Annotated in this window: 50 protein-coding genes; 29 read left to right on the top strand and 21 right to left on the bottom strand. The window is 37.1% G+C overall.

The features are described from left to right. Nucleotides 1-63 precede the first annotated feature (63 nt). Nucleotides 64-225, bottom strand: coding sequence for a preprotein translocase subunit Sec61beta (locus METBO_RS12545; RefSeq protein ID WP_013646097.1), 162 nt, complete (start codon nucleotides 223-225; stop codon nucleotides 64-66). A 600-nt stretch (nucleotides 226-825) separates the two neighbouring features. Here METBO_RS12545 and polC point away from each other — a divergent pair. The 4 genes from polC to METBO_RS12525 all read left to right on the top strand — a co-directional run bounded on the left by polC (nucleotide 826) and on the right by METBO_RS12525 (nucleotide 8,370). Beyond that, nucleotides 826-4,152 carry a DNA polymerase II large subunit gene (polC, locus tag METBO_RS12540; RefSeq protein ID WP_013646096.1) on the top strand — a complete coding sequence of 1,109 codons (3,327 nt, stop codon included), beginning with the start codon at nucleotides 826-828 and terminating at the stop codon, nucleotides 4,150-4,152. A gap of 195 nt (nucleotides 4,153-4,347) precedes the next feature. Beyond that, the gene (nrdD, locus tag METBO_RS12535; protein WP_013646095.1) at nucleotides 4,348-6,669 is read left to right on the top strand and encodes an anaerobic ribonucleoside-triphosphate reductase; all 2,322 of its coding nucleotides are present in this window, start codon (nucleotides 4,348-4,350) and stop codon (nucleotides 6,667-6,669) included. Between the two features lie 61 nt (nucleotides 6,670-6,730). After that, entirely contained in the window at nucleotides 6,731-7,078 is a 348-nt protein-coding gene (locus METBO_RS12530) for a hypothetical protein (RefSeq protein ID WP_013646094.1), read from the top strand. A gap of 38 nt (nucleotides 7,079-7,116) precedes the next feature. Then, on the top strand, nucleotides 7,117-8,370 hold the full coding sequence (locus METBO_RS12525; protein WP_013646093.1) for a M20 metallopeptidase family protein: 1,254 nt from the start codon (nucleotides 7,117-7,119) through the stop codon (nucleotides 8,368-8,370). Nucleotides 8,371-8,437: 67 nt separating this feature from the next. Here the strand turns inward: METBO_RS12525 and METBO_RS12520 are convergent, their stop codons facing one another. The 6 genes from METBO_RS12520 to METBO_RS12495 all read right to left on the bottom strand — a co-directional run bounded on the left by METBO_RS12520 (nucleotide 8,438) and on the right by METBO_RS12495 (nucleotide 15,577). Beyond that, nucleotides 8,438-9,604, bottom strand: a complete 1,167-nt coding sequence (locus METBO_RS12520) for a hypothetical protein (protein ID WP_013646092.1) — start codon at nucleotides 9,602-9,604, stop codon at nucleotides 8,438-8,440. A 12-nt stretch (nucleotides 9,605-9,616) separates the two neighbouring features. Continuing rightward, nucleotides 9,617-10,135 (bottom strand): UGSC family (seleno)protein, encoded by a 519-nt coding sequence (locus METBO_RS12515; protein ID WP_013646091.1) that lies wholly within the window; start codon nucleotides 10,133-10,135, stop codon nucleotides 9,617-9,619. Between the two features lie 51 nt (nucleotides 10,136-10,186). Then, on the bottom strand, nucleotides 10,187-11,764 hold the full coding sequence (gene lysS, locus METBO_RS12510; protein WP_013646090.1) for a lysine--tRNA ligase: 1,578 nt from the start codon (nucleotides 11,762-11,764) through the stop codon (nucleotides 10,187-10,189). A gap of 224 nt (nucleotides 11,765-11,988) precedes the next feature. Next, on the bottom strand, nucleotides 11,989-13,287 hold the full coding sequence (thiC, locus tag METBO_RS12505; protein ID WP_048186480.1) for a phosphomethylpyrimidine synthase: 1,299 nt from the start codon (nucleotides 13,285-13,287) through the stop codon (nucleotides 11,989-11,991). Nucleotides 13,288-13,679: 392 nt separating this feature from the next. Continuing rightward, a complete protein-coding gene (locus tag METBO_RS12500; protein ID WP_048186479.1) occupies nucleotides 13,680-14,606 on the bottom strand; it encodes a carbohydrate kinase family protein in 927 nt (308 codons plus the stop codon). 113 nt (nucleotides 14,607-14,719) lie between these two features. Then, entirely contained in the window at nucleotides 14,720-15,577 is an 858-nt protein-coding gene (locus METBO_RS12495) for a LysR family transcriptional regulator (RefSeq protein WP_048186478.1), read from the bottom strand. Nucleotides 15,578-16,345: 768 nt separating this feature from the next. On the opposite strand from METBO_RS12495, the gene hxlB reads away from it, so the two are divergent. Then, on the top strand, nucleotides 16,346-16,930 hold the full coding sequence (gene hxlB / locus METBO_RS12490; protein WP_048186477.1) for a 6-phospho-3-hexuloisomerase: 585 nt from the start codon (nucleotides 16,346-16,348) through the stop codon (nucleotides 16,928-16,930). Between the two features lie 21 nt (nucleotides 16,931-16,951). Here the strand turns inward: hxlB and fdhD are convergent, their stop codons facing one another. Together fdhD and METBO_RS12480 are read right to left on the bottom strand one after the other, a co-directional pair. Next, the gene (gene fdhD / locus METBO_RS12485; protein WP_048186813.1) at nucleotides 16,952-17,701 is read right to left on the bottom strand and encodes a formate dehydrogenase accessory sulfurtransferase FdhD; all 750 of its coding nucleotides are present in this window, start codon (nucleotides 17,699-17,701) and stop codon (nucleotides 16,952-16,954) included. 114 nt (nucleotides 17,702-17,815) lie between these two features. Beyond that, nucleotides 17,816-18,142 (bottom strand): carboxymuconolactone decarboxylase family protein, encoded by a 327-nt coding sequence (locus tag METBO_RS12480; protein WP_013646084.1) that lies wholly within the window; start codon nucleotides 18,140-18,142, stop codon nucleotides 17,816-17,818. 175 nt (nucleotides 18,143-18,317) lie between these two features. On the opposite strand from METBO_RS12480, the gene nuoE reads away from it, so the two are divergent. Both nuoE and nuoF read left to right on the top strand, forming a co-directional pair. Continuing rightward, a complete protein-coding gene (gene nuoE / locus METBO_RS12475; protein WP_013646083.1) occupies nucleotides 18,318-18,794 on the top strand; it encodes an NADH-quinone oxidoreductase subunit NuoE in 477 nt (158 codons plus the stop codon). Between the two features lie 16 nt (nucleotides 18,795-18,810). Further along, nucleotides 18,811-20,670: an NADH-quinone oxidoreductase subunit NuoF gene (nuoF, locus tag METBO_RS12470; protein WP_013646082.1), complete on the top strand. Its 1,860-nt coding sequence runs from the start codon at nucleotides 18,811-18,813 to the stop codon at nucleotides 20,668-20,670. Nucleotides 20,671-20,745: 75 nt separating this feature from the next. Here nuoF and moaA read toward each other — a convergent pair whose 3' ends face one another. Together moaA and mobB are read right to left on the bottom strand one after the other, a co-directional pair. Further along, nucleotides 20,746-21,708, bottom strand: coding sequence for a GTP 3',8-cyclase MoaA (gene moaA / locus METBO_RS12465; RefSeq protein WP_013646081.1), 963 nt, complete (start codon nucleotides 21,706-21,708; stop codon nucleotides 20,746-20,748). Beyond that, entirely contained in the window at nucleotides 21,695-22,405 is a 711-nt protein-coding gene (mobB, locus tag METBO_RS12460; protein WP_013646080.1) for a molybdopterin-guanine dinucleotide biosynthesis protein B, read from the bottom strand. Before mobB ends, moaA begins: the two co-directional genes overlap by 14 nt. Nucleotides 22,406-22,584: 179 nt before the next feature. Between mobB and fdhF the strand changes: the two genes are divergently transcribed. The 10 genes from fdhF to METBO_RS12410 all read left to right on the top strand — a co-directional run bounded on the left by fdhF (nucleotide 22,585) and on the right by METBO_RS12410 (nucleotide 32,410). Beyond that, nucleotides 22,585-25,269, top strand: coding sequence for a formate dehydrogenase subunit alpha (fdhF, locus tag METBO_RS12455; protein WP_048186476.1), 2,685 nt, complete (start codon nucleotides 22,585-22,587; stop codon nucleotides 25,267-25,269). Nucleotides 25,270-25,471: 202 nt separating this feature from the next. After that, nucleotides 25,472-25,921: a 4Fe-4S binding protein gene (locus METBO_RS12450; RefSeq protein ID WP_013646078.1), complete on the top strand. Its 450-nt coding sequence runs from the start codon at nucleotides 25,472-25,474 to the stop codon at nucleotides 25,919-25,921. A 2-nt stretch (nucleotides 25,922-25,923) separates the two neighbouring features. Further along, nucleotides 25,924-26,967, top strand: coding sequence for a tungsten-dependent formylmethanofuran dehydrogenase subunit FwdF (gene fwdF, locus METBO_RS12445; RefSeq protein ID WP_013646077.1), 1,044 nt, complete (start codon nucleotides 25,924-25,926; stop codon nucleotides 26,965-26,967). A 9-nt stretch (nucleotides 26,968-26,976) separates the two neighbouring features. Beyond that, nucleotides 26,977-27,207, top strand: coding sequence for a 4Fe-4S binding protein (locus METBO_RS12440; protein ID WP_013646076.1), 231 nt, complete (start codon nucleotides 26,977-26,979; stop codon nucleotides 27,205-27,207). Between the two features lie 10 nt (nucleotides 27,208-27,217). Then, nucleotides 27,218-27,754 (top strand): molybdopterin dinucleotide binding domain-containing protein, encoded by a 537-nt coding sequence (locus tag METBO_RS12435; RefSeq protein WP_013646075.1) that lies wholly within the window; start codon nucleotides 27,218-27,220, stop codon nucleotides 27,752-27,754. Between the two features lie 13 nt (nucleotides 27,755-27,767). Continuing rightward, nucleotides 27,768-29,126 (top strand): formylmethanofuran dehydrogenase subunit B, encoded by a 1,359-nt coding sequence (locus METBO_RS12430; protein ID WP_013646074.1) that lies wholly within the window; start codon nucleotides 27,768-27,770, stop codon nucleotides 29,124-29,126. 10 nt (nucleotides 29,127-29,136) lie between these two features. Next, nucleotides 29,137-30,846: a formylmethanofuran dehydrogenase subunit A gene (locus METBO_RS12425; protein ID WP_013646073.1), complete on the top strand. Its 1,710-nt coding sequence runs from the start codon at nucleotides 29,137-29,139 to the stop codon at nucleotides 30,844-30,846. Nucleotides 30,847-30,856: 10 nt separating this feature from the next. After that, nucleotides 30,857-31,669, top strand: a complete 813-nt coding sequence (locus tag METBO_RS12420; RefSeq protein WP_013646072.1) for a formylmethanofuran dehydrogenase subunit C — start codon at nucleotides 30,857-30,859, stop codon at nucleotides 31,667-31,669. An 81-nt stretch (nucleotides 31,670-31,750) separates the two neighbouring features. After that, nucleotides 31,751-32,053 carry a DUF2097 family protein gene (locus METBO_RS12415; RefSeq protein WP_013646071.1) on the top strand — a complete coding sequence of 101 codons (303 nt, stop codon included), beginning with the start codon at nucleotides 31,751-31,753 and terminating at the stop codon, nucleotides 32,051-32,053. A gap of 48 nt (nucleotides 32,054-32,101) precedes the next feature. Continuing rightward, complete coding sequence (locus METBO_RS12410; protein WP_013646070.1) at nucleotides 32,102-32,410, top strand: DUF2097 domain-containing protein; 309 nt, start codon at nucleotides 32,102-32,104, stop codon at nucleotides 32,408-32,410. 129 nt (nucleotides 32,411-32,539) lie between these two features. Here METBO_RS12410 and METBO_RS12405 read toward each other — a convergent pair whose 3' ends face one another. From METBO_RS12405 to METBO_RS12375, 8 genes are all read right to left on the bottom strand, one after another. Further along, on the bottom strand, nucleotides 32,540-33,136 hold the full coding sequence (locus METBO_RS12405) for an FmdE family protein (RefSeq protein ID WP_013646069.1): 597 nt from the start codon (nucleotides 33,134-33,136) through the stop codon (nucleotides 32,540-32,542). 566 nt (nucleotides 33,137-33,702) lie between these two features. Further along, nucleotides 33,703-34,755: a tungstate ABC transporter substrate-binding protein WtpA gene (gene wtpA / locus METBO_RS12400; RefSeq protein WP_013646068.1), complete on the bottom strand. Its 1,053-nt coding sequence runs from the start codon at nucleotides 34,753-34,755 to the stop codon at nucleotides 33,703-33,705. Nucleotides 34,756-35,004: 249 nt separating this feature from the next. Continuing rightward, nucleotides 35,005-35,697, bottom strand: coding sequence for a TOBE domain-containing protein (locus tag METBO_RS12395; protein WP_013646067.1), 693 nt, complete (start codon nucleotides 35,695-35,697; stop codon nucleotides 35,005-35,007). Nucleotides 35,698-35,901: 204 nt separating this feature from the next. Further along, nucleotides 35,902-36,906: a tungsten-dependent formylmethanofuran dehydrogenase subunit FwdF gene (gene fwdF / locus METBO_RS12390; RefSeq protein WP_013646066.1), complete on the bottom strand. Its 1,005-nt coding sequence runs from the start codon at nucleotides 36,904-36,906 to the stop codon at nucleotides 35,902-35,904. A 17-nt stretch (nucleotides 36,907-36,923) separates the two neighbouring features. Beyond that, nucleotides 36,924-37,115 (bottom strand): 4Fe-4S binding protein, encoded by a 192-nt coding sequence (locus METBO_RS12385; protein WP_013646065.1) that lies wholly within the window; start codon nucleotides 37,113-37,115, stop codon nucleotides 36,924-36,926. 380 nt (nucleotides 37,116-37,495) lie between these two features. Beyond that, complete coding sequence (locus METBO_RS12380; protein WP_013646064.1) at nucleotides 37,496-37,705, bottom strand: TOBE domain-containing protein; 210 nt, start codon at nucleotides 37,703-37,705, stop codon at nucleotides 37,496-37,498. 336 nt (nucleotides 37,706-38,041) lie between these two features. Then, nucleotides 38,042-38,194: a ribbon-helix-helix domain-containing protein gene (locus METBO_RS13350; RefSeq protein ID WP_013646063.1), complete on the bottom strand. Its 153-nt coding sequence runs from the start codon at nucleotides 38,192-38,194 to the stop codon at nucleotides 38,042-38,044. A gap of 39 nt (nucleotides 38,195-38,233) precedes the next feature. Further along, complete coding sequence (locus tag METBO_RS12375) at nucleotides 38,234-38,848, bottom strand: class I SAM-dependent methyltransferase (RefSeq protein ID WP_013646062.1); 615 nt, start codon at nucleotides 38,846-38,848, stop codon at nucleotides 38,234-38,236. 580 nt (nucleotides 38,849-39,428) lie between these two features. Here METBO_RS12375 and METBO_RS12370 point away from each other — a divergent pair. The 12 genes from METBO_RS12370 (at nucleotide 39,429) to tsaA (ending at nucleotide 52,410) form a co-directional block, all read left to right on the top strand. Next, nucleotides 39,429-41,219 (top strand): right-handed parallel beta-helix repeat-containing protein, encoded by a 1,791-nt coding sequence (locus METBO_RS12370; RefSeq protein ID WP_013646061.1) that lies wholly within the window; start codon nucleotides 39,429-39,431, stop codon nucleotides 41,217-41,219. Between the two features lie 68 nt (nucleotides 41,220-41,287). After that, on the top strand, nucleotides 41,288-43,309 hold the full coding sequence (locus METBO_RS12365) for a right-handed parallel beta-helix repeat-containing protein (protein WP_013646060.1): 2,022 nt from the start codon (nucleotides 41,288-41,290) through the stop codon (nucleotides 43,307-43,309). Nucleotides 43,310-43,460: 151 nt separating this feature from the next. Next, complete coding sequence (locus METBO_RS12360) at nucleotides 43,461-45,455, top strand: right-handed parallel beta-helix repeat-containing protein (protein ID WP_013646059.1); 1,995 nt, start codon at nucleotides 43,461-43,463, stop codon at nucleotides 45,453-45,455. A gap of 187 nt (nucleotides 45,456-45,642) precedes the next feature. Continuing rightward, nucleotides 45,643-46,353, top strand: coding sequence for a DUF2162 domain-containing protein (locus tag METBO_RS12355; protein WP_083804501.1), 711 nt, complete (start codon nucleotides 45,643-45,645; stop codon nucleotides 46,351-46,353). A 73-nt stretch (nucleotides 46,354-46,426) separates the two neighbouring features. Then, entirely contained in the window at nucleotides 46,427-47,086 is a 660-nt protein-coding gene (locus METBO_RS12350) for a MotA/TolQ/ExbB proton channel family protein (RefSeq protein WP_013646057.1), read from the top strand. Beyond that, a complete protein-coding gene (locus METBO_RS12345) occupies nucleotides 47,062-47,370 on the top strand; it encodes a DUF2149 domain-containing protein (RefSeq protein WP_013646056.1) in 309 nt (102 codons plus the stop codon). Before METBO_RS12350 ends, METBO_RS12345 begins: the two co-directional genes overlap by 25 nt. Before the next feature lie 21 nt (nucleotides 47,371-47,391). After that, the gene (locus METBO_RS12340; RefSeq protein ID WP_013646055.1) at nucleotides 47,392-48,219 is read left to right on the top strand and encodes a class I SAM-dependent methyltransferase; all 828 of its coding nucleotides are present in this window, start codon (nucleotides 47,392-47,394) and stop codon (nucleotides 48,217-48,219) included. Nucleotides 48,220-48,238: 19 nt separating this feature from the next. Beyond that, a complete protein-coding gene (locus tag METBO_RS12335) occupies nucleotides 48,239-49,345 on the top strand; it encodes an ABC transporter substrate-binding protein (protein ID WP_013646054.1) in 1,107 nt (368 codons plus the stop codon). Between the two features lie 45 nt (nucleotides 49,346-49,390). Next, on the top strand, nucleotides 49,391-50,440 hold the full coding sequence (locus METBO_RS12330) for a FecCD family ABC transporter permease (RefSeq protein WP_013646053.1): 1,050 nt from the start codon (nucleotides 49,391-49,393) through the stop codon (nucleotides 50,438-50,440). Nucleotides 50,441-50,464: 24 nt separating this feature from the next. Beyond that, entirely contained in the window at nucleotides 50,465-51,259 is a 795-nt protein-coding gene (locus tag METBO_RS12325; protein WP_013646052.1) for an ABC transporter ATP-binding protein, read from the top strand. A 39-nt stretch (nucleotides 51,260-51,298) separates the two neighbouring features. Then, nucleotides 51,299-51,862 carry an FmdE family protein gene (locus METBO_RS12320; RefSeq protein ID WP_013646051.1) on the top strand — a complete coding sequence of 188 codons (564 nt, stop codon included), beginning with the start codon at nucleotides 51,299-51,301 and terminating at the stop codon, nucleotides 51,860-51,862. Between the two features lie 53 nt (nucleotides 51,863-51,915). Continuing rightward, nucleotides 51,916-52,410 (top strand): tRNA (N6-threonylcarbamoyladenosine(37)-N6)-methyltransferase TrmO, encoded by a 495-nt coding sequence (tsaA, locus tag METBO_RS12315; RefSeq protein WP_013646050.1) that lies wholly within the window; start codon nucleotides 51,916-51,918, stop codon nucleotides 52,408-52,410. A gap of 117 nt (nucleotides 52,411-52,527) precedes the next feature. Here tsaA and METBO_RS12310 read toward each other — a convergent pair whose 3' ends face one another. Then, nucleotides 52,528-54,222, bottom strand: coding sequence for a DUF128 domain-containing protein (locus METBO_RS12310; protein WP_013646049.1), 1,695 nt, complete (start codon nucleotides 54,220-54,222; stop codon nucleotides 52,528-52,530). A gap of 170 nt (nucleotides 54,223-54,392) precedes the next feature. Then, on the bottom strand, nucleotides 54,393-55,721 hold the full coding sequence (glnA, locus tag METBO_RS12305; RefSeq protein WP_013646048.1) for a type I glutamate--ammonia ligase: 1,329 nt from the start codon (nucleotides 55,719-55,721) through the stop codon (nucleotides 54,393-54,395). Nucleotides 55,722-55,836: the final 115 nt, after the last annotated feature.

The raw sequence follows: 55,836 nt of genomic DNA, 5'->3' as shown, positions 1-55,836 counted from the left end.
TATGTGAAAAAGTGCTCGTGTGCACACGATAAAATATAGATTTTAATAAAAAAATTTTTTTAATTAAGAGTAAGTAAACCTCAATGCAATACAGAATACTGCTAGAACAACTGTCATAATGACGACTTGTTCAGGAGAAAGTTTAGGCCCCTTAGTTTCGTCTTCAAAGTACCTCACAAGTCCGGCACCGCTTGGAGGAAGTACTTGTTTATCTTTTTTTGCCATTTATAATCACCACTTAAATTATCAATACAATAAAAATATCATATTATACAACTGATTTGATCCTTTATATCTTAATCCTTATATCTGTATGGTTTTATTTATATGGATTTTTGGTTTATTAAATTAATCCCCTAAAAAAAATGGTAGGTACGTGACTAAAACATCTCACCAATTCAGGGTTTAAAATCTTTAGAATGGTTTAATAATTAACAGGGAATGTATTTGTTATTTTATCTTTGAATAATTAGGCAACAAGACTATTTTTTGTAATTTTGTTTGCACTGAAGCGGAACATGTGCAGAATGGGATTTTGTGTCTATTTTAGATAACATGGGGATAGAAATAGCAACCATATGGATCACAAATCACCGTGAAGAATAGGGATATAAATTACCAGTTTGGATAATTAATAGTTATACGATATTTATTTGTTAATTAAGATTGTTTTAGATGTTTTTTCACTGTTTGGTTGATTTCCCAAACTTTAAATGTTGGATTATACATAAAAATAATAGGATTACAAAGTCACTAAAGAAATTTATGGAGTTATTTTAACATTTAAACTAAAAATTTGCATACATCAAAGGAAAAGGGAGCAACATGGGATATTTTGAGGTTTTAGAGAAAGAAACACTGAAATTATATGAAATAGCTAAAAGTGCCAGGTCTAAGGGGCATGATATTGAACTTGAACCTGAAATTCCATTAGCAAAGGACCTTGCCGAGCGTGTTGAGGGATTGGTTGGGCCTAAAGGTGTTGCTGCCAGAATAAAGGAACTGGAAACGGACATTTCCCGTGAAGAAGTAGCCTTCCAAATTGCCCGAGAAATCGTAACAGATACTGATGTTGAGGGAAGGGATGATACCCTCGAAGTCAGGGAACAAAAATCTGATCAGGCCATAAGAACAGCTTTGGCCATCCTAACTGAAGGAGTGGTAGCGGCTCCGCTGGAGGGAATAGCCAAACTCAAGATCAAGAGAAATTTTGACAGCGGATATTACCTTGCTGTTTATTTTGCAGGACCGATTAGGAGTGCTGGAGGTACAGCAGCAGCACTTGCAGTTTTAATAGGAGATTACATTAGAATTTCACTTGAGTTGGATACTTACAAACCTGTAGATACTGAGATCGAAAGATACGTGGAAGAGGTTGAGCTTTACGAATCTGAAGTCACAAACCTCCAGTACTCTCCAAAACCAGAAGAAGTCAGGAAAGCAGTTAAAAACATACCTGTAGAAGTTACGGGGGAGCCAACAGACAAGATAGAAGTGTCTCACAGGGATCTGGAACGTGTTGAAACCAACAACATTAGGGGAGGTGCTCTACTTGCAATTGCAGAGGGAGTTATACAGAAGGCCCCCAAGGTCATGAAATATGCTAAGAAACTAAAGATAGATGGATGGGATTGGTTGGGTGAGTTTTCAAAGGCCCCAGATCCTAATGCTGATGATTCTGATGCTGCTCCTAAAGTAGATGATAAGTACATGCGTGATATCATAGGTGGAAGACCTGTGATGGCATATCCTCAGGCTAAGGGCGGTTTCAGATTAAGGTATGGCAGATCCAGAAATGCTGGCCTTGCAGCCATGGGCGTACACCCCTCAACAATGGAAATTGTTGAGTTCTTGGCAGTTGGAACCCAGATGAAAATTGAAAGACCTGGTAAAGGAAACTGTGTAGTTCCATGTGACAGTATCGAAGGACCCATAGTTAAATTAAAGGACGGTAGTGTTGTTAAAGTAGAATCTGAACAACAGGCAAAGAAAATAAAATATCAAGTCGAAGAAATAGTATTTTTAGGCGACATGCTTGTACCGTTCGGTGAATTTTTGAGAAACAACCATATAATGCTTCCTGCAGGATGGTGCAGTGAATGGTGGGTTCAAACCATTCAAAAATCTGAGAGTTACCAAGAATCTGATTTAGATATAAAGTCTCTTGAAACCGAAAAAATTGATGCTAAAACTGCATTTGAAATTTCAGAGAAATATGATGTTCCACTACATCCAGATTACACCTACTGCTATCATGATGTAACAACGCAGGACATCAACGAACTGATCCAGTTCATAAACAGGGAACTGAAAACCAGTGACGACCCTGATTTAAAGGCAGTTTCAGAAAGGATCTATGATGAAGGTTCTGGTGGATTAAAACTTCCTATCTCTCCAGAAAAAAGGATTTTAGAAGTTCTGGGAATTCCCCACGAGATTGATGGAGATGAACTGATTATCTCTAGGGAAGATGCTTACGTGCTTTTAAATACCTTGAACCGGCCAGTGGAAACTGAAGGTTCAAACACATTGGAAGCTGTGAACTCAATTGCTCCAGTTCAAATTATGGCCAAGGCACCAACTTATCTTGGAGCCAGGGTGGGTAGGCCTGAAAAATCCAAGGAAAGGAAAATGAAACCAGCACCTCACGCTCTTTTCCCAATTGGAACAAATGGAGGAAACAGGCGTAACATAATTGATGCAGCTAAGAAGGGCACAATTAACGTAGACATAGCAAGATGTAAATGCACTGAATGTGGTGTTGGATCGATGCAGGCTTTGTGTCCAGTATGTGGTGCTAGAACTGAACCTACTAGCTCGGGAAAGAAAAGAATCAACCTTGCAAACCTCCTTAAAAAGGCATACGAAAATGTGGGTGTCAGGAAAATTGATGAAATAAAGGGCGTGGTTGGGATGATATCAGAAGACAAATTCCCAGAACCCCTGGAAAAAGGAATATTAAGGGCTAAAAATGATGTTTTTACCTTTAAAGATGCTACAATTAGGCATGATTCAACCAACCTTCCACTCACCCACTTCATACCCAGTGAAATTGGTGTGACTCCTCAGAAACTACTGGAACTTGGATACACAAATGATATTCATGGTGACAAGATTGAAGATCCTGACCAGATAGTTGAGATCAAAATTCAAGATGTGGTTGTCTCTGAGAACTGCGGCGACTACTTGATCAGGGTATCCCATTTTGTGGATGATCTTCTTGAGCAGCTATACGGACTTGAGAGGTTCTACAACGTACAAACAAGGGAAGATCTTGTGGGACAACTGGTTGTTGGCCTTGCACCCCATACCTCGGCAGGGGTTCTTGGTAGAATTGTGGGTTTCACAAAGGCAGCATGTTGTTATGCCCATCCATACTTTCACTCAGCTAAGAGGAGAAATTGCGACAGTGACGAAGATTCCATTATGTTGCTTTTGGATGCTTTGCTGAACTTTTCCAAGGTTTATCTTCCAAGTACAAGGGGTGGTAAGATGGATGCGCCACTGGTTTTGTCTTCACGTATTGATCCTGAAGAAATTGATGATGAATCACACAACATAGATGCCATGCCTTATATTCCACTAGAACTCTACGAAAAGACCTTAGATTTTGAAAAACCATCTGATGTACTTGACTTGGTTGACAATGTTAAAAGAAGGCTGGGAACCGAGGATCAGTATCAAGGTTTGATCTACTCACACACCACTTCAAGCATCCACAGCGGCCCAAAGGTATGCCTCTACAAAACACTTCCAACCATGAAGGAAAAGGTTGATGGTCAGATTAAACTTGCAGAGCGAATACGGGCAGTAGATCAGAAGGGTGTTGTTGAAGGAGTTTTAACTTCGCATTTCCTACCGGATATGGCAGGAAACAGCAGAGCATTTTCTAGGCAGAAGGTTAGATGTACAAAATGTGGAAGGAAATATCGTAGGATTCCATTATCTGGAAACTGTTCATGTGGCAGTAATCTTATACTAAGCATATCAAAGGGATCCGTAGTCAAATACCTTGAAATATCAAAAAATCTTTCCCAAAGGTATCCTATAGATGAATACCTTGTGCAAAGGATAGAACTAATTGAAACAAGCATAAACTCACTATTTGAGAGTGATAAGTCTAAACAAAGTTCTTTGGATGTTTTCTTATGAACCGGACAGATTATTCGTATATTACCAAACATTTTAATATGTGTGGATACAAACAGTTTAACCAGAAAAACTTGTTTTTGAATCTACAAACAATTTTTAACTAGTAGATTTGAAACAGGTCACATCCTATAGGTTCGTCGAAAATAAGAATAAAAATTAATAGTCATGAAATAAATATAAAATACAGGTGTTGTCATGAGGGAAGATATAGAAAGGAACGAACGGATCATAGCCGCTCTTCCAACAAGGGCACAAACGTGTGTCATAAAGAATAATGGGATCTTTGAAAGATTTACCCATGAAAAAATCGTGAAATCATGCTTAATGGTGGGAGCCCCACTATGGGCAGCTGAAAAAATATCATCTTACGTTGCTAAGGCAGCATATGATGGAATATCAACAGCTGAGATAAAAATGTTAGTTTACGACTGCCTCAAGAAGGTAGATTTAAAAACAGCTGACAAATATCTGGCATCAACCGCCCTGAAGGTGCGTACCACAAGGGACACGATAGAACCGTTCGATCAGAGAAAAATAGAAAAAACTCTAATCGTCGAAACAGAAGCATCTGGTGAATTAGCCAGAAAAATAGCGACACAAACATGGAAAGAACTTAAAAAATTGGATGTGGACTACTTAACGGCTCCAATGATAAGAGAAATTGTAAACACTAAACTGGTTGAAAACGGACTAGAAACTCTCCGTAAGAAATATACAAGACTGGGTATTCCTGTTTACAACATCACTAACCTGATAAAAAATGGGTCACGTGATAATGCCAACATGATCCACAACCCTGAAACAGTTCACAAATATGTTGCAGATGAAGCTTTGAAACAGTATGCTCTTTTGAGAATTTTACCAAACGAGCTTGCCGACGCCCATATGAGTGGGGATATTCATATTCATGACTTAGAATTTTTTGCAGGCAGACCTTTAAACTGTTTGCAGCATGATCTTCGTTTTTTCATTAAACATGGACTTAAAGTTGATGGGACCGGCGATCACACATCAGTAGCAGGACCTCCAAACCATATAGAAACTTTAATGAACCATTCCGGGGAAATAATGTTGGCTGCACAGCAAAACATGAGCGGTGGACAGTCAATGAGTCTATGGAATGTATTTGTTGCACCATTTGCTGCTGGATTGCCTTATGGAAAGGTTAAACAGGCAGTTGAAATGCTCATATACAATTTGAACATGGCATACGCTGCAAGGGGTTCACAAGTTCCTTTCACATCCATGAACCTAGAATTTACAGTGCCTAAGTTCCTTGAAGACGAACCTGCATACGGTCCCAAGGGAAAACAGGTAGGAGTTTATGGGGACTATGAAGAAGAAACCCGTCTTTTACAGAGGGCTTTCACTGAAACACTTCTGGCAGGGGATTCTGACGGAAAACCACACCTTTTCCCAAATACCATCTACAATCTAAGGGCCAATATGATGAATGACGAGTTTTATGATGATTTAAAACTTGTTCACGAACTTTCAGCCAAGTATGGTTCATCCTACTTTGTTAACAACCTTCCAGATTACAGGGGAGACATGGCCAACTACATGGGATGCAGAACATCTCTAGGAGATAACTGGACAGGAGACTGGGAACAGGATTGTTTCAGAACTGGAAACCTTGCCTACGTAACTCTCAACCTTCCAAGAATTGCTTACAATTCAAGGGATGATACAGATGTGTTTGAGTACTTGGACTCCTACATGAAACTTGGAGAAGAAGTGCTCATGCTTAGAAGAGAGCAGGCCATGAATTGTCTTGATAATTACAACCTTTTACCATTCCTGACACAGGAAGCAGAAGGAGATCGATACTACCATATCGACAATGCAACTTTATCCTTTGGATTTGTTGGATTGAATGAGATGCTCATGTCCCACTGTGGAAATGGTATCGATGATGACGATGCAAGGAAGTTTGGTTTAGATGTTCTCAAGCACATAAACAAGAGGGCAGATGAACTCAAGGATAAAACTGGACTGAGGTGGAGTGTACTTCAAACTCCAGCTGAATCAACTGCTTACAGGTTTGCAACATTGGATAAAGAAAAATATGGGGACAAAGCAATATTACAGGGAGATGCTGAGGCTTCTTACTACACCAACTCTTCACACGTGCCTGTAAACTCCGATGTGCTGTTACCTGAAAAGATAAAGATCGAAGAAAAATTCCACCCATTGACACTTGGAGGACACATATTCCATGCATTCATGGGAGAATCATACTCCAATCCAGATTCACTAATGAGCCTCACAGAAAAAATAGCTAAAAATTCAGATATAGGCTTTTGGGCATACAGTTCAGCACTGAGCTTCTGCATTAAATGTAAAACTCTGATGAAAGGTCTTCAAACACAGTGTGGTAACTGTGGTGAAACAACAGAAGTTGAATGGTACGATCGTATAACTGGCTATGTTCAGCAAGTGGGAAGATCTAGATCAGCATCTGGTGGTTGGAATCCTGGAAAAATGAAGGAACTAATGGACAGAAAAAGATTTTAAAATGTCCTGATATCCTTTTTTTTTAAACATCTTTTTTTTAACACCCTTGGAGTGGGACGAAATGAAACCTGAAAATGAAGACTTTAACCTAAAAAAGAGGTTGGAAAATATCCACAAGGATATTGATCCAATGAAGACTGAAAAATTCAGGTTGTCAGAGATCAATTATGATTATGTTCAAAATGAATTGCTGACACCAAATTTCATGGAAAAACACACTGAATTCAAAAATTTCTCTGAAATGGTAAGATCCAGTGATTTCAAAATTGAAAATGAGATCGAATTTAGGGATGCGATCGAAACTGAAAAATGGAATCTTCTGGTTAAAGAAAACTCAGATTTCCATGATTGGAATGAGATGTTAAGGGTCGCTGTCATTGATAGGGCCACTCGAAAGTTAACAATATAAATTTTTTTACAGTTCAATAAGCATATGGAGTGAACTTCATGGGCAAAGAATCTTTTCAAGACCTTGTAAATCAACTCACCATTGAGCATGCTCCTGAACAAATTAAACAGTTCCAATGGCTTCACCAACACCCGGAACTGGCTTATCAAGAATTTGAATCAGGAAGGTACATTGCAAGCTATCTCGAAACCTTGGATGGATTGGAAGTTATTTATCCATTCGCGAAAACAGGGATCAAAGCTGTTTTAAAGGGAGAAAACTCTAAAAATGCAGTTGCTATTAGGGCAGATTTCGATGCTCTTCCAGTTAAGGAAGACACTGGGTTGAGCTATGCCTCAAGATCTAAAGGCACTTACAATGGGCAGGAAACTTATGTATCTCATGTATGTGGACATGATGCCAGTGCAGCGACAGCTATGGGAACCGCAACAGTTTTAAATCAACTTAAAGATGATTTAAATGGAGATGTTGTATTTTTATTTCAACCCGCTGAAGAAGGTGTTCCAGATGGAATGAAGGCAGGAGCAGATCTCATGGTTAGTGAGGGTGCCTTGAAAAATCCTGATGTTTCTGCAATCTTTGCTCTACATCCATACAGCAAAGCATATCCTGGCACAGTACTACTTAGCAAAAACACCACTCATGCAGGGTTAAATGATCTTGTAATTAAAATTAAGGGTGTTCAGGCCCATGGTTCAATGCCATGGGTGGGAAGGGATCCCATAGTTGCAGGAGCTGCCATCATAAACTCCCTCCAGACTATTGTGAGTAGGGAAGCGGATCTTATGAGGGGAGCCGCTGTTGTTACAGTGGGCTACTTTCATGGAGGTATTAAGGTTAACATAATTCCTGATCATGCTGAAATGGGATTAACAATCCGTGCACTAGATGAAAACAACCTTAAACTACTTGTTAAACGAGTCACTGAAATCACCAAACTCGTGTCAAAGGCCCATGGATGTGAAGCTGAGATAATCATGGGACAACACGATCCAATGAACAAAAATGACCCTGATCTCTGCAAAAATATGCTAAAAACCATCAGACAAGTAGCAGGAGATGGTAATATGATACTTAAACCGGCCACAACAGGATCTGAAGATTTCTCTTACTTCTCAAATAAGGTGCCTGGGCTTTACCTACACTTTGGAACAGCACCTCAAAACAAACCACTCTCTGAATCAAGACCAAACCATCATCCCGGATTTATGGTTGATGATGATGCATTGAAATTTGCAACAAAACTTGAATGCTGCTTGCTTCACAACTATTTAAAACAACGGTCGATCTAATGGTTTAGATCCATACTACATTTATTTTCAAGAATTATTATAAAAAAAAATAGTGGTTGGGGATCCTTTACTTTTTGAAGTCTTCAACAGATTTTGGGATAATTCCCTTTTTAAGCATGATTGGAAGGGTAACAGATTCTGAGGAAGTCCCAAAACCATGACATAGCATGCTGTGTCTGCCCACACCCCCGGCAACAACCAGAACAATGTCTTCAGGTGAACGGGTTAGGTGCACATGGTCTCCTTCGATCCATTCAGGTTCGATCTTTCTACCTCCCCTGTCAGCAAGCTCAACATCAACGATGCAGTGTTCATGAAGATACTCCTTCACATCCTGTTTGGAAAAACCATGCTTGTAAACTGTTTTAGCATGTTCTGGACTCATTATCAAGAGAAATTCACCGGGAACATGGCTGTTGTTACTGCCAGGTGTTGATGCTGTTTTTGCAATGGTATCAAGCAAATCTTCAGCAGTTTGGCTCCTGTGATCATTCACGTTTTGAGGAGCTTCCACAGCCATCGTAGTTGTGGTACTGACACTGGGATCGTGACCCCTTTCAACACTCAATGAGTCCCAGGGATTCTCAGTTTCATTCTCTCCAAAGGCGTAACTGTACTTGGCAGGTGAACCCATGGTTGCATGGTCACCAACACCAGGAACAGCTCCTGCAATATTTATCATACATAAACGCAGTGCCCTACCAATGGTGGCATTTGCAAGATTTCCCGGACCAAGACAACCTGCACCACTACCTGCACCTATTTCCTTGGATAATGGTCCGTTCATTATGGTGCATATGGCCACAGGATGGGTTGTGGCATTTATCCCAGCAGTATTAAATTTTTCACAGGAAAGGGACTTAACACAGTTCAATACAACCGGCATGAACTGAGGTAAACAACCAGCCATAACAGAATTTATTGCTATCTTCTCGGGAGTTGCAATCCCCATTCTTGGCGGTAAAACAGTCACTGTTTCATTTGGATCTAAATCAGTATATTTAAGAAGTTTTAAAACCCTTTCCTTTGTGGGAGGTATGATTGGGAGTCCGTCTGTCATTCGTTTTAGATAAAATTTTTGACTAATTTTTTCAGGATCAGGGTCAACGAAGACTTCAACATCATTTGGATTTGAAGAGCAAAGCCTATTTTCATCTTTTTTCTCCTCAAGCAAACCCTCAATTGAGCAGGCACACATATCATCAGATTGAACAATTTTGTTATTTTGAACCATTTTCTTTAAACCTCAAAAGTTACCCAGCAGTTCTTTAATTAAAGGCATCATTTTCCTGGTTTTATCGTGAATTTCCGATGTTTTGGTTCCTGCTATGGGATGTTGAACTGTGACTATGTTCAAGTCTTCTGCTCCATGGGCCTTGGCAAGTTCGTGGGAAAACTCTGAAAAACTTGTGGAACATATTGAAATTGTTGGAACACCAATCTTTTCAAGCCGGATTGCATCTAAAATAACCCAGCTGGAGCATGAACCACAATCTCCCAGTCCTAAAATTACAACTTCGCCAAGGGCTGCCTTTTCAAGCTGATTTTGTGTTGCAGGAGCACCTGCAGGTTTTTTAACCCTTATAACTTCGGATTTTCCCAGATTTTCACCTAGGTAGTCTAAAATCACATCAGCTCCGGGTTTTGTATTGTTGAAGAGTGTTAACTTCTTGAAATCCGGATCCACTTTATTTAATTCGATCTTATGATCTCCTGTTTCTGCAACAGGATCCATAACATCCTTCTCTACAACTTTAACTATCATATGTTTTGGTTTTTAGATAAAACCTTAAAAAAATAGGGGAATTTATAAAATTCAGTCTTTCATCCTGAATCTTCTTATTACAAGATCTTTATCGAGGGAAAGAACAAATGAAGCTGCTCTAGGGCCCTGTTTTTTACCTGTAATAACCTTGTAAATTGCCTGAAATGCCTTTTGAGGTTTCATATCCAGATCATGTATCACCAGATACATTTCATCGTAAAATTCCTCGGTATCATAATCCTTCTTCTCAAGGAGGTCTGCAACTTTCAACAAAAATTCCTTCTGTTGGTCGTTAATTTCAACCCTTGGAAGTTTCTTTTGAACCTGGAACTTCACAAATTCTGGGGCGTAGATTTCAAGCCAATTTTTCACGTGTTCAATTCTTCTGGTAAATCTTTCGAGATCCTTGGTTTCCATCTCTTTGAAATCTTTGTCTTCCATTTCCTTTGGAAGTTGAGAATTCTTCTTAAGAATTTCATATATCTTGGATGGATCGTTTCCAGCAATTTGGTAGGCAACTGTTAAAAATCTGTAAGAAGGTTGGAATGGCATAGATTCTTCGAGATTGATTTGGGATGCTTCGTAGATCTTTTTTAACTTTTCTCCCTCTTTTTCAGACGTTGGTTCCTCAGCTGAATAGTAGATACGTTCTACTCTGTCGTACTGTTCAATGAAATCCAAAAATGGCATGGTTGGATCGAAGTCCTTGTGTTTCAATGGTTTGTTTCTGAATATGAAATAATTCAAAGTTTCTGGTTCTGCTATTTCTAGCCACTGTCCTGGAGTAAAAAAGACTCCATGTGATTTTGACATGGCTTCTCCCTTGAGAGTTATCCATTCGTATGGAACTGGGTAGGGTGCATCGTAACCATATATTTCCCTTGAAATAATTTTACTCACGTCGTAGGATCCTCCACTAGCTGCGTGGTCCTTTCCAAATGGTTCGCATGTAATATTGAATATTTTCCATCTTGCTGCCCATTCAACTCTCCATGTGAGTTTTCCTTCACCTGATTTTATGTCCATTTCACCTTTATGGCCACATTTACAGCTGTAATATACTGTGTCTCCTTCGAAGCTGTGGGCGTAGGTGGTGTTAACCCTTCCACATTCACTGCAGATTGGGTTGTAAGGTAACCAGTTATCTTTAAGTGGATGTTCACGAAACTTGTTGAATATTTCCCTGATTTTAGGAGCATTTTCCAGAGCAGTTCTTATGTAATCATCGTAAACCCCGTCTTTGTACATTTCCGCTCCAGAATATACTTCAAGTTCTATTCCAAAGTTTTCAAGAAGGCTTAATAATGGTTTTTCAAAATGTTCAACGAAGTTGGAACAACATCCCTCTGGACATGGAATCTGTGAGTAGGGTATGCCCAGATATTTTTCATAGGATTCTGGGAGTGGGTATGGAACCTTTCTGAGTGGGTCGTGGTCATCTGCAATCCAGATGGTTTTAGACTCATCGTTAAGCTTTTGAAGAGCTTTTGTGACTGCGTTGGCGATAAATATATCGCAAGAATTTCCAATATGTATTGATCCTGATATGGATGTCCCGCTTGCAATTATATGTTCCGGAACATCTTTTTCATTCAAATCGTCTGCGATCCTTTCGATCCAGTGTTTCAATAAAATCACCTTTACTTTAAACTATTCCTTATAAAAATTTAATATGAGAACTTGGTTCAATTTTTAGTGTTTAACTAATTTATAGTCTGAGATTGTGTTTTCACAAAATCAACAAATTTAGTCAATGGCTAACAACTGAGTTCAAAAACAAAAAAATTTAAGTCCCTGGATATGTTGTCCAGGAATCTTGTGAAATTCGAATGACCCAAAAAAAATCTTAGGGTTTAATCAAATACATCTTTACTGGCATCATCTAACCATTCATTGACCAGTTTTACTGCGCAGTAACTACCGCACATGGTACATGTATCTGGGTCTTCTGGTGGTTTAGCGTCCCTGATAGCCCTGGCATCTGCAGGACAAATTGATGCAGAATACTGTCCTTCCCAGTCCAGTTTTTTCCTGGCATTTGCCATAACAAGGTCTAATTCGCCGTTGTGGATGCCTTTGGACATATCTCCTACATAAGCTCCTATTCTACTGGCAATTAAACCTGTTTTAACATCTTCAGGTCCTGGTAGTGCTAAGTGTTCTGCAGGTGTAACATAACATATGAAATCTGCTCCTGCGGATGCTGATTGAGCTGCTCCTATGGAGGATACTATGTGGTCGTAGGCTGGGGCTATGTCAGTAACTATAGGTCCTAACATGTAAAATGGTGCGTTCTTGCACAGTTTTTTCTGTACCATGACGTTGGTGGATATTTCTTTGAGTGGAATGTGACCTGGACCTTCTACTATGGTCTGAACTCCTCTTTCCCTTGCTCTGTCAACCAGTTCACCAAGAACTATTAACTCCTGAACTTGCGCTCTGTCTGTGGAATCTGCTATTGCACCTGCTCTCATACCGTTAGCAAGACTTATGACAAAATCGTATTCTTTAGCGATGTCCAGTACATATTCGTAGTCTTTGTAAAGAGGGTTTTCTGTTTCGTTGTGAACCATCCATGCTGACATGAATGCTCCTCCACGACTCACAAGACCTCCTTCACGACCCTGTCTTTTGAGCCTTTTAAGGGTTTCTTTGTTGACTGAACAGTGTATAGCCATGAAATCTATGCCGTCTTTGGCCTGTGTTTCAATTGCTTTAAATACTGCATCTTCTTCCATGTAGATAGCAGCACCGTGTTCCCTTATACATTCGATGGAAGCCTGGTACAACGGTACACTTCCAACTGGAAGGTCTGTTATGCTTAGGATCTTTCTCCTTATACCGTCAAGATCTCCACCCACACTCAGTTCCATGAGTGTGTCTGCGCCATTTTCCATTGCAATGTTTGCCTTCTCAACTTCCATGTCAATATCATTTATATCTGTTGAAGTACCGATTGTTGCGTTAACTTTGGTTCTGAGGCCTGCTCCAATACCAACAGGTTTTACATCACGTCCAACATTGTTTGGAATAGCAATGGTTCCGTTTGCAACTGATTTGCGTATAAATTCTTCATCAACGTTTTCAATTTTAGCAACTGCTTTCATTTGCTCTGTTATTATGCCCTTTTTTGCATCATCCATTTGTGTCATAGAATCACCATGTTATTTTTTTAATTTAACACTGTTCAGAAATAGGTTCCGTTCAGTTTTTGAGTATTAAAATCATTCCAACGACCAAGAAGTTTGGCTTCATCATCAAAATCTATGATTGTACATTATGCCCCAACATAAAAATAGGTGTTGTTAAAATAATACATGAAACAAAACCGAGGATCATTATGTAGAATGATACTATTAAGTTACTCTTTTTATATTTTAACCTTTTTATCTAGAACTGAAGAATACTATGACTTTGATAAATTCCTTAATCAATTTCAGAAAGTCCAGTATTAATATTATTCAAATAGTTAATATTTATTTTAACACAATCAAGGAACTATAAAATTAAAAAAAAGTATGATGATGTTTAAGTTTAACAAGTACTAGGGCCACATATCATTCATTCTTGTTTTTACCATATTTTCATCAGGTACATTTGTTTGACAGCCCTCAGCTTCAACAATGAACGATGATACCGACGATGCAAATTTACCACAGTACTCAAGATCTTCACCACGGAGATAAGCATTTAAAAATCCGGCCCTGTAGGAATCTCCTGCTCCTGTTGGATCCACAGTTTCCTTCAGTACTGCATCAATTCTGATTTCATTCCCAGAATTTATCCGACTTCCATCCTTTCCATAGGTTGTAACCACTATTTCGGGTCCGAAGTTTCTTAAATCATCAATGTTCATGTTTAAAATTTCCTGGATCCTCTTTATTTCATGATGATTTCCGAAGAGTATGTCTGTTATCTTCAAAACATCTTTGAGTTCAGCTTCAGAGTACATGTGCAGATCCTGTCCAGGGTCGAAGGAGATGAGTTTTCCTGAGTCATGGGCTGCTTCTCCAGATCTGCTGTTGAAACCAGGGTCTCCTGTGGCTAAATGAACGGCTTCAACCTTTTCAATTGCGTTGTATGGTACTTCGGAATTTTTAAATTCTGAAGCAGCACCCCAGTAGAAGTAACTGATCTGATCTTTCTCGTTATCAGTCAAAACGAATGCTGTTGGAGTATTTTCGTCTTCTATAACTATCATTGATTGGGTGTCTATTCTAAGATCCTTCAACTTGTTATGGTAATCTGAATCAATAAAACCACTACCCACAGCAGATACAAGTGATACTTTAAGTCCTAATGTGGATGCTACAACAGCAACGTTTGCTGCAGCTCCTCCAAAAAGTGTTTTCATCTTGTTAATCGATGTTGAAGAGTTGGCTTCAGGAAATTCCTTAACTTGTATGATGTAATCCAATGCTGTGTGTCCAATTGCTAGTAGATCAGTTTTGTTCAATAAATCACCCGCCATATTTTTATTTTTGAAATATTTAAAATTAACTTAAACAGTCAGAAAGTACCCAAAATCAGTGAAATTTTATTTAAAGCAAAAATTTTAGGAATTAATGATAATTTAACTTGAGTTTATATTCTTGAAAAACCATTGTTCTCAATAGTTTGATGAGCTTCTCCAACAACAAATTTTACGAAATTTTTTAGGGAGCTGTTTGTTTTGTTGAGTAGAACAACACCTACGATGTGTTTAGTTTCATTTTTTATCACGTCAGAACCTTCGGTGAAGCTGTTGTTTAAGAAAGTAAACAGTTCGCTATTGTTTTTAACAGCGTTCAATGCTGTTTGTGGCGATCTTGCAGTTTGGACAATGTTGTAATCAATACCCATGTTGTCCATTGTGTTCCATGCGAGTCTCTGTGAAGAGTTGGGAATCTCAACGAAATCCTTACCATTTAAATCAGAAATATCATTGACTGCAGAATCACCCACCAGAACTAGATGATCGTAGGCTACTGGAATGATGTCTAGATCATAGATAAATGCAGTTACAGGATCATCCAGTGCTAAAATGTCCACCATGTCTTTATCTGAAAGTTCGAGGGCGCTCATATCATTGGTACGTAGCACAGTAGCATTCAGATCGTATTCTTCTATCAATGCTTCCATCAATCCTGTTGAAACAAATCCTCCGCATATTACTGGTTTCTTTCTTTCTTCTAGACGTTTCATCAGACTTTTATACTTGTTCAACAGATCATGACCATTTTCTGTTAAACCAGAACCTGCTCCTGTGGTTTCAACCAACTTGGAATTAATTTTTTCTTCAGATTCCTTTATTCTTCGGTTTAATACAGAATGTGAAATTCCCAGTTTTTTAGCAGCTTCCCTCTGGGAATAGGTTTTTGCGATACATTCAAGGGTTTCAAAAATTTTGTAACTAAATTCCTGCCCGTTTATAACCATTCCAAGTTTGGGATCGTAATTCATGATGATCACATAAAGTTTCAAACAAATTAAAAGCTCATATAACTCCTATATATTGAAAAATCCAGTTTAAGAAGATTTTTAAGTAATTCTTGTATAATGCCATTAATTATATGTTAACACTTTGAATATTTCAAGGTTACCAAGTATTTACATATTGTATTTGCCAGTATATTTTAGTTTTGACCAATGGGAAACCATTTTTAAATAATTATCTATCTCTAGTTTAACATTTTAGGAGATATCAGCTTGATTTTCAGGATTTTAAATAATTTTACTGGTCAGTTTAAATTATAATGATTAATTATTATGAAAATCCTTTTTATACGAAATTCAATAACTAACAATTTGAGGATGCTTCTTACCATTAATGATTTATAAGAAACAGAAATCGGCAAATTTCTTCTTAAGGGCATCCTCACCCACCAGTAATGGTAGGTAAAAATTGAGGATGTTCCCATCGGACTCTTGTTAACCAATCAAATGATCACCAAAAAAATGGGAACATCCTCAAACCTCAAAAATACAGATCACACTCTCATACTTTCAAATGAATTTAAACTTGTTTTAAAACCAATAATCAGCATTTGATTATTAAGGGCCATCAATTGGTAAAAGATAATGACAATTTGTTAGTTAAAAAAATTGGATGCATGGGAAGATCATATAATTAATAAATTTATATAGTTACTAAGTAAGATGTTCAACTATCATAAGCTCATCAATCTGTTTTGATGATGTATGAATATAAATAAATTATTCGGTGAAGAAATGATTATTAACGATGCAATTGAAGAAATAATAGAAAATGTAATGGCTGTGTCGGCTGAAACAGACGAAGAGCATGTAAATGATATGATGGATATTTTGACATCCTCTAAGAATGTTTTCCTCCTTGGACAGGGCAGGTCGGGTCTCGTTGCCAGGGCTTTTGCCATGCGTTTAATGCACCTTGGAATAAGTGTTTATGTGGTTGGAGAAACAATAACTCCCGCAATAGGCGAAGAAGATTGTCTCTTAGCAATTTCAGGTTCTGGAGAAACCAGCTACATAATAAGCACAGCGATGATCGCTAAAAAGAGAGGTGCAAAAATAGTTGCAGTAACATCATATGAAAAATCCACTCTTGGAACAATATCAGACCTTATAATGCACATAAAGGGACGTACAAAAGTAGATTCCGAAAAAAATTATATAAAAAGGCAAATGAATGGTAAACACTTATCATTATCCCCTCTGGGAACTTTGTTTGAAGTGTCCACCCTAATATTCTTAGATGCCCTAATTGCTCAACTCATGGATAAAATGGGTAAAACTGAAGATGATCTCAAAAAGAGACACACAGTTTTGGAATAAAACTTTCAACTCTATTTTTTTTTAAAGAATTATCCTGTGGGGATGGGTGTAAATATTGAACCTCTTTCCCCTCACAAATCCCACCATGGTAACTCTTGCTTCATCTGCCACAGCAATTCCCGATGATGTAGGAGCGGCATTTGATGCAATAATTGGAATTCCCACTCTCGCAATCTTTATGAGCATGTCTGCAGGCATTCTTCCACTGTAAACAATGAAACTCTTAGAAAAATCAAATTTTGCAATTGCACCGGCACCAATTACTTTGTCAACTGCCACATGCCTGCTCACATCCTCAATAGCAATGAAATCATCACCAGAAACGAGCCCTGCAACATGAGTTCCCCCAGTTTTCTGCCAGACTTCAGCTTTTTTCTTTAATTTTCCAAAGGCATCTATCAAATCATTACTCTCAACACTGAATTCAGATTCAACTTGTCCAACAAATTCTATTTTAGTTCTCCAGCCACCAAAACAATCTGATCCAACAACTAATTCTTTTCTAATATCAAAATCTTCCAGATCGATCTCAGCCTTGATTGTTTTGCCATCAATATTGATGTTGGTTATGTTGTCCACTGATCCAGCCAGACCTTCACCAAGGAGGTAACCCACTGTAAATTCCTTCAGGGAATTGGGACTTATTGAAAATCTTCTTGAAACACTGTTGTTGATTGTTATCTCAATATCTTCATCGTTAACAATGGTTTCTATTACTTCGGAGGGTTTCCCTTCAAATCTAACAGCTTTAACTTCTTTAAACATTTCCATCATTTAAATGCCCTCAACTAAAATTCATTTTTTACACAATAAAATTAAAAGTTCCACTAGATAAAGAATCTAAAAAAAATAAAATAATAATTTTAGATGCTTAAAATAACCATTTCAATCTTCGAAGAGGTCATCTATCCAGGATATGGCTGCTGCAACATTTGGAAATCCAATTGTGCTGGTTAGTAGAAGCAAAGTTTGATAAACTTCATCGGGTGATGCTCCATTTTGCAGTGCCTGTTTTCCATGACTGTGCACAGCCCCTTCAGATCTGATAGCAGCTGAAGCTGCAAGTTGTATCAGCTGCGAATTTTTCTCATCTATAGGTCCATTTTCACGCACTGTCCTTCCTAAATCACTTATAGCTGAACCATACTCTTCAAATCTTTCTCTGATACTTACATAATGTTTTGGTAATCCCTTTTCTGATTTATCTGACAAATTATCATCTCCAAAACTTTGATACTGAAATTTGCATAATCCCTGCAATGTATATTATTTTATAGTTGATCCAATATATTTTTTAAAGTAATAGTTCATAATCTACAAAAATAATTTATACATCATAAAATCTATAATATTTTCATCGAGATCTAATTTTTAATGGAGAATTTTAATGACTAAAACTTTAAATGAAATTTTATCTACATATGAAGGGACTAAATCAGAATTAATACCTCTTCTTCAGGATGTTCAGGCTAATTTAGGATATTTATCAGAAGAATCAATAAAAGATGTTTCTAAATTTACAGGGGTTTCAGAAAGTGAAATATATGGGGTTGCAACATTTTACACGCAGTTCAGATTTACTCCTGTGGGAAAGAAACATATCATGGTTTGCAAGGGAACCGCATGTCATGTTAAGGGTGCCCCTCAAATTATTGAGGGAATTGAAAGACATTTGGGCATAAAAGAAGGCGAAGTAACATTTGACATGGAATATTCACTGGAATCTGTCGGATGTTTAGGATGCTGCGCCCTGGCACCATGTGCAATGATAAATGATGATGTAGAATCAAACATGACTCTGAAGGATGTTAAGAAGATTTTTCGAAGGATTGAAAGACAATCCAAATCAGATGGCGAAAATTAGGGAACAAGGGTAAATAATGAAATATAAACAACTATTAAAGGAATCACAAGAAGAATATTTGCTTCTTGAGGATAAAACTGTGATAGCTGTGGGTTCTGCAACTTGTGGAAGATCAGCAGGGGCACAAGAAATTTCCTCAGTACTCAGGGAAGAAATTGCAGAAGCAGGATTGGACGTTGAGATCATCGAAGTGGGATGCATTGGACTTTGCTACCTTGAACCAATAATAACCATAATCAAACCAGGCCATCCAGCAATTTTCTATGGCCAAGTAACAAAAAAATTGGCAAAACAACTTGTAACTGAATATTTACAAGGCAACAATCCTCTACCCGAACATGCACTCGGTACTGTAGGCGCAGATGATAATGAAGAAATTCCCTCCCTGTTTGAAACACCGGTAATGAAACCACAAGTCAGAAGGATACTCCGAAACTGTGGATTAATAGATCCCTCAAACATCAAACATTACATTGCCAGGGGAGGTTACAGTGGACTGAACTCTGCACTTAAAACCAAACCAGAAAAGGTCATTGAACAGATGAAAAGCTCAGGACTCAGGGGAAGAGGAGGAGCAGGTTTTCCCACTTGGATGAAGTGGCAGTTCTGTGTTGATTTTGATTCTGTAGAAAAATATTTGATATGCAACGCAGATGAAGGAGATCCTGGAGCATTCATGAACCGATCGCTCTTGGAAAGTGACCCCCACTCCGTCCTTGAGGGAATAGTCATAGCATCATATGCAATAGGAGTTAAAGAGGCATATATCTACTGCAGGGCTGAATATCCCCTTGCACTTGAAAGGTTGAAACAAGCAATCTCCCAAATGAGGGATGTTGGGCTCCTTGGAAAAAACATCCTAGAAACTGGATTCGATCTGGAAATCAAAATTAAGGAAGGAGCAGGTGCCTTCGTCTGCGGCGAAGAAACTGCACTGATAGCTTCCATCGAAGGTAAACGGGGAATGCCCAGAACAAGACCTCCATTTCCAACAACAGCAGGTCTATGGGGAAAGCCCACCGTAATAAACAATGTTGAAACAATGGCCAGCGTATCACTCATAATGCAGACCGGACACGAACAGTTCAAGGAATTTGGAACAGTTGAAAGTAAGGGCACAAAAACCTTCTCCCTGGTGGGAAATGTTAAAAAACCAGGATTGATTGAGGTTCCACTTGGAACCACGCTTCGAGAAGTCATATATGACATAGGTGGTGGAATTAACAACGAAGGTAATTTTAAAGCTGTTCAAATAGGAGGACCTTCTGGAGGTTGTCTTCCTGAAGAATTCCTTGACACCAAGATAGATTATGATTCTCTAACAATGGCAGGAGCCATAATGGGTTCAGGCGGGCTAGTTGTAATGGATCAAAATAGCTGCATGGTGGACGTTGCCAGATATTTCCTGGAATTCATACAAAACGAATCCTGCGGCAAATGTGTTCCATGCAGATTGGGAACCAAACAAATGTTAGACATATTGAGTGACATAACCCAAGGTAAAGGTAAACAGGGGGACAATGATCTTTTACGCGAACTTTCCCAGGGAATCAGGGATGGATCCCTTTGTGGACTCGGACAAACATCTCCCAACCCCATACTCACGACTTTAAAATATTTCGAGGATGAATACATTTCTCATATTGAGGATAAAAGATGTAAAGCCCTTTTATGTAAAGAACTGATTAACTACACGGTCGTAGATGAAAAATGCGAAGGATGCATGTTATGTCTAAAATCATGCCCTGTGGGTGCTGTTTCAGGCACAAAAAAACACATACATTCCATCGACACTGAAAAATGTATAAAATGCGGTACTTGTATTGAACTCTGTTCTGGCAAATACAATGCAATTGAAAGGGTATCTAAGTACTGAATAACCCTAAATTAAGAAGAAAATAAGGGTGAAAATTTTAGAGGATCAAATAAATTCCAACAATTTCATTTAAAATCAGGATTTAGCATGGCAACCATTGGTAAAGTAGGGTTTTCTATGTTCTATTGCCTCTAAAAATACATTTTTTAGTTCTTTGTTGGTGTAACCTCTGCGCATGGGTTCGATTATATCCACCAAGTTATCGTTTTTAAGAAGGCAGGGTTTGATCTTCCCATCAGGAGTTATCCTGAGCCTTGTACAATTTTTACAGAACTCCGTATTATCCATTGGTCTGACGATCTCTATTTCACCGCCCTCAACGAAGTACTTTTTTCTATCCTGCATGAACTTCCTTGTTTTTACTTGATCTGACATTTCTGTCAGCTCATCTTCAAGTTCTCCCATATCGTAATGATATTCATCAAAAAAGCTTCCAGGTTTATCAGCTTCGGTTTTTAGAAGTTCGATGAGCTGTAGTATTGCTCCGGTTTCCCTGCAAAATTGAAACATGTCCCATATTTCATTGTCGTTTATTCCCTTCATAACAACCATGTTAACTTTTACTGGGTTCAATCCAGATTCCACAGCCTTCTGAATTCCAGCCTTGGCATTTTCCATGTAATCCCTTTTTGTTATGAAACGGTATGTTTCCGGATTCAAAGTGTCGAAACTGACATTTACACGGGTTAACCCGGCTTCATGCAATTTTTCAGCATATTTTTCAAGGAGAATGCCGTTGGTTGTTAATGAAATATCTCGAAATCCTACATTTGCTATTTTTGAAACCATGTCCACAATATCCTCTCTGATAAGGGGTTCACCGCCAGAAAGTCTTATTTTTTCAATACCAAGTTCTTTAGCAACTGTAACAATTCTTTCTATTTCTTTTGGGGTCATTTCATAATCTTGAGGTACAATTCCATCGTGATGGCAGTAAAAACATTTTACGTTGCACCTGTTGGTTATGGATATTCTCAGTGATATTAAAGGTCTTTTAAAATTATCAGTGACCTTATTTTGAATGTTAATCGTTTTCATGCTTATCTCTTATCAGAAGTTCAATTTTGTTAAGATTTTCTGCACCGAATTCATCGGTTTTCAGTGATTTTACCATACCAAGCACAGTTTCATCAATAAAAGTTCTCACGAATGGATTTAAGGGGATCATAGTGTCATTTATCTTTAGTATAACCCTGTCTGATTCTGATCTGCAGTAAACAGCATCAGCCCGTCCCTGAAGCTTTGCATGGACAAAATCATCGCAGGATTCATAACCGCATTTCTTGCAGTTTAGATCGTTTACCATACCAAAACTCCTATCAAGCACAAGGTCTATGGTGGTACTGAGTTTGGCATCATCCATATTAAACACATCAACATTTGCAATGGTAAATTCATCTTTAAATTCGGATGTGGAGATTTTTGCGTATTTAGATTCTTTCAATCCTTCTATAACGACAAAATCAAGGTCTTTCATGAATTTCATCATTAAAAGAACCTTTTCAAGGTCCATGGAATCTTTGATGGAAATAAATGTTTCACTTCCAATTCCTGCAACAATTTCAGCTCCAGCTGCCTTGTGTTTTCCAGTATCCCTCTCTGGAAGGTCGAATTGATGGTGTGTATGTTTCACTGTTCCAACGCTAAATCCTCTTTCAACTAATTCTGCGACTATTTTAGTCACAAGAGTAGTTTTACCCGTGTTTTTGGTACCAACAACTGCTATAATCCTCATGTGCCACCTTTAAAAATCATCTTTAATATATTTAAAACCAATTCTACTCTTCATAATTCTAGCTTCGGCTACTTAAATATATATGATGTTAGCATATATGTGAGTGTATAATCCTAATTTTTAATGAACTTAATATACAGAAAACTGACTATTTAAAAATGAACTTTACTGACGATAACATGAAGAACAATAAAATAACACTGAATATTGATGGTGTAGAAATTAATGCCGAGGAAGGGAGCACAATATTGGAAACAGCCCTTCTAAACGATATTTACATACCCAATCTATGTTATTATCCTGGTTTAAAACCATGGGGATCCTGTAGACTTTGTCTCGTTGAAAATGATGAGGGACGTCTTATCACGGCATGTGAAACAAAAGTACATGATGGAATGAAAATAACAACAGATAATCCCAGGATTAACAGGGTTCGAAAGTTATCTGCAGAGCTGCTGATTGCAAATCATGAAGTGGATTGTTTAACCTGCAAGAAAAATGATAACTGTAAATTACAGGAAATTGCAGCCTATCTTGGAATAAATCGGGATGATCTTGGCAGTTTAAGACGCAAAATAATGGATATTCCGGTGGATGATTCTAACCCCTTCTTCAACAGGGATCTAAAGAAATGTGTACTTTGCGGGATATGTGTCAGAACTTGCAGCGAAGTCCTGGCTGTCAATGCAGTTGATTTTGGATTCAGGGGATATGATACCAAGATAACAACTTTTGGTGATAAACCACTCCTGGAATCTTCTTGCGTATCATGTGGAGAATGTATGATTGCCTGTCCTGTGGGTGCACTTGTACCAAAGGAAACAAAAAAACCTGCAAGGGAAGTTAAAACTGTTTGTCCATACTGTGGTGTTGGATGCAACATTTACCTAGGTGTGAGGGGAGACAAGATAGTCAGTGCAAGAGGCGATACAGATAACTCTGTAAACAAGGGCAATCTATGTGTTAAGGGCAGATTTGGATACAGCTTCATCAACCATCCGGACAGGCTTAAAAAACCTCTGATTAAGAGAAACGATGAATTTATAGAGGTTGAATGGGAGGAAGCACTGGATTACGTTGCTCAGAAATTATCTGGATACAAGGGCGATGAATTTGCATCTATATCCTCTGCAAGATGTCCAAATGAGGATAACTACGCTGTTCAAAAGTTCACCAGGGCTGTTATGGGAACTAACAACGTTGATAACTGTGCCAGATCCTGTCACGCACCATCTGTAGCAGGTCTTGCCAAAATATTTGGAAGTGGGGCCATGAGCAACTCTATAGATGAAATTAAGGATGCTTCATGCTTATTTGTTATAGGGACCAATCCAACAGCCAGTTATCCTGTATTGGGGTTGCGCATAATCGAAGCAGTAAAAAATGGTGCTAAACTCATAGTTGCAGATCCAAGAAATATTAACCTGTGCAAACATGCGGACATTGTAATGAATCAGACTCCCGGTACCGATGTGGCACTCATCATGGGCATGATGAAGGTTATAGTGGATGAAGAACTGCATGATCAGGCATACATAGATGATAGGAGTGAAGGCTTCGAAGAGTTTAAAGAGTCATTACAGTCCTATGACATTGAAACAGTTGAATCAATCACAGGAGTTGATGGAGAACTAATAAAGGAAGCTGCAAGGACATATGCATCAATTAAACCTGCATCCATACTTTATTCCTTGGGAATCACAGAACACACACATGGAACTGAAAATGTTTTTGCCCTTGGAGATCTAGCACTCCTAACAGGTAACATGGGAAAACCATTTGGAGGAGTGAATCCCATAAGGGGACAGAACAATGTTCAAGGAGCCTGTGACATGGGATGTCTTCCAGACACCTTCCCTGGCTATCAAAAATTAGACGATCCAAACACCATCGAAAGGTTCGAAACTGCATGGAATGTTGATCTTAACAGATCCAAGGGTATAACATTCCCTGAAATGGTTATGGCTGCTAAAAATGGGGATATAAAGGCCATGTACATCGTTGGAGAGAACCCTGTAACAAGTGAACCAGACACAGAAAATATCAAGGATGCAATGAATTCCCTAGATTTTTTGGTTGTTCAAGATATTTTCATGAGTGAAACAGCGCAGATGGCTGATGTGGTTCTTCCAGGCTGTAGCTACGCAGAGAAGGACGGTACATTTGCAAATTCAGAACGGAGAATACAGAGGGTTCGAAAAGCAATAAATCCAGTCGGAGAATCTAAACCAGATTGGTTGATAACATCCCTCATTGCTAAGAAGATGGGTGCAAAAGGATTTGATTTTAAAGATGCCAGTGATGTTTACGATGAAGTGGCCAAGGTTTCCCCAACCTTTGCTGGAATCAACTACGGCAGAATTGAGGATGAAGGAATACAGTGGCCATGCCACAATGAGGAACATGATGGAACACCCATACTCCACACAGAGGAGTTTAAAACAGAAACTGGAAGGGCTAAATTCATTCCACTAACCTACCGACCTTCAGCAGAACTACCGGATGAAACTTATCCCCTAATTCTCACAACAGGGAGGAGTATTTATCACTATCAAACCAGTACAATGACAGGTGCTGTTGAAGGATTGAAAAAACTTTATGGGGAAGATTATATTGACATATCCCGGGAAGACGCCTCAAAATTAGGGGTTGTGGCTGACGAAACTGTTAAGGTGATATCTAGAAGGGGAGAAATAAAACCCAAAGTTAGAATTACTGACAGATGCAGAAAAGGAGTAGTTTTCATGACCTTCCACTTCGGTGAATCTGCCACCAACGTCATAACCAACTCTGCATGCGATCCAATATCAAAAACTCCTGAGTTCAAGGTGTGTGCAGTTAGGGTGGAAAAGATTTTAGACTGAAAATCTTGTGTGTTTAACTGACAACTTTTTTTTTATTTTTAAGACATTTTGGCACGATTTAAACAACCTTTCTCAGTGTGTAACTCTAACACGAGAGTTGTGATCACTACAACACCATATATATATTTATCTATATCTTCCTTGTAGAAACCTATATTAATATATTCAATCAAAGGTGTAGTTAATACACAATGGAGTCCATATGCCAAAACACATAGCTTCTGGATTGAAATATTTAGCGGCTTTAGAACTCGTTAGAGACGGTTACAGTCAAAAACAGATTTCGAAAATGCTAAATGTTAATAAATCCACGCTTTCTCATTATTTAAATGGTAGAAACATTTCTTTAGGATCAATAGAGATAGCTGAAATCGTCAGAGAGTTCTCACCACGAGATTTTCTGGTTTTTACTGACGCCATCATTGAAGACAAGGAAGCAACGAAAACCATAGTGAAAACTTGTTTGGTCAACAAGTACAGTGTCGAAGTTAAAGATTCTTGCATTGGTTGTGGAATTTGTGTAGATACATGTTTGATAGATGCCATAGTTTTGGATGATCTAAAGGCACACATAGATTCTGATATCTGTTGTGGATGTCAAATTTGTGCTGAAAAATGTCCTACTAATTCAATTAATATTTTGGAGGAATAATAATGGCTGCAAATATAAAAGAAGTCAAAGCCAAAGATTTCAACGTTGAAAGATCAGCTGAAGAAGATAGAGAGCTGTCATTCAAAGATGAGTCATGTGTTGGTTGTGGCGTTTGTGAATCAATATGCCCAGTCGGAGCAATCAAACTAGGTTCCGTTGGTGCTATTGTTAGAAACGATATCGACGAATCAAAAATAGAAATAGATGAAGAAAAATGTGTATTGTGTGGAATGTGTAGTGTGGGATGTCCAGTGGATGCACTTGAATTCACTGTGGATGGAACACCAATTTCTGAAATTGAAACTTATCCTAAATTAATTTCTTCTGCAGAAATTGACGATGAAACATGTATATACTGCAAAGCATGTGAAAGGGCATGTCCAAGGGAAGCAATTACTGTCGCAAGACAACTTCCAGACAGATCCAAACTTGTAACTGGTGAAATAGACATAGACAAGGAAACATGCATAGACTGTGGTATATGTGAAGAAATGTGTCCTGCAGATGCAATAACTATTGATCAAAAAGGTCCAGAAGATTTCGACATCGCTGTAGACAAGGACAAATGTGTTTACTGCTTAGTATGTAAGAAAGCATGTCCTGTAGATGCAATAATGGCAGCATGTAGAACCTGTTCCTACGGTGAATACGACTTAAATCCTGAAGATGCTGAAACAACTGGTAAAGCACTCATAGATGATGACGCATGTGTAAGATGTGGATGGTGTGAAGAAGTTTGCCCAGTAGATGCAGCTAAGGTTGAAAAACCATTCGAAGGTGAACTGAGCTTAGATCTAGACAAATGTACAACTTGTGGAGCATGTGTGGATGTATGCCCATGTGATGTGCTGTTCTTCCCTAAATCATCAGCACCAGGAACAATAGATGATAAACTCATGAAAGATGAACAGTTCTGTATTTACTGTGGTGCATGTGAAAATGTATGCCCAGTAGAAGCAATTGATGTTAAACGAACTGGAATCAAATGCACACCTACCAAATCAAAATCTTGGCAGAAAAGTATTGATTCATTAAAAACTAACTAAGGTGATAACATGGAACTTAAAGTAAACCAAGACAACTGCCTTGGATGTGGAGTTTGCGTTGTTGCATGTCCGGTAAATGTTTCTATAAGTCCTGAGGTTTCAGGAGGGCATGGATCAAAAACAACAGAAACAATTATGATGGTCGAAAATGGAGTAATCAAACTCTTTAGCGAAGATAAATGCACGAAATGTGGGACCTGTCAGGTATTCTGTCCTACCGACGCAATTTGGCTAGAATGAGGTGTTAATTTTGACTTATGTAGATAAACCGGCAATTCCAAAGGTTGTTAAATTTGACGAACCTAACGCAAAATTACGAAATAAATTGGACGTAATGTTGAACACAGGTTCTGACATTTACCAAGGGGCATGCAAAAAAAGAGGATCTACTCTTAAAGATGAATACAGGAAAGTAGCTGGAGTAGCATATATGGATCCTAAAGACATGGCAAAACTCGGAGTATCCAACTGGGACCATGTTAAAGTTATTTCTGACTGGGGAGAAGTAGTTGTTAACGCAGCACACTCCAGAGATGCACCGCATGAAGGAACAATATTCATACCAAAGGGACCATGGGCAAATGTAGTTGTTAGTCCAGAAACCTACTGTTGCTGCGACCCAACATACAAGGGTATCATGTGCACAGTGGAAAAATCAGATGATGATGTTCTGCTAATGGCTGACCTAATGAGGGCAGTGTACAAAAAATACGTTAATAAGGATGATGAAGAAGGCATCAAAGATCTTGCTACACTTGGAGAGATGCCTGTCTACAAGAAATTATAAGGAGGCAGTTTAAATGGCAAATTACGAACCACCAGTAACAGACTACGATAGTATCGTAGAAAACTGTACATGTGCTTTTTGCGGATGTAACTGTGACGATTTAGATTATTTAATTAAAGATGGGCATGTTGTAGGTGTAAGACACGCATGCCGACTTGGTGCCAGTAAGATCATGGAAGACATGGATCAAAGATTACTGGTTCCAATGATAAGGGGCGAAGATGGAGAACTTGCAGAAACTGACTGGGACACAGCTTTAGACAAAGCTGCAGAACTCATAGCAGGTGCAGTAAGGCCTATATTCTATGGTTGGAGTGAAACTTCCATTGAAACCATGCACCACGGTCTTGAGCTCGGTGAATTAGTTGGAGCGGTTTTGGATAACCAGGCAACCATCTGTCACGGACCTTCACTTCAGGCTGTTCAGAACGCAGGATACCCTATAAGTACACTTGGAGAAGTTAAAAACAGGGCGGACATGTGTCTTTACACAGGTAGTAACGCAATGAACTCCCACCCAAGACATATGGCAAGGTACAGTACCTTCCCACGAGGATACTTCAGACCAAGGGGAAGATTCGACAGAACAGTTGTCACACTCGACCCAAAATACAGTGATACAGCTAAAATGTCCGATATATGGGTAGGATTCGAACAGAATGGAGATTACGAATTTTACAACGCTATAAGGGCTGTTTTAAAGGGTAAAAAACTTCAAAAAGAATTTATTTCTGGAATTCCTAAGGAAGATGTCGAAGAATTAGCAGAAGCAATGAAAAATGTTCAGTTCGGAGCATTGTTCTTTGGTCTCGGTTTAACCCACACATTATCCAAACAGAGAAACATCGATATTGCTATTCAGATGGTAGCAGACTTAAACAGTTACACCAAATGGATTTTAATGCCTATGAGGGGTCACTTCAACGTGAACGGATTCAACATATTCATGGCATTTGAAACAGGTTTCCCATACGGTGTTGACTTCGCAAGAGGATACCAGAGATACATGAATGGAGAAACAAACACCATAGATCTTTTAACAAGAAAAGAATGTGATGTTTTCATGGTAATTGCAGCTGATCCAGGTGCACACTACCCTGGTGGAGCAGTTAAACATCTCGCAGAAATTCCAGTTATCCAGGTGGATATACACTGGGGACCTTCTACAGAGATTGCAGATGTTGTTCTTCCAGGTTCATTTGTTGGTGTCGAAGTTGGAGGTACCAGTTACAGGATGGACGGTGTTCCAATATGGATGAAAAAAGCCATCGACAAACCTGAAACTTGTAGGGACGACGAATGGATTATAAAAGAAATATTAGAAAGAGTTAAAACAATTAAAGCTGAACAAGGAGCTTTAGCAAGTAAATAAGGTGATTGTCATGGAATACGTACTAAAAAACGGTATTGTTTACGATCCTGCGAATAAAGTAGCAGGAGAGAAAAAGGACGTAATGTTCAAGGACGGAAAAATCGTAGATTCAGTTTCTGCCGATGCTAAAGTTCTAGATGTTACAGATAAGATTGTGATGCCTGCAGGTATTGATCCTCACGCACATGTTGCAGGACCAAAACTTGTTGTAGGTAGAATATACAGGCCTGAAGACTCAAGAAAGGGTGTTACACACAAAACAGATGTTTTAAGGTCAGAAAGTGGATTTTCTATACCAAGCTGTCCATCAACAGGATACAGATACTCCCGAATGGGATATGGAACTGTTGTAGAAGCTGCTGTACCTCCACTAGAAGCTAAACACACTCACGAAGAAATCAATTCCATACCAAACTTGGATATTGTACCATTATCATTGTTTGGTAACAACTGGTTTGTATTGCAGTACGCAAAACAGAACCAAATTGAAGATTTGGCAGGATTTGTAGCCGCATGGTTAAGGCTCGCCAAATGCTACGGTGTTAAAATAGTTAACCCATGTGGAAGTGAAGCATGGGGTTGGGGAATGAACGTTCACGGACTGGATGACCCTGCTCCATACTGGGATGTAACAGGAAGAGAAGTTGTTACAGCACTAGCAAAAGCAAACGAAATGTTAGGACTACCACATTCTGTACATGTTCACCCTAACGATCTTGGACATCCAGGAAACTACCCAACAACTGTTTCAACTATGGATGCACTCAAAGACATAGAAAAGAACAGCACTGTAAGGGGCCAGACAATGCACTTAACCCACGCTCAATTCCACGCATACGGTGGAACAAGCTGGAGAGATGCAGATTCTGGTGCAGACCACATTGCAGACTATGTCAACAGCAATGACCATGTGACCATAGATGTTGGACAGGTAACCTTAGATGAAACAACAACTATGACTGCAGATGCTCCTATGGAGTTTGATTTGTACAAGTTAAGCGGATTAAAATGGGCTAACAAAGATGTAGAACTTGAAACTGCAGCAGGAATTGTTCCAGTTATCTACTCTGGAAAAGCACCAGTTAACTCACTACAATGGGCTATTGGATTAGAATTATTCCTAAAAGTCAATGATCCTTGGAAGGTATGTTTAACAACTGACCATCCTAACGCTGGTCCATTCATACGTTATCCAAGAATTATCTCCTGGTTGATGAGTAATGAAAGAAGACAGGAAATGATGGATAACAGAGAAGTTCACCCATGGTCACACAGAAGAACCTCTCTAGCTTCACTAGAAAGGGAATATGATTTCAATGAAATCGCAACCATTACTAGGGCAGGTCCTGCTAAGATCTACGGATTCCAAGACAGAGGTGCACTCACACCAGGATTCAATGCAGACATTGCTGTATTTGACATAAACCCTAACGATATTGATCCATCAAGGAACCCTGAAGCAATAGAAAAAGGATTCGGTAGTGCAATGTACACTATAAAAGATGGTGAAATATTAGTTAAAGACGGTGAAATCGTAAAGGTTGTAAAGAGTCATACTTTATGGACCGACGTAAAAGGAATGGAAGAACAAGAAAAAACAGTTATGGACAGGGTAATGCCGGACTTCACAAAATACTACACAGTTAAGTTTGAAAACTACCAGGTTCACGACAAGTACTTACCAAATCCAATCGTGACTGAAGTCCAAGCAGGTAAATAGGGGTGTTAAATTGAAAACAATTACTTTTAACCAAAAAAAGACTTCTCAAATTTCTCTGGAATTCGATGAATTAATTCCCGATGAAATATACAGCTGGGAAAAAGCAGATTTTGAGAAATACATGGTTCCAATAGGAAACTCAAGATTTCCATTGACTGACTACTTTGACATAGAAGTAGAAGGTTCTGCAGAATCTCCAGAAGAAATTAAAATGATACTCAATGGAGACTACGGCAGGGTAAAATATATCGGAACTAAAATGGGTGCAGGAGAAATTATTGTCAACGGTCCAGTAGATCTTCACTGCGGATCCCAGATGAAAGGCGGTTCCATACTTGTAAATGGAGATGCTGAAAGTTACGCAGGCAGGGAAATGGAAGGCGGATCACTAACCATCATGGGTAACACCAGAGAATTCTGCGGATGTTCCTACATTGGGGACTGGAGAGGAATGAACGGTGGAACCATAACCATCCATGGAAATGCAGGTAAACAGCTCGGAGAATGTTTATCCGGAGGATCAATCTACGTCAAAGGCGACTGTGATATCCTCGCAGGTATCCACATGACCAAAGGTTTCATACAGATCGATGGTGATGTTACAAGATGGCCTGGCGGACAGATGAAAAACGGGGACATCGTAATAAACGGTGAACTTGGAAGACTCCTTGAAGGATTTGTACAAGAAGATATAATTGAGAATCCTGAAATCGATGGTAAGGACTTCAGTGGAAAATACATCAAGTACGTTGGAGACATTGCATTGAATGGAAAAGGAAGATTATGGTTAGATGCCGAGAAAAATAGGCATCTACTCTACTAAATCTTTCTTCTTTTTTTTATTTTTTTAAGATAAACTATTTTTTAGAAAATTATATTTCATAAAAAAATCAAAGTGATTAATATGGAAAAAGAGATCACACTAAACCAAGATGAACTTATTGAATACGTTAAAAACGAAGTAAAAACGTATGATACACTTGAAATTTCCTATAACCGAATATTTTTACCAACAGAAGTAATTGATATAGAACATTATGTGGATGAAAATGAATTGGAAAGTTTGAACTTGGTTCTTCAGGTGAATGGTGAACTTTTAAATGACACCATACAGCTGGATCTAATAGAGATTAAGGAAGAAATTGTTGAGATAAGGCATATTAAAAATGAGGATGATTTAACAGTCCTTGTTGTTGAAGATGTCTAATATAATTGAACATAACTTTCATTTTAACTGACTTATGGAGTTGATCTTTTGGAGAAAATATTGAAAATGGATTGTGATGAAGCAATAAGCTACGTGAAAGATAATGTCAACGATTATGATTACTTGGAATTATCATACAACCGAGTATTCACTCCGGGAGAAGTTATAAGTGTCGAAACAGACCATCTAAAAGGAAAAGATGTGTGCAACGTCATGATTCAAGTAAAAGGTGACACAGTAAGAAATACGATCCTGATTGATTTAGAAGAAGTTAAGGATGATCTTATTGAGATGAGGCATGTTCCTAAAGATAAGGAGGAAGGCATCCTTATTGAGATTGAAAGATGTGAAATTTAACCATAAATTATTTAAATTAAATGAATGGAATTAAAATTTCCATGTTATAATTCCATTTTCTCAACATAAATCTGAATTTATAATCTTCATAGTTTACTGCTTTTTTAAATATACAAATTTGTTCTAGAATTACTTATTTGCAGTATTATTGTTTTCATCCTTTGAACAAGGTATACAAATGGTGCTTTTATCCCATGAAACAAAGGATTCTCCACATTTTTCACAAAGCAGTACATTTTTTTTCTTTTTTTCAGGAACTTCAATTTCTACAAATTCCCAAGAGTAAACATCTTCTCCTGCTTCAAGCAGTATTGGCACAACTTCTTCGTGTCTCACTTTCTTGTAATTCATGTACCAATCATGGAGTATCGGATATTTTTCAGTTTTTTTAGCGTTAAAGTATATTCTAATTCCTTTAACAAATTTTTCATCCTTTCCAGCACCTTTATTTACTGTAACTGCCATTTTATCATAATCTAGAACCTTCAAACCCTTATTTCCAATTGTGGAACTTCTGAGTATTTGAAAGGGATCCGGGACACAGTTTAGGGTTTCGCAGGTTACATAAATTTTCTCATCATCATGGATGTCCAATTCTCTTTTTGCTATGTTAAGCATTTGGTACCCAATTAAAGCCCCTGAACTCAAATAGCCATGGAACTTGATTAATTTTTTTATATCTTCCTTCATGGATGGATTATCTATCTTGTTTAGAACGTCTTCCATTTTACATCACCATTTGTTTACTAATTGAATATTGAATACAGTTGTTTATATTATGTTGCAAAAACAATAAATTACCATTAATTTTTTACAGTAATGGTTAATTTTTGTTTATTAATTGATAAAATGAATGGTAGTGTTTTAAAATAAATAAAAATTATTAGGGAAAATTGGAGGCTTTTCCCTAAATGGTTTGTTCTGTGTTATGGCAATTTAGAACCAATATCAAAATGTGCTACAACAATAAATTATCGATACGCCTATATAAACATATCGAATTGTTGCTACAAACACATTTTAATCAAGCAACCAATTTTAAGAAATAAAGTTATTCAAACGTTCTTTAAGTATATGGCATTGAATTTCTCATCTGTAATTTTGAATAAATTTTCAAATAACTTTGTATGGAATAACATACTTGGAGATGCCGTTATAATAATTGAAGATTATATATATTTCGTCTGGTGAATGGTGTTTGTATAAGGCTAGTACATGTCGTACCATATTGAAATATCATGTTAGAACTATTTAAAAAAAAGGTAAAAAAAATTAAGGAGATGATATTCTCCTTAAGGCATTTTTACATATTGTTGTAGTTGGCTTGGAATGTTGGTTGAGTTGATAGTTGCTTCTGCTGGTGAAATTGGGTCAATGAAGTTGGATTTTGTTATTTGAATTCCTTCAGGGCTTAAGAGTAGTTGTAGGAAGTCTGTTGCTAGTTGTTTGTTTGGTGCATTGTTCAATATTGTTATTCCATAAACAATCGGGGTTAATCCAATGGTTTTACTCTTGTTTGTTCCACTGAACTGTACCATACTTATGTTTTTGTACACCGGTTCGTAGGTGGTGTTTGAGAGTGCTAATTCTGGAGGGAGTGTTACGTACTTTACTCCTGAACTTTGTTGCTGATCTGCATCACTCTTGTAGACTAAAATATAATCTACAGCTCCAGACTGTAGTACTGGCATAAGATCTCCTACTGCAGGCCTAACCACAATTTTAGAAGTGGGGTCGATGTTGGTTGGACTGTTAATAACTGTTTTTGAACCGTTTTGTTCCGATGTTATGGCTGTATTTTGCCCTATTACAGTGTCAAAAAGGGTTGAATCATTGTAGTAAGTACTTGCCAGTTGCATCATCATAACTCCCCTGTATCCTGCTGGTGCGGAGTTAGGATCTGCAATTCCCACACTAACATTGTTTTGAGAGAATATCTGATACCAGTTTTCACCGTTTATTTGACTGCTATTCTTACTCTTATCAGTGTATGCAATTACCATCTCATTTCTGCCGTTTTTAAGGTTGTAACTCGTGTAGTTTGGCATCAAATTTTTATCTATCAGACCATAGTCAGCAGAAGCCATGATATCCACAGACTGATTTAAGGTCGTGATCTGATTAATCAAATCTGAACTGCCTCCGTACTTTATCTGTACTTTTACATTTGGATGTTGCGACTCGAATTTTGCTGCTGTTTGATTCATCTGTCCTGCAAGACTGCTTGCAGCGTAGATTACTAGGGTTCCATTTTCAGAGCCGGAACTGTATACTCCGTATCCGTAAACACCGATTCCAACAATTGCAATCGCTACAATCACAAATATTATAATTTTTTTATCCATTCTCACCCTCCCGTGTGATCAGATTAGATATATTAATGTCATTTAATTATTGTCAATATGATTATTTGAACATTTCGCCTAAATTTTATTTTAAATCTATTTAGCGGCATGTTTCCAGTGTTTTAAGAAAAAGAACAAATATGGATAGAATACTTTCAGAAATTTTTGTTAGTAAGGTATCATATTTGCAGGCTATTTTAAGAAAATCAAAATAATAATCAAAATAAAAATTTTTGGGTGAACAATTTATTAAATTTTAACCATGGCTATTGCTGCTGCTTTAAAGCCGATATAAATATCTTTACCTAGGGTTAGATTTAATTTTTCTCTCGAATATTCTGTTACATCAACAAAGAGAGTTATTTCACCAGTATCAACATTTAATCGCACAAGATGGTTTTTAAGTTCCATTCCTATTATTTTCCCCGGGAAAATATTCCTGACACTGGATTCTTGGGGTTCTAACATTACAAAAACGTCTTCTGGGCTGATTAAAACTAAAACTTTGTCTCCTACTTCGAAGTTTCCCCTGAGTGGAAGAACAACATTTTCGTTGTTGAGTTTGATGTTGGCAATTTTATTTTTTTGATCAATATCAACTATGTTACTTTCAATTTCATTAACATCGTCATGCATCTTTAGAATGCTTTCCACTTTTCTGTACTCTTTCAAGATGGATTTGCCGTTTTCAGTGAGTTTACTTTCTCCCCCTCCACCTTTTCCACCTCTTTGGGTCGAAACTATGCTTTTGTTACTTTCATTTTCAAGTTCTTCAATATATTTAAGTGCACTTCGGTAGGGGATGTTCACCTTTTTGGATGCCTTCATTATGGAACCGCACTCATCAATATTTTCTAATAAATTAAACTTCTTCTTATTCAACAATATTATTTTATCATCAAATTTAAGCCTATATTGTGGTCCATTCTTTGTTCTGTCCATTTCAGACCTCCTACTGTATTTTATGTTAGGAAAGTTTATAAAGTTATCATAGACTAAAGGTTGTGCTGATGTCAGCTAATTAAATAATAATTTACCTATAGTTAATTGGACAGTTAAATTTGATTTGAACAACAATTTAAACCAAAAAAAGCTTTTAAAAAGTGATTTTATACATTAAAAAAATAATTAAAAAAAAATAGAATATTACTTTCCAGTTCCTGAAGTTAAATTGGAAAGTATGTTGTTCCATGATTTAGAACGTACATTTTCAAGGTTGATCTTGGTCCTGTTGATCTGGATACATTTTTGTGGGCAGACATTTGCACAAGCACCACATAACACACAGACCCTTTGATCTATCACAGATTTACCATCAACAATTTCAATGGCGTTACATGGACAGACATCTTGGCATGCATGACATGAATCCCCTTTACATTCTGCTTCATCATCGAAAGAAGCTTCTCCTTCAAATGGCTTAGTCACAACCGCAGCGTCTACAGGACATATCTCCTGACACCATCCACAGTTAACACAAGAATCAGGATTTAAAATTGTGTTACCATGAGTTTTAAATGTTTCAGGGTCAAATTTATAATCTTGATAAGCACATGAGCTACACACGGCTTTAATTGCATCTGTGGGGCATGCTCTCTTACATACTAAGCAGTATACGCATTTATCTTCGTCAACAACTGTTTCATATTCATTTCTGCCAGTTTTTTGAACGGTTATTGCATCGCCTGGACAAAGTTCTTCACAGATTTTGCAGCTGATACATTTGTCTTGGTCCACTCCGATCTCTCCAATTACAAGATCTTCTCGTTTTGGAAGGGTTCTTTGTACTCGGATGGCGTCCTGGGGGCAAGCTGTTTCACAAGCTTTACAGTAAATACATGCTTCAGAATCAATTGCTGCATCTTTGATCCACTTAGGATATTCATCCATTTTCTTGATATCTTCGCCATCAATTTTAAATTCAAGGGCATCAAATGGACATGCTGCTGCGCAAAGTCCGCATAAACAACAACTATTTTTATTAATGTTAATGTAGTCCATATCCACTAGACCACGTGCTATTGGTAGTACTGGCCCATTATTGATGGACTTAGTTGGACATATACTGGAGCATATTCCACAACCAACACATTTTTCATTGCTATGTTTTAGGGAACGAATTTCATCTCCATTCCTCTCTAAAGAACTCATATTATCTCCTCGACCATTCATACCTTAGAAATTGCTTGATTTGGACAGTTCTGGATACATAAATCGCAGTCATCGCAATTTTCAGGTACTAATACAACATCTCCATCTTCTTCTACAAGGGCCCCTTTTTCACATATTTTAATGCAAAGTCCTTCTCCAGGGCAATTTTGAATTTTACCGCACTTTTCTGTGTCTATTGTTACTGGCATGATCTCACCTCAAATCTTAAACTATTATGATCTTATACTATCAGATATTCGATAAGTACATATAAACATATCGATTTAATTTTTTCATTCTCATTAATAATAGGTAAAATAATCGATTAATATTAAATTTAAGAGATTATTAATATTATTAGTATAAATTTAAGTTAATTAGTTGCATTATAGATTAAAATAAGAATTAATTATGGGATAAATTATTCATCATTTAAATAAATAATTTAATTTTATTTGAGTATTTAAATGATAGGTCAAATATACTAAATCGAATTTAAAACAAATATTACGTCATTACTTAGGGTTTAACTAAAAATATATTGTTAGAAAGTATTGACTTAAAAAGTTAAAAAATAGTAAAGAATGGTTTAATCCTTTGCAACCATGACTTCAGTGGATTTGATTATTGCAGAGACTTTGTCTCCTTCTTTGAGGCCAAGTTTTTCAACGGATTCTTTGGTTATTATTGCAGTAATGACCTCGGGAGATGTGACTTCGATTTTCACGTTGGACATTATTGCTCCAATTTCTATGTTCTTTACCTCACCTTCAAATACATTCCTTGCACTAATTTTCATTTTATCACCTCAACTTTATGTATGCTAATATATACTTCAGAATTTAAAAAGGTATCTCATGCCAAAAATGACCTTTCGATTGAAAATTGAACTATTTATTGCTAAAAAAGTTAATATATGATTTATATAAGTTAAAAAGCCCTATTTTGGCGGATTGTGTTTTTTTCACATCGGGATATCATTCCCTAAATGAGAGAATTGATTCTAAAACGAAAAAGTATTGGAGGGATGTTCAATTTCATAGTCCGGATCCAAATAATTAAACAGTAAATTTGGATCCTAAAATCAGGTTTTCTTTCATACAAAGATTGCAGTATAATATAATAGACTAAATCCTCATAAATTTCCCTTCAACCTATTTTTCCTCAAGTAATCATCTATTGCTCTTCTTATCAGATTTGCCATAGGAATATCATCCTTTTGGTTTGCTAATTTTTTGAGGTCAGAGTACATTTCCTCGGGTATTTTCATGGTTATCTGTTTGTCCATTTAATCACCATTAAATTCGTAGCATTAATGAAATGAAGTTTATTTTTCAAATATCACAAGGTAGTGTGATTTACTACCATCTTCGAGGGTTTCTCCAATTTGGTTGTCAACTTCTGTTAGTTTTAAGTCATGTCCTTTGAACAGATCTTCCAACTCTTCAGGGGACTGTCTAACAAAAAATGGAGGTCCATATTTGGTTTCCTTCTTTTTGTAGTCCATTATAGCAATCTTTCCACAGGGTTTGGTAATACGTTTCAGTTCTTCAACTGCTTCGTGAAGATTTTCCTGTGCAACGAATCCATGGAAAACATTGATCATCAATGTCATATCCAATGTATTGTCTGGTATGGGAATATCTCCTGCGATGTTACCTAACACTGGTACAATCCTGGTAATTTTCTTTGCTTCGATCTCTTCTTCTAGATCTTGTATTGATGGTTCGTAGATATCTACAGCGTAGATAACTGCATCTTGGTTCATCATATCATAGGCTTCAAATGCAGTGTGTCCATCACCACATCCTGCATCTAAAAATACTTCATCACCCTTGAGTTTTAATCGTGAAATAACTTCCCGGGCATCTATGAATGATTCACTTGATCTGCCTTGGATCCTGTGACCATTAAATGGCATTAATCCTGTTTTGTTTGACATATAATTCTCCCTTCTAATTTATTATTTAAATAAAATTAACGATATTCATATTTATACGTTTCAGTCAAATTGTTAAAAGTTTCCTTTGTATTAAAATTGGATTAAAAAAACAATAATTGGTATTTGAATCTATTTTTAACTTTGATGATTTTTTATCATTTATTTTTTGTAATAAGTATTATTAACTAGATTTACAATTATAAATTGAATAATTTAGTTTTAATTGAAATTTAAGGACTTTAAATGGTCTTTAATACTACTTAACATTATTTATGGTAATTTAAATTTATGATGGAAAAATGAAACTATTAATATGTATACAGTTTGGATGAATTCCATATATTTATATATTGTTATTACATAGTCTTTCACTGCATCGATTTATAGTTAAATTCATATCGATTAAATCTGTGAATTTAGGGATATGGTTTAATTAAAACAAGTTATTTCGGGGGGAATTACACAAGAATAGGGCGAGTTATAAATAAATCCTTATCAATAATAGTATATTCCGATTTTTTTGGGAAATTGAAAATAACAAGTTAAAAATTAATTATAAAAAATAAAGGCGGGGAATTTTATGAAAACTAAAATTGCTACATTAATGCTTTTCTTAGTACTAGCTACAATTACTGTTGGTACAGTAACTGCTGATCCAGTATCTGCTGCAGTTATACAAATACCTGCAGGAGCTAATAGTACTACTATCCAAGCGTTAATAGACGGGGCAAATAATAATGATACAATCAACTTTGCACCGGGAACATATAATGACATAAAGATAATCATAAACAAGACACTAAATTTTGTTGGAAATGGTGCAATAATTAATGGTGTTAACGAATCAAGCACAAACATATTCACCGTAACCACTAATTTAGATGCTGATGCATCTGGTTCAACATTCAAAGAATTTGAATTTAACCTGTTAAACAGTAACGTTACAGTCAATGGTAAATTAGCATCCACAGGATATGCAATTAACCTTGATAGGGTGTCAAATATTCTTATAGAAAACGTAACATCCCACAACGGTAAAGCAGCTGTTTACAACGGTAATGCATTCAACGTTCTTATTAATAATTGTACCTTCACCGATGCCTATGGTTTCTGCTATGGTTACCATATAATGGGTGGGGACAACCTCACAGTAACTAACTCCACAATAAGTGGATGTGCTGATGGAGTTTCCATATCTTCTAGTGCAACCAACGTCAACATTAAAGACAGTTTATTATTAAACAACATCTACGCTGCATTCTGGGGTGGTGGCGTATCAAACATAACCTTCCAAAACAACACCATAAATGGTTTCTATGAGGGTCTTGGTATTGAAAAATCTGCATCTCAAACCTATGTTATAAACAACACATTCATCAATGGATGGGGAAACAACTCTGCACAGAAAGCATCCGGGGATGCTATTTACATCAAAAACTCGTATGCTCATGGACCATTAAGTATGATTGATGATATTCAGATCATTGGAAACATCTTCGAAAACATCATTGGAGCAGCAGTAGGTGTGGACAACCAGGCAGGACAGGGACTTTTCGTTGGAAATGGCACTGGTAATTCCATAGTTGGAGTGAACAACTCAGTAACAAATGTGTCAAAGGGATACGTTGTACTATACTCACAAGGTCAGAACCTAAACTTCACATTAGATTCCTCCACTCCACAAGCACAACCAGTATTTGCAAACCTTTCAATATCAAGCGCAAGTAACAACAACACAATTAAAACAGGTGGCAGCACTACTTACACCATAACTGTTCTAAATACCGGTACAGGAAATGCAACCCATGTGAACGTGACCAACATTTTAAACACTCTTTTCTTCTCTAGTGCCCAAACATATGCATCCATAGGAAATTATGCTAACGGTATTTGGAATATAGGCAGTTTAAGTGCAGGAAACACGGCTTCTTTAGTTGTTACAGCCACAGCATTAAAATCAGGAACTACCAGTTCACAAGCTACAGTAACATCAGACACCACAACGCCAGTCAAAGCTAAAACTATCCAGAAAACCATCAACAAAGATGTTTCAGTTAAAATAATTAACTCCATCAGCACATCAAATGCTAAGGTTGGCAGTTACGTGTTCCTAAGAACCAACGTCACTAACTCTGGTAAAGACACATCTGATCCAATGACATTCGGAATGACTTTACCATCTGGTGTAAGTACAGTAAGCACAAACTACCCTGTACAGTGGAACAACAAAACCAAACTTTGGACTTTATCTGTACCATCCGGAAAATCCATTGTACTTACAACCAAAGTAAAGGTAACAACAAAAGGAACAAAAACAGTAACATTCAACAACAACGGAAAGAAGGTTACAAAATCATTCAAAGCTACCTAATGGTCTTATAAAGACCATATTTTTTATTTTTTTTAAAATAATTATTCACAATTTTGAGGTGAAAATGATTGAAATTTAATAACAGATGGATCTCTTTATTGATGGTTGTCATGGGAATTTTCATAGTGAATCTTGCTTTTACAGGCCCTGTTGCAGCCACTGTATGGACAATAAATGAAACAGATCATGGAATGGTAACCAACAGTAACATACAAAAAATAATTGACAATGCCCAACCGGGGGATACAATACTGTTTACTGGAAATCAGTACACTATGATAAATCTTGCAATAAATAAACCACTAAACATCATCAGTACAGTGGGCACTCAGGTTTATTCATGTGAAATGATGATTCCAAGCGGATCAGACGAATTAACAGCATTTTCCATCTATGGAGGGGCTTCTGGAACCAATTTAACAGGGTTCAACATTCACAACAACAACGCAGGCTATGCCGTAAACATAAACAACACAACTAACATCCAAGTATCAAATTGCAGCATGAGCTCTTGGGGTGGTGTTGGCCTGAACATGAGGGACAGTCAAAATATTACCATTAACAACAACACATTATATTCGTCAGCCACGGGTATAAAATTAAATAATTCAAGCTCAGCTTCCATAACAAACAATATAATAACAAATAACGATGAAAATGGAATATTATTTGCAAGCAATGTTTCAAACACCCTGATCAACGGTAACAACATCACTTCCAACAAATACATTGGTATAAACATTTTTGAATCCTGCAACAATACCACCATAACATCAAATTCAATTACTCAGAACGTTGCAACAGATTCAAATGATGGTTATGGAATTTACATTAACACCACAATCAATGGACTTAACATCACAGGTAACTACATCTTCAAGAATGGTAATTTCGGCATTTGCAATGATTTAGGAGTAACAACGCTTGTAAATGGAACTGAAACATTGAATAACAACTTCATCTCCGGCCATGTTATAAGGGATGTTGTAAGGTACATTGATGATGGAACTGGAGAAATTGTCAGGGCACCTGTGTGGATAGGAGAAACTTGTTTCGGAGGAGCTAAAAGACTTTGTCCTTCTGCAGTTGTATCTGGCGAAGCAGTACTAGGAAACATCACTACCAAATCCAATGGAATTTTTTCTGTTTCATTTGTTGACAGTAAAACAGGAATCAATCAAACAGGATTCGGTTCTTTTTACGTGACTTTCTTCCTTAACAAAAATGATACAACAAAGGGATCTGCTGATATAGGGGATGTATGGCAGAATGTCTTGGTAAAAAATGGAACAGCCACAGTTGATTTTGGTAAATATGACTTCAAATCAGCTAACAACACCATATTTGCATTAGCTCCTTACTTATCGTTTCAAACAGCACAAAAAACACTATACCCCATCAGTAATTCAGATATTCCCAAATTAACACTATCATCAACCTTAAACACAACAAAAACTGTGATAAAGAATGGTGAAAGTATAATATACAAATTTACTGTGAAAAATTCAAATAACAGAGATGCAACGAACCTTAAAATATCCAATATTTTATCATCCAACTACTTCACCAGCTCTGCAAAACCATCACAGGGAACCTATTCAAATGGAATATGGAACATCGGAACGCTCAAAGCAGGAAGCTCATTAAGCATCAGCATAAATGCAGTAGCCAAAAAATCAGGTGTAATCAAGTCACAGGCACAGATCTCAGGTTCAAATGTAAACCCAACATTTTCAAACTCTGCACAAGTAACAGTTAACAAGTACGTTAATCTTGCATACAAAAATACTTTAAGCACTACAAAGGTTAAGAGGGGGGGTTATGCTTACGTTAGAACCACCATCACCAACACTGGAAAAGACTCCTCTGATCTTATTAAGGTTTATATGAGTTTGCCAACCGGTGTTAAAAGGATAAGTACAAACTATCCGTCAGAGTTTAATAAAACTTCCAAGATATGGGGTTTAAAGATACCTGCAGGAAAATCTGTAACCCTAACAACCAAAGTACAAGTAACAAACAAGGGAACCAAAACAATAAAATTCAATAACAACGGAAAAACTGTGAACAAATCTTTAACAGCTTATTAAAGATTCAATTCTTCCATTTTTTTTATTTTTTTGAGCAATTATTTCGTTTTATTGATATGCATTTAAATACAACTAGACATAAAATAATAATAACAATGATCAATCGAGATCTGATGATCAATTTTTACATAAGACGTGTGGACTGGGGGACTTGAATATAAGAAATAAACATGTAATATCAATGATTCTGTTTATCGCAGTGATAAGTGTTAGTTTTTGTAATGTTCAACCCGCATCTGCAGCAACAATGAATATTCAACAATCATCTTACTACAACACCACAAGTTTTTCACTAAACGACCAGATTCAGAATATAATTGATTCTGCAAAGGATGGGGACACATTAACCTTCATGGGAAAATACTATGGAAATTTGTCCCTCATAATCAAAAAATCACTAAACTTAATCACCAACGTCAACACCACGGTTACAGGAGATACATCTGGACAACCCGTGTTTTTTGTGACAGGAAGTGGAAGCAGATGGACCAATATAACAGGATTTAATATAAAATCTACAAATGAGGCTATATCTGTTAAAAATACTTCTAACGTAACAGTATCAAAAAATACTGTGACTTCAACCAAGGGAACTGGAATAAAAGTATCCGGAAGTACCGGCGTTACAGTTAAGAAAAACACAGTGAGTTCATCTCAAACAGGTGTATCTGTTAGAAACAGTCAAAATAGCACTATAAAAAACAATAATGTGAAAAATTCTGCTATTAACGGTGTTGAAATAGAAAATAGCCATGATATCAAAGTATCAAACAATAACATATCCTTCAGTAATAAACACGGCACTTCAATAGCAAACAGTCAAAATATTGATTTAGAAGGTAACGATATTGAACACGTACAAAACAATGGTGTAAATCTGATTTATACGGATAGTGTAATTCTCAACAACAATACAATAAGTAATAATGGAGTTCACGGAGTTTACCTAGGTATAAACGTTAAAAACACCCAAATAGCTTATAATATCATAACTAACAATCTTAAATATGGAATTGAACTTGATGGTTCGGGTTCAACAACAAACATAACTAACACAGATATAACTAACAACACAATCAGTGGAAATAAAATTGGAATTGATGTCAATTCTGGAACGGATAATTTAAACATAATCCAAAACGCCATCACTAAGAATAAAGGTAATGATGAAGATTCAGGGATTGGTATTAATTTTGGATGGGGATACAAAGAATCTACTACCCTGTCTGTATATTACAATGTTATAACTGACAATGAAAGAAGAGAAGTTTGTGCAAGTGATTACAGCAAGAAAACCAGTATTGGATACAATTGGTATGGATCAGACGACCCGCGACAAGTGAGAGTTTGTCCATATGTAAGCTCAGAATATGTCAATTGGATGACTACTGAATCCAATGGAAAGTTTACAACAATATTTTATGGTGCTGATGGTCAGGTTGCTACGTTGCTTCCTAATTTTGATATAATATACCAATTGAACAATGGAAAAAAAGTTAGAGTTACTGTAAAAAATGGTGTTGCAACTGTAACATTCCCTTCATCAGAGTATAAACTTACTGGTAACCTATTGACGATTCAAACAACATCCCAAAAAAAGCAAATGTCACTAGATGATGAGGAAGTTAAGGAAATTCTGAAATATCTAAATCAAAACAATGGAAACAATGGTAATGGAAACAATGGTAATGGAAACAATGGTAATGGAGATAATGGTAACGGAAATGGCGGTAACAATAGTAATGGTAATGGGAATAATGGTAATGGTAATGGCAGCAGTGGAACGGGTGGAAATAATGGGAATGGGAACAGTAACAATGGAAATACCAACACTCCTGGAAATAACGGCCAAATAAATAATGGAAATTCCGGAGGTAACACAGCCCAATCCTCAAGTACCTCAAGCTCTAGTTATTCTGGTTCTCCAAAGCTTGAAAGAACCAGTGCACAAATAGATGGGGCTGCTGAAGAAGCACAATCTACATCTAGTCAGGATCAAGCAAGTGATCAGACTAAAACAGCACAAGAAATTTTATTGGATAATGTGAATCCCAACTTGTGGAGTATTGTTGCACTTGTACTGTTGATTGCAACTATTGTTGTGGTTTATTACAGGAAAGAAATCGAATTGATGTACAGGAAGTAACTGTGCATCATTTACTTGTTTTTATTATTAAATGGATGGAATATTAAATATAGTAATACTAAAAACCATATAATTCGATATGTTTAAATACTCAAGTCGAAATAATATGGATAGGTTTTTTGAGTGTTAACAGAGATGAACATTTTTCGTCAATTTTTGATACACATTTAAATAAAATTTTCAGGGGATGACGTTTATATCAGTGACTTGGAGTTTTCTTATTATAACCATTATAATCCTTTTTGGTACTATGAACGGATTAGGAATAGCTTTAAAAAAAATAAGCAAACTCAATTTTGCATTTATAACCCTAATATATGCTATAGTAATATTTGTGTTGTTGTTTATCATCGGTTTAAACAATTATTTATCATATGATTTTTTTAAGCACTATATAGCTGAAATAACCGGAATTTTAGGATTATTGATCTTTTTGGCAGGAATATTAACCATTAAAAACTGGAAATGTAACAAGGAAATCACCTATTTAAATAATCCTGCATTCACAGTACCTGTAATAGGTGGTACTGTTGGTGTGACATCAGTTTATGTACTGTTAATTGGGCCAAATTTTGGAAATAACATTGAATTAATACTAACAATAATTTTAGGACTATTAATAATCAGTTTTATAGCATTTGGGGTTTCAAAATTTTTGAAAAAACTAGAAAAGCCATATCCTATCATTGTAACAAATTTCATGGTTTTAGTAGGATTTTTTTTCATAATGTTTGCAGCATTCATACCGAACATAGCCACATTATCTAACTTACACATGAATCCACTGTATCTAAGATCGACGGATTACGTGGCTTTCCTTGTGATTGCAGTAGCAGGCATCTTCTTATGCGGAGTCTTTATACAGAACATGCGAATGCAGAAAGAAACCATGTTATGAAACTAAAATAATGGATGTTTGGAAACTATTACGAATTTAAAATGAAAATATATATTTTTAGTGGAGATTTCTAATGATAATTTTTGGAAGCGAAATTTTAACCAATTTATTACATTTAATCGCTGAAAGTTTGCTTATTCCTGTTGTTATAATTCTCATAGGTTTTTTTACCTTTGCAATCTTGAGTTTGGGCAGTTGTGTAACAGAAAAATTTTCAAGGGTTAAATTTGGTGTTGATAAGACAGAAAAACTAATAAGGGCAATTTCAAAATCAGCAAATCCTGAAGAGATGAAAGAACATGTTCGAAGCAGTCATCTTGATGTTAACATGAAAAACATTCTGATTAAAATAATTAACAACCAAGATATTGATGTTGTATCTAGAAAAGCACTTGCAAATAAACTTATTGAAGAGTTGGAACTTCAATATTCAAATATAACTCAAAAAACTGATATATTGGTAAGATTAGGGCCTACTATGGGTTTGATGGGGACTCTTATTCCCCTTGGTCCGGGATTGGCTGCCCTTGGAAATGGAGATATTAATGCACTTGCTCAAGCTTTAACTATATCGTTTGATACCACCATCACTGGATTGGCAGCCGGCGCAATTGGATTCATAATTTCCAGATACAGAAAGAAGTGGTACATGGATGATCTTTCCATATTAGAGGCCATTGTTACATCTACATTGGAGGCTTTAGAAAGATGTCAAAGAAAAGAAGATTTTTAGATGATAGTGATGAGGAGGATCCCACTTCTGGAATAATTAACCTCACAGATTGTATGTTGGTACTGGCAGTGGGATTTCTGGTATTTGCAATCATGGCGATGCATAGTAATCCTACCCTACTATCAGAATCATCTGGAACTGTTCAAAACACTGTAACAGTCAATGGACAATCACAATCACTAAATAACAGCCCTGAAAATGGATCGAACGCAGGAAATGGATATGAACAAGTAGGTACCGTATATAAGGATCCTGAAACTGGTAAGTTGATTATGATTAATTAGCAGTACATGGAGTGAAACTAAATGGATGAACACAATGGATTAATAGATCCCCTCAACGACATTAACTGGTCATACTACTGGCAAAAAGAATTAATGGAACTACCTCCATCCAATAAAAGTAAAGACTGGGATAATATAGCTAAAAAATTTAAAGAATGGATGAAAAAGGATGACTATCCAGAAAAACTCCTAGATAAAATAAAAACCCATCCTAATAATTCAGTTTTAGATATAGGTTGTGGAGAGGGAACCATAACTTTAGAGATTGCAAAACATGTTTCAGAAGTGACATGTATTGATCTGTCTACTGAAATGCTCGAAATTCTTGACCAGAAAGCTCAAACAGAAGGAATTAAAAATTTAACCTATTTGCAGGGGGATATGATGGATATTTCCCTGGAATCCTTAGGGGAGAAGGATGTTGTTGTTGCGTCACGCTGTCTAAATGGTGTAATGGAAATAGAAACGATCCTCAGGAAACTAAATAACATTGGAAAAAGTGTTTATATAACTTTAAGGCATTCTGGAAATTTTAATCCGGAAACTAACATATCAAAAATCATTAACCGGGAGTATCCAAAATATCCAAGCTACATGTACGTCTGCAACATTCTACATAAAATGGGGATAACTGCGAATGTTGAAAAATTGGAATGTGACACTTTGAACATATACGAAGATATGGACGAAGTGATGGACAGATATCGATGGAAAATGGGCGGTTTAGCCCATGATGAAGAAATGCTGCTCAGAGATCATTTTAAAAAGATATTAGTAACCAACGAAGAGGGGTATCTTGAAAATCCTGAGGAAAGTTCGGATTGGATACTCATATGGTGGAAGAATTAGTAAATAAATCAGTGATAAAATGAATAAAAATTATTTGATTTTAATTGCAGCAGCCATTCTTATTATTGTATCAATTTCAGGTTATTACATTACTGCTCATGGCTCATTGGTGGGTAATGGGAATGTTACAATTACTGATATGGCCAACAGATCTGTTACTGTCCCGACAAATGTTAATAAAGTTCTCACAACCGATCCAACAGCAACAGTTATGGTTTATATGATCAGTCCAGACAAGCTATTGGGATTGAATTACCAGACAACATCTGAAGAGCAGAAATACATGCCAGAAAAGTACAAAGGCCTTCCTTCTGTTGGAGGATGGTACGGGGCACAGACAGGTAGTTATGAACAATTCGTTGCAATGGAACCTGACTTGGTATTTGAAGGAGTAACACCGGACACAGTGTCACAACATTCATCTGCACCCTCAACCATTGAGGAAAGGCAGCAGAAAATGGGATCCATTCCAGTGGTGGGGGTTTTAGATACGAGTAACTTCACATCCTTTGATCCATCCATAACATTCATGGGAAAAATAATGGGATCCGAAGACAAAGCAGCTAAACTAGTTGCCTACAATGATAAAGTACAAAAAGAAGTTAAAGATGTGGTTTATAACATACCTGACTCTGAGAAGGTAACTGTTTATTATGCAGAGGATGTGGATGGTCTTAAAACAGAACCTCCGGGATCTGTTCATGCCCAGTTAATAGATTTCTGTGGTGGCAAGAACGTGGCAAATGTACAGCAAAATGGAGGCAATGGTGAAACAGATGTGGCCATGGAACAGGTTCTCAAATGGAATCCTGAGGTAATTATCACAACAGATCCAACATTCTTCAGCAATGTTTATAACAATTCACAGTGGAGTGGTGTGAGTGCAGTACAAAACAAAAGAGTCTACCTTTCCCCACAATCTCCATTCAAATGGTTTGACCGGCCCACAGGAGCAAACATGATAATTGGAATTCCATGGGTTGCAAAAATTTTATACCCTGACAAATTCCAGAATTTGAATTTAACATCAGAGGTTAAGGAGTTCTATTCAGAATTTTACAACTACTCCCTAACAGACGATGAAGCGAAAAATATCCTGGTTGGATCGGGTTTAAACACAACGTAAGTCCGCAAGCTATTAATGTAATGAATTCCATTTAGGTATAAAAATATGTCAACAGAGGGTAACAGCGTACAAAGATTTTTTTCTGACAGTGAAGGAAAGAAGTGGTTTTTAAATTTTATTTTAATTACCCTTCCAATAATTCTGTTTTTTGTATCTTTCATGATAGGAAGATATCCATTGAGTCCATTGGAAGTTGTCACGACGATCATTGCTAAATTTATACCATCAATTCATGTGTCGGCCACTGCAGCAACTATTGTGTGGGACATACGCCTACCTAGGATAATGGCAGCCATTTTGGTGGGGGCAGCACTTGCTGTGGCTGGAGCTGCCTTTCAGGGCACCTTTAAAAATCCTCTTGTTTCCCCGGATATTTTGGGCGTTTCTTCCGGAGCAGGTTTTGGAGCGGCGATAGCTATACTATTGATAGGTATTCCATTAATCATCCAAATGTCAGCATTTGCATGGGGCCTTATTGCTGTTTCTATCACTTACTTCGTCGCAAGATCAATCAGGAATTCGGAAATACTTGTGATGGTGTTGAGTGGTATGGCAATAGCTTCATTTTTTACTGCCTTAATATCTCTTTGCAAGTACACAGCTGATCCATACTCAAAACTGCCCCAGATAGTGTACTGGTTAATGGGGAGTTTGGCTTCGGTGACCAATGCCCAAGTTCTCATGGTTTCAATACCCATAATTGTTGGAATAAGTATTTTGCTCATTTTAAGGTGGAGATTGAATGTTCTTGCAATGGGGGATGAAGAATCTAAATCCCTTGGGGTGGAGACTAATAAGTTGAGGTTCATCATAATAGTCTGTTGTACATTAATTACAGCAGCAGCAGTATCTATAAGTGGTATAATTGGTTGGGTGGGACTTATAATTCCTCATATCAGTAGGATGCTTGTGGGCCCGGATCATAAGAGGCTTTTACCAGCAACCATATGTCTGGGGGCAACGTTCCTGCTTCTAATAGACAACATCTCGCGAACAGTACTTTCAATTGAGGTTCCAATTGGGATTTTAACGGCAATTATTGGTGCTCCATTCTTTTTATATCTCTTAAGAAGGGGGTACAATCAATGGACATAAATTATTTGGGAGGGGGTGGAAGTAGTGACTATCTTAGAAGTTAAAAATGCCACTTTTGCTTATGAAAATTCCGATAATATCTTTGAGGGTGTAAATTTAACTGTTGATAGGGGGGACGTGATCTGCATACTGGGATCTAATGGGTGTGGTAAAACCACGTTAATGAAATGCATGAACAAACTGCATGAACTTAAAGATGGTGCTGTTTATATCAACGGTGAAAACATTAAAACCATGGATCAGCGTACAATAGCACGCAACATTGGATACATTCCACAGGGCCATGTTTCAACATTCGCATTTTCAGTATTTGATGTTGTATTAATGGGAAGAACACCACACTTGGACTATTTAGATTCACCTGGAAAGAAAGATAGGTTAATAACAGAGGAAGCCCTTAAAAAGTTTGGAATTTATCATTTAAAGAACAAACCTTACACTTCTTTAAGTGGAGGTGAGCAACAGCTGGTATTTTTTGCAAGGGTAATAGCGCAACAACCTCAAATACTGCTTTTGGACGAACCAACATCTCATCTGGATTTTGGTAACCAATTAAAAACTTTGAACATAATCTCAAAATTATCACAAGAGGGAATAGCAATTGTTATGACTTCACATTATCCGGATCATGCATTCATATCCGCCAACAAAGTTGCACTTATGAAAGATCAGGGATTTCTGGGTATTGATACACCAAACAACATCATAACCACCGAAAATATGGAAAGAGTATATGGAATTCATGTAAAAATAATGGAAATAAGTCCTAATAGGAAGATATGCGTGCCTATTGAGATATTAACTGATTATAACAAATAATATTGATTAATAAAACGTGTTTAAAAGAGGTGCTTAAAAATGAGTGAATACAGAGGGTTACTAGAGATGGCAGGTAAATTTCATGGGGATATATGTGGGGGAATAGTTATGGGTACTAAGCTCGCCATTCATGGAATGGAAAAAATGCAAATGAAGCCTGGGGAGAAGGATAAAAGGTTGATAGTGTACACTGAAATCGATCGATGCATATCAGATGCCATAATGTCAGTTACACAGACATCACTCGGTAAAAAATCCCTCAAACCAATGGGTTATGGTAAATTTGCAGCAACATTTGTAAACATAGAAACTGGTGAAGCCTTAAGGTTAGTGGACAGAGAAGCAAACAACAAGGATGAAAGAGCCGATGATGAAACAATCGAAGAATTAATAGAAAGGATCGACGGCACACCTGGAGAAGAGTTGTTTGATGTTCAAAGGGTGAGTGTGAAGATAGATAAAAATGATCTTCCAGGAAAACCCTTAGAAATTATGAAATGCAAGGAATGTGGTGAAACAGTTATGGATGGAAAACATCATATTAAAGGAGGCTATGCCTACTGTACTTCCTGTTACACAGGATCATACTACACCCTACTTTAAGTCTGAAACAAACTTATTAAAGATAGACCTACAAATTTAAATGTTGATACAAAATGAAAACTATTGAATTTAAAACCATAGGTACCATACACACACCATTCAAAGATCTTGAAGGAATGCCAATACAACCAATTGGTGCAAGGGGAGTGAAGGGTCAAATTGAACTTGAAAAGGAATATGAAGATGGATTAAAGGATCTTGACGGGTTTTCACATATAATACTCATCTATCATTTACACCTGTGCAACGGTCACCTTTTAGAGGTTAAACCATTTTTAGACACAGAAAAACGTGGAATTTTCGCCACAAGATCACCTAAGCGACCAAATCAAATAGGAATATCCGTAGTCCGCCTTGAAAATATAGAAGGATCAACTCTCCATGTACAAGATGTTGATGTGGTGGATGGAACTCCATTACTGGATATTAAACCCTACATTCCACACTTCGATAAACACGAAGCTGATGAAGTGTCAATAGGCTGGTTTGAAGACAAGCATCAAGAAGCATCTGATAAAAGATCTGACAGGCGATTCATTGATGATTAAGAAGAAATAATTTAATTGGGATTTAATTATTAAATTACCAATTATTCTTCAATTCTTTTTTTCAATTTTAATAAAATGAGTTTTTAAACCAAATATTCGGTTCCTGATTTTGCTGGATTAGAATTCTTCCATATCAGAAACCTTCATCATGGTTTCAACTGCCTTAGGTTCAACATCCATGCCATGCTCTTTCAACGCAGCAATGGGGTTTAATCCTCCAGGGGCTACAATTCCAACATGGTAACGTTCAACTTTGGCATTGTAAACAAGTTCACTTGGTTTGCCTATTTTAAGTATCGAAAATCCAGCATCCTGCACTTCTTCAAGCACTTCCACAGCATCCTGACGTGAAACATATGGAATTTCTCTTAAACTAGCTAGAACTCGGCCCCCTCCCTTAATTGCTTCATTAACTGAGGTCATGTTCTTGGCTATATATATTTCATGGGGATCCAATGATGAGCCGTTGTATGCTGTTAATTCAATGAAACGTGGCTGTTTGGAATTGGTTTCTAAGATTCCTCCGTACTGTGGTGTGGTTGACACCCCATGTTTTGTGAGTATCCCATCTATGGTCAGGCTGCATACTGTGGCTATTCCTACTTTATCCTTTTCGTTACCAGGAACTGTGGCGAAATATTTACTTGTGCAGAACTTGGGTCCAACTTTCATTACTTCTTCAAAGATGTCCATGGCATCATCAAGATCCTGTTTTCTGATGTAAGAAACATTGGTTATGACATTTCCTGCATGAGTTTCAACATCAAAATCTACTTGGTAGATCAAATTCCAAGTTTTAGATAGTAAAAACTTGACTTTATCTGCCTTTTCTGGACCTGTAATTTTTAAAATAGAAGTGGAATCCACAAAATTTTCCATTCCTTTAAATTCCACGTTGTTCTCAGCTAGTTTAATATTCACATCGTATCCTGCTTCTTTAGCAGCGCATAATGGTGAAATTCCGCCGGTAACAGCTATTCCAACCATGTTATCATCGACTGGTATACCGAGAACAGATTCTCCTTCTTTACCCATCTTTAAAAGTCCATGAATCCCAATTTTTTCGAGATCCTTGAACAATGAAGCTGCACTGGCCCTGGCACTTTTCGGTATAAGCCTAAAATTTGCAGGTATGGTTCCGTTTCCATTTTCTATTACTTTCAAAACAGATGTCATGTTTTTATCTGTAAACGCCTCAAGCGGAGTCATTGAAGTCTTTTTGTAGGATATTAACTCGGTGAACCTAGTTGGAACATAATCATTGACCTTTACAATACCTCCATACTTGGGTATGACTGGTATCCCCTTTCCAAGCAGCATACCATCGATGGTTGTACCACAAACAGTATCAAACTTTAATTCCTCTCCTTCAACAGGGGTATTATGGAACTTCACATAGTTACTCACGGCCACTCCCCTTTCAAATACAGATTTAAGCAGGTCAATTATGTCTTTTTCATATTTGAATGAGGATGTGTTGACTATGACTTTTCCAGTTCCATCTGAGGGGTTCAGTGTTGTTTGATGGATCATATCCTCAAACTTGGAGAAGATGAAGTCTACTTGGTCGTAGATCAGTCCTTTATCTAGTTCTTTATGTCCTTTATTAGTTATTTGTCTTCCTGCGTATCCTATACGTTCAGTAAATCCTTTTTCATCCAAAATTCGCATGTGATATCGCACTGCCCTTTCTCCAAGGTCGTAACCTTTCTTTTTGAGTTCTTCTGCTATGGTTTTGGCTCCCAGCACTTCATCCCGGTCTGCCAAAATACGCAGAATTTCCATCATTTTACGATCAGTCTCTTGCGGCATTTGTTCACCAATAAAAACACTTTTTTTAAGTTATTACTTTGAATTTATAAGTCTAAATCCTTCAATGCAAATCTATTGAATGGAATATTTAAAAAGCTTATGTTAATAATTTTTTAACAAATTCAGTTTTTTTATTACCGAATTTTAAAAATAAAAAAGGAAAGAAAGAATTAAATCATCAAGTACTTTTCGAGTTCGTATGGGAATACCTGTATCCTGTAGTCGTCCCATTCTTTTTTCTTGATGTCCATAAACTGTTTGTACACATGGTCACCGAGGGATGATTTAACAACATCATCCTGTTCTAGGGCATGGTATGCTTCCCAGAGGCTGGATGGTAGTGTTTCAATTCCTTCTCTTTCAAGTCCTGCTGCATCTAATCCGAACACATCGATTTCTGTTGCTTCACCTGGATCGATTTTGTTGTTGAGACCGTCCATTCCAGATTCTAGCATTGCTGCAAATGCTAGGTATGGGTTACAGGATGGGTCTGGGCATCGGAATTCAACCCTTGTACCGTTTCCACGGGAGGCTGGGATTCTGACTAATGTTGACCTGTTTTTAAGACCGTATGCTATGTAGCATGGTGCTTCGTATCCTGGTACTAACCTTTTGTAGGAGTTGACAGTAGGTGCAACAATTGCAGATAGTGCTTTGGAGTGTTTGAGTAATCCTCCTATGAAATATCTTGCTTCTTCAGATAACTGATCTTGTCCATCTGGGTCGTAGAAGATGTTTTTTCCGTTTTTGAATAAACTCTGGTGGACGTGCATACCGCTTCCGTTTACACCGAAGAATGGTTTTGGCATGAAAGTGACCATGTAACCTAGGTTGTCTACTATGGCTTTTATAGCCTGTTTGAAGGTTATGACAGCATCTGCTGTTTTCATAGCATGGTCAAATTTGAAGTCAATTTCGTGCTGACCTGGTCCCACTTCGTGGTGGCTTACTTCAACTTCAAAGTTAAGTTCCTCTAATCCTAAAACTAGTTCTCTTCTAACATCAGTTCCCTGGTCAACTGGTTCAACATCGAAGTAGATACCATTGTCGTGAGGTACTATATGACCTTCTGCATCTTCACCTATAATGAAAAATTCAGGTTCTGGGCCAACGTTGTACTCGTAACCTTTGTCTTCAATTTTTGCAAGAGCCTTTTTGAGAATGTACCTCGGGTCTCCTTCAAAAGGAGTCATATCTGGCCAGTAGATATCGCATATAAACCTGCATACACCCTTTTCTTCTGGTCTCCATGGTAGTGTGGAGAATGTGTCAGGGTCTGGTTTAATAATCAAGTCACTAGCATTTATGTCAACAAATCCATCTACTGATGAACCGTCAAACAGTAATCCATCCTTGAGTATGTCTTCAATGTCTTCTGGTTTTGATATTGGGACTGCCATGTTTTTTGGAGTTCCATGTATGTCCACGAACTGCAGTCTAATAAATTTTGTGCCGCATCTTTCAATGTTTTCAATAACCTTTCCTATTTTGTCTTCCATGATCAATTACCTCCATGAGAATATTCATGATCTTTATACCGGAAAGTAGTTTCCTTTTAATAATATATAAATGTTTTGAAGATAATTCAGTGATCTAATGTAGTGATTCCATTGG

Source organism: Methanobacterium lacus (assembly GCF_000191585.1).
Taxonomy (GTDB): Archaea; Methanobacteriota; Methanobacteria; order Methanobacteriales; family Methanobacteriaceae; genus Methanobacterium_B; species Methanobacterium_B lacus.
Note: the sequence above shows the minus strand (reverse complement) of the source record. Positions and strands in the feature narration are given on the sequence as shown.

Bases quoted from the DNA above. Each gene is read 5' to 3' on its own strand.
- tsaA (WP_013646050.1), top strand. From the start codon at position 51,916: ATGAAAACTATTGAATTTAAAACCATAGGTACCATACACACACCATTC.
- METBO_RS12320 (WP_013646051.1), top strand. From the start codon at position 51,299: ATGAGTGAATACAGAGGGTTACTAGAGATGGCAGGTAAATTTCATGGG.
- METBO_RS12340 (WP_013646055.1), top strand. From the start codon at position 47,392: ATGGATGAACACAATGGATTAATAGATCCCCTCAACGACATTAACTGG.
- METBO_RS12345 (WP_013646056.1), top strand. From the start codon at position 47,062: ATGTCAAAGAAAAGAAGATTTTTAGATGATAGTGATGAGGAGGATCCC.
- METBO_RS12520 (WP_013646092.1), bottom strand. From the start codon at position 9,604: ATGGTTCAAAATAACAAAATTGTTCAATCTGATGATATGTGTGCCTGC.
- mobB (WP_013646080.1), bottom strand. From the start codon at position 22,405: ATGAGGATTATAGCAGTTGTTGGTACCAAAAACACGGGTAAAACTACT.
- METBO_RS12525 (WP_013646093.1), top strand. From the start codon at position 7,117: ATGGGCAAAGAATCTTTTCAAGACCTTGTAAATCAACTCACCATTGAG.
- METBO_RS12395 (WP_013646067.1), bottom strand. From the start codon at position 35,697: ATGGACAGAACAAAGAATGGACCACAATATAGGCTTAAATTTGATGAT.
- METBO_RS12335 (WP_013646054.1), top strand. From the start codon at position 48,239: ATGAATAAAAATTATTTGATTTTAATTGCAGCAGCCATTCTTATTATT.
- METBO_RS12430 (WP_013646074.1), top strand. From the start codon at position 27,768: ATGGCAAATTACGAACCACCAGTAACAGACTACGATAGTATCGTAGAA.
- glnA (WP_013646048.1), bottom strand. From the start codon at position 55,721: ATGGAAGACAAAATAGGAAAGGTTATTGAAAACATTGAAAGATGCGGC.
- hxlB (WP_048186477.1), top strand. From the start codon at position 16,346: ATGATTATTAACGATGCAATTGAAGAAATAATAGAAAATGTAATGGCT.
- nrdD (WP_013646095.1), top strand. From the start codon at position 4,348: ATGAGGGAAGATATAGAAAGGAACGAACGGATCATAGCCGCTCTTCCA.
- METBO_RS12405 (WP_013646069.1), bottom strand. From the start codon at position 33,136: ATGGAAGACGTTCTAAACAAGATAGATAATCCATCCATGAAGGAAGAT.
- METBO_RS12500 (WP_048186479.1), bottom strand. From the start codon at position 14,606: ATGGCGGGTGATTTATTGAACAAAACTGATCTACTAGCAATTGGACAC.
- METBO_RS12375 (WP_013646062.1), bottom strand. From the start codon at position 38,848: ATGTCAAACAAAACAGGATTAATGCCATTTAATGGTCACAGGATCCAA.
- METBO_RS12450 (WP_013646078.1), top strand. From the start codon at position 25,472: ATGCCAAAACACATAGCTTCTGGATTGAAATATTTAGCGGCTTTAGAA.
- METBO_RS12355 (WP_083804501.1), top strand. From the start codon at position 45,643: ATGACGTTTATATCAGTGACTTGGAGTTTTCTTATTATAACCATTATA.
- nuoE (WP_013646083.1), top strand. From the start codon at position 18,318: ATGACTAAAACTTTAAATGAAATTTTATCTACATATGAAGGGACTAAA.
- METBO_RS12415 (WP_013646071.1), top strand. From the start codon at position 31,751: ATGGAAAAAGAGATCACACTAAACCAAGATGAACTTATTGAATACGTT.
- METBO_RS12385 (WP_013646065.1), bottom strand. From the start codon at position 37,115: ATGCCAGTAACAATAGACACAGAAAAGTGCGGTAAAATTCAAAATTGC.
- fwdF (WP_013646066.1), bottom strand. From the start codon at position 36,906: ATGAGTTCTTTAGAGAGGAATGGAGATGAAATTCGTTCCCTAAAACAT.
- fwdF (WP_013646077.1), top strand. From the start codon at position 25,924: ATGGCTGCAAATATAAAAGAAGTCAAAGCCAAAGATTTCAACGTTGAA.
- METBO_RS12370 (WP_013646061.1), top strand. From the start codon at position 39,429: ATGAAAACTAAAATTGCTACATTAATGCTTTTCTTAGTACTAGCTACA.
- METBO_RS12425 (WP_013646073.1), top strand. From the start codon at position 29,137: ATGGAATACGTACTAAAAAACGGTATTGTTTACGATCCTGCGAATAAA.
- METBO_RS12380 (WP_013646064.1), bottom strand. From the start codon at position 37,705: ATGAAAATTAGTGCAAGGAATGTATTTGAAGGTGAGGTAAAGAACATA.
- METBO_RS12495 (WP_048186478.1), bottom strand. From the start codon at position 15,577: ATGAATTACGATCCCAAACTTGGAATGGTTATAAACGGGCAGGAATTT.
- METBO_RS12440 (WP_013646076.1), top strand. From the start codon at position 26,977: ATGGAACTTAAAGTAAACCAAGACAACTGCCTTGGATGTGGAGTTTGC.
- METBO_RS12310 (WP_013646049.1), bottom strand. From the start codon at position 54,222: ATGCCGCAAGAGACTGATCGTAAAATGATGGAAATTCTGCGTATTTTG.
- METBO_RS13350 (WP_013646063.1), bottom strand. From the start codon at position 38,194: ATGGACAAACAGATAACCATGAAAATACCCGAGGAAATGTACTCTGAC.
- METBO_RS12530 (WP_013646094.1), top strand. From the start codon at position 6,731: ATGAAACCTGAAAATGAAGACTTTAACCTAAAAAAGAGGTTGGAAAAT.
- METBO_RS12515 (WP_013646091.1), bottom strand. From the start codon at position 10,135: ATGATAGTTAAAGTTGTAGAGAAGGATGTTATGGATCCTGTTGCAGAA.
- METBO_RS12350 (WP_013646057.1), top strand. From the start codon at position 46,427: ATGATAATTTTTGGAAGCGAAATTTTAACCAATTTATTACATTTAATC.
- wtpA (WP_013646068.1), bottom strand. From the start codon at position 34,755: ATGGATAAAAAAATTATAATATTTGTGATTGTAGCGATTGCAATTGTT.
- fdhF (WP_048186476.1), top strand. From the start codon at position 22,585: ATGAAGAACAATAAAATAACACTGAATATTGATGGTGTAGAAATTAAT.
- polC (WP_013646096.1), top strand. From the start codon at position 826: ATGGGATATTTTGAGGTTTTAGAGAAAGAAACACTGAAATTATATGAA.
- fdhD (WP_048186813.1), bottom strand. From the start codon at position 17,701: ATGGAAATGTTTAAAGAAGTTAAAGCTGTTAGATTTGAAGGGAAACCC.
- thiC (WP_048186480.1), bottom strand. From the start codon at position 13,287: ATGACACAAATGGATGATGCAAAAAAGGGCATAATAACAGAGCAAATG.
- METBO_RS12545 (WP_013646097.1), bottom strand. From the start codon at position 225: ATGGCAAAAAAAGATAAACAAGTACTTCCTCCAAGCGGTGCCGGACTT.
- METBO_RS12330 (WP_013646053.1), top strand. From the start codon at position 49,391: ATGTCAACAGAGGGTAACAGCGTACAAAGATTTTTTTCTGACAGTGAA.
- moaA (WP_013646081.1), bottom strand. From the start codon at position 21,708: ATGAAAACGATTAACATTCAAAATAAGGTCACTGATAATTTTAAAAGA.
- nuoF (WP_013646082.1), top strand. From the start codon at position 18,811: ATGAAATATAAACAACTATTAAAGGAATCACAAGAAGAATATTTGCTT.